Here is a 57,671-nt window from a genome sequence, read left to right on the forward strand (position 1 = left end):
CCGTCTGGCAGGTTTCTTCCGCGTCATCTTCTTTATTCCCGTTGTGACACCGATGGTGGCCAACGCACTGGTGTGGCGCCTGATGCTGGATGAACATGGGGTGGTGAACTCCTTCCTGGGGGTTCTCGGAATCTCCGGACCGGCATGGCTCGCGTCCGAAACCTGGGCAATGGTTGCACTTGTCATGATGTCGTTGTGGCAGGTCGTGGGATACAACATCGTGGTTCTCGGTGCGGGGCTGAACAATATCAACCCCTCGGTGCTGGAGGCCGCTCGCGTGGACGGTACGGGGCCTGTCCAACGCTTCACGAAAGTGATCTTCCCGCTACTGTCGCCGGCACTGTTTTTCTGTACTGTCATGACGCTCATCGGTGCGTTCAAGATTTTCGCTCAGCCATACATGCTGACTAAGGGCGGGCCTGGAAACTCAACCACAACGATTGTCCTTTACCTGTACAACCAGGGATTCAGCTACGACAAGTTGGGATACGCCTCAGCTATTGCCTGGGTCCTCTTCGTCATCGTCATGTTGATTACCGCTGTGCAGTTTGCGGGACAGAAAAAGTGGGTGAATTATGATCAGTGAGAAGCGCATGACTATCGGCAGGGTACGCATCAGCAGGATTGTTTCGATCATCTGTCTGTTTATCGTCGGTGCAATCTTTGTTTTCCCGTTTATCTGGATGTTCGCGAGCGCCCTCAAACCTACTGCTGAAATATTCAGCTCTGGAGGATCGCTGTTCGGCTCACGAATCGCATGGGAGAACTTTTCGCTGGTCTTCACGGCAGTGCCATTCCTGCGGATTATTCTGAACACCTTCTTTGTTGCAGGTATTGGTGCTCTGATCGCATGCACAGTATCGGTGCTGTCCGCTTACGCGTTTTCACGCATCGAATTCAAAGGTCGCTTTCAGTTGTTCGCCGCATACCTAGCGACGCTGGTACTGCCTATGGAGGTTCTGGTTATCCCTCTGTATATTGGTGCCAATCAGCTGGGATTAGTCGATACTTACGTGGCGCTGATTATGCCGTTCGCATTCGGAGCGTTCGGAACCTTCATGCTGCGTCAGTTTCTCCTCTCCCTTCCTCGTGACTACGAGGAAGCTGCGAGGATCGACGGAGCCGGACAACTGCGAATCCTCGTGTCGGTGATTGTGCCGCTGTTGAGGGGTCCACTGTCAATCGTGGCCGCTTTCGCATTCATTGACTACTGGAACAACTTCCTGTGGCCATTGATCGTCATCAACAGTTCGGACAAGGCCACGATCCCACTGGGCCTCCAGATGTTCAGCGGCGAACGCGGAACGGACTGGGGTGCGCTCATGGCGGCGGCCAGTGTGTCGGTGCTCGCATCGCTGGTGATCGTCATCGTGATGCAAAAGCAGCTGGCACGCGGAATTAACTTGGGCGGCTTCGGCGGCCGATAGGAGAGATACTCATAATGTCAGGAAAGGACAACATGGACTGGTCAGATCTGGAGCGGCCCACACCGCAGTGGTTCAAGAACGCCAAGCTTGGCATTTTCGTTCACTGGGGGGTGTATTCACTTCCCGCATGGGCGGAGCCCACGGCAGAACTGGGAACTGTCGAGGATCCACTGGAGTGGTTCACCCACAATCCCTACGCGGAGTGGTACTACAACACGATCCGTATCCCCGGCTCGCCTGCAGCTGAACACCACAGGAAGGAGTGGGGCGGCTGTGACTATGACGACCTGCTGGATCAGTGGCACATGGACTCTTTTGACGCCTCCGAACTAATGGAGCTGTTCAAGGAATCAGGCGCTGACTACGTCGTACTGACGACCAAACATCACGACGGCATCACCTTATGGGACGCTGTGGGGACAGGAGACCGCAACACGGTTAAGCGCGGACCGCACCAGGATCTGGTCGGAGCCTACGCTGACGCTGCACGCAAGGCCGGATTGCGATTCGGCACATACTATTCCGGTGGCCTTGACTGGCATGTGCGACCATTCCCGCCTCATACGACACACGAATCAGTCAACGAAGGGGATCGTCCTCGTGATGAGGAATACGCCAAGTACGCGGCCGCGCATATTGATGAGCTGGTTGAGCGCTACCATCCGGACGTGCTGTGGAACGACATCAACTATCCCGATGCGGCAAAGAACACGACCGAACCATACGGACTCGGTCAGCTTTTTGCCCGCTACTACGAAGCCTGCCCTGAAGGCGTCGTCAATGACAGGTGGAAGGTGCCGCACTGCGACTATGTCACCAGCGAGTATCAGATGAACCTTGACAATGAGGACCTGGGTATCTGGGAAAACTGCCGCGGACTCGGATTGTCATTCGGTTACAACCAGGTTGAAGGCCCTGAAAACGGACCGCATCCGCGTACCTTGCTGCACACGATCGTTGACGCAGCAGTGCGTGACGGACGAATCCTGCTTGGCGTTGGCCCCAAGGCGGACGGAACCATTCCCGAGTGGCAGGCAGATTCACTGCGGGCGATCGGCCGATGGATGCAGGTTGCACATCCGATACTGGCTGGAATTGACCATCGTGGATCGGCGACTGCGTCCGCGTCTGATGGTGCATGGGCAGAAGTGGGATCAGACGGAACCACCGAGTTCCTCTTCGCTGCTCCGGAAGATCCGACAGTGGACAGCGCCGAATTCGATGTCGAGCTGACTGACGCTTCAGTCGCAACGGTTGTCCCGGTCCAGGGAGTACGCGTGGATCAGGACGGCACATGCCTGCACATTTCGTGCGAGGCGGGCTGGGCAGGGCCGGCGATTATTGAATTGAGCAAGTAGCGCCTACCGCTCCGCTGCAGCGAATAGTTGCACTGCGCACTGAGGGGGGAAGGAACAGCTGTTCCTTCCCCCCTCAACGCGTGAGGAACTCACATCACGCTCTACCGATCGGCATGGCGACGGCGATTCGCCGACACTCCCATCGCAAGAAGAGCGAAGAGACTGCTCAGCATCAGCAGGGAAGCAGTGTGCGCTCCCGTTTGTGCCAGCCCTGAAGCAGAGCCGTGCGACGACGTGATGCGACCAGTCGGATCAGACGCTGACGTCTGGCCGGCGCCGAGGGTTCCGTCCTGGCCGGCATTCGTATCCGACGGCGTCCCTGACGAGTTGCCATTGCCGTCGGGAGTACCAGGTGTATCTGGATGTGACGGTTTGTCAGGATCGCCAGGTGAATCCGGATCTGGAAGAGATGCGGAAACAACTTCGAACTGAGACGACGCAGTGCTTTCCGACGCCACGCCTGTCACCTCAACGGTGTGTGGTCCGACCTGGAAATCTGCAGGTACGCGCCACTGCACAGCCGCATTCCCCTCTGCATCAGAGGTAACAGTTGCCACCTCAATGGGCTCAGAGTGGACGATAAAGCTCAACTGCTCATTCGGCTGGAAACCGCTGGCCTTGAACGCCTGCATCTCGCCGCGTTCAATTTGAGCAGATTCAGCGCTTACCGACGGAGTCAACACGGGTTCAACACGCTCAGCGACAGGAAGAACAACTGAGACCTGATAACTCTTCGACGTGCCGTTGACAGTCAAAGTCACCGGCACGTCACGGCTCTCCGTTTTGACGCCGTCACCCTCGTTCACCACACGCGTATTCTCATCGGGAACAACGATCTGCCCGTCAACAAGTACGCGTTCAAGTCCAACCAGCTCTCCTGTGGACGAATCGAGAGCCGCTGCCGCATGCGCTGGAGCAGCGGATGGGTCGCCCTCGTACACGAGCGGAGAAGCCGATGACCACAGGAACGACACAGGCCAGGCTGCCGGTACATCCCGCTGAGAATCGCCCTCATGCTGAACAATGGTGCCAGTCAGTTTGATGGGATCGTCCTGAGTGAGCTGGGTTGGTCCCTCAATTGTCAGCTCGTCGACAAATGGGCGAATCTCAAGATTCAGCCATTCGCCAGCGGAATCTCGCCACAGGCCCTGGTCTGGATTGATTCCCAACATGGTCCAGCCTGTGAATCCACCACGATCCGGTGTAGAGTGCGGTCCCTTGCCTGCGTTGCCGTTCGTCACGTGGACCACGCCATCAACCTGATACACATCGAAAGCTCCGACGCCTGCGTTGACGACGAGCACCGACTTGCCGGCATCACGAACCTTCGCAGTCCAGTGCTCAATGAGCGCTGCATCTTGCGGATCGTTCAGCGCAGAGGCGTTCGTCAGATTGTCGCGGGTGGGATGATGCAGAGCCAGAATCAACCCGGTGGTGTCCTGATCGGTGATCACATCGTTGAGCTGCTGCTCGAACCACTTGATCTGTGCGGCATCATGCGACAGGTTGTATGGATGCGAATCGAGTGTAACGATCCGCGTGTTCTTGACGGTCTGCGCCGTGTAGGTGTCACCGAAAACAGCCTTGAAGGGGGCAAGATCATCGGCCTTCATCGCCTCATGGTTGCCGGGAACATACGTATAGGGAATGTTGGTGCCGGCAAGTTCCTCGTCAAGTATCTGCTTGGCGAGTTCCATGTCGCCCTGTTCGCCCTCGTCAGTGAAATCGCCGACGATGAGGATCTGATCAGGGCGTTGTGCGACCACATCGCGCAGCACGCGGCGGGCAGCCTGCACAAGAGATGAATTCGGGTTTTCAGAAACAAACTGTGCATCGGAAATGATCGCGACCCGAAGTGGAGACGAATCAGTTGATCCGGCCTGATCGACGGATGGATCCTGATACACACTGACTTCCGGCGCGGTGGCGAAAGGTGCGACAACCGCTTCAATGTCGTCGATAAGCGTCGTCGACACGTACTGTTTGCTACCGACAGTCTCATACGTTGCCACGCGTTGAACCTGCACAGGCATTGCCATGTCCTGGGGGACCGGAACGGAGATGTACTGCCAGTCGTTCCCTGAAATACGTGGCTGAGCGTAGAGCCACTTCCACTGGTCGTTAGCATCGGAAACGGCGAAATACACCATCGGTTGGTTTCCCGGAGTACCGTCATCCTTGAACCATGCGCCCACTTCGATCACGTTGCCCTGGGGGAGGACATAGTGCTCGGCTGCGGCATTGGGTTTGATGTTGTTGGTGCGTGTACCACCTTGCTTATTGAAACCATTGGTCAGTGCAATGGCTTCAGTGTCCTTAATGCCCGCTGTGATGTCGTCCTCGCCGGTGTGGCCTTCAGTCGACACAGCAATCGACGAGGTCGTCGTGCGAGCACCGTAATTCGTGTACTGATCAGCGCCTTCCATTGACGTGATCTTCATGCGTGACGTGCCCACCATGACGGCGAGCTGCTGTGAAAAATCGCCGGCCTGTATCGTCAGCGTTCCTGCGCCTGACTCAACAAGCGGATGAAGAGCAAGCGACGCGTTCTTCCCCGCAGTAATGTCGACCAGGCCGGTCGCCCCGGAAGCGGTGATGTCAGCCACTTCAATGGGAGCTCCGAATCCAAAGGAGTCATATCCCATGACATTGGCATAACGTGTCACGTTCGGGTCAGGAATCGACAGCGTGTTTGGTGTGATCAGCAGACGATCCATCTCGTTAAGTACCTTCAGCTCAACAGAGCCCGAAGCATTCCCGTTCGTGGCAGTAATTGTGACCGAGCCGGCAGCCACAGCAGTGACGAGGCCGTCCGCATCTACAGTTGCGATCGCAGGGTCACTGGATGTCCACTCCTGAACCGGCTGATCAACCGACCAAGAATTCTCATCGAAGCCCTTGGCGACAAGTTGACGATGGAAGCCGGGGAACAGGCGTTTAGCTCCGTTTGCCTGGAAAAGCGGCGAAACAGCGTAGCCGGTCAGCTGTCCGGATCCCTTCTTGACGCCCACTCCCAGTCCATTGCCATCGGCGCGCAGCGATCCGTCAGAAGGCGTGTTGACCACCGTGACATCCTGGTCGCCTGGATCATTGACCACCATTGTGGATGAGCCACCGCCATCAAGATTGATTGCGTCGCTTGCACCCAGCTGGAGGAAGAAATCAGCGAATTCCGGAAGCGTCATACCTCGGGAATTTGACGAGCGTCCATCAATGACAGCAAGAATCAAACGAGTCCCATCAGTATTGATACCGGCACCAGTGCGAGGGTGCACCGATTTATCTGTTGCGACGTTTTGTCCCGCGCGCACCAGCGGGTGGAATGCACCTATTGCGAAGAGGGGTTCCTCATTATCTGACGTGACAACCTGATATTCGACATTGACGACGTCGCCCAGTGCCAGTGAAGCCAGATGGTCTCTGATTTCACCCTGCCCTGCGGCAACAACCGTCTGACCAGCTGGAATAGCCTCCTGTCCGAGTTTCTGCGCAGTCTTGACCACACGGTGATCAGAATCAAGCCATACTTCCAACGCGTCAGGATATTTCTGCAGCGTTCCCGAGCCGCGTTGGTATTCTCCCCATCGGGAGGTATATACGGTTACTGCATCGGAGGCAAGGCCCTGAGTATTGACGGAGGAAATGGGCGTGGTCCAGTCCTGCGCGGAAACACTTCCCTTAAGAGTTGCATCGGTGATCGACGCGATCTTGTTATGATCCATCACCAAAGACAGGATCGGTCTGCCGGGAACTGAACTCTTCACAATTCCTTCAGATGGATCCACACCAACACCATTGGCAGCTCCTGAGTTGTTGATGTCGAATCCATCACCGTTGACCGCGGCTTTGATGTCATCTGTTACTTGAGTCATTTCAACCAGGGTGGCCGTGTCGGCGACGATACCTGAATCGAGGTAGTCCAGTGATACCTCAGGATTGGTCAGGTCGACGTCGAGAACTGCGCCCTGCTGCCACCCTCGTGGTTCAAGGCGCTCGAACTCAGTCAACATGATTCCCGGTCCAACCTGTGTTTCTTCCTGTCGGGTCACGCTGGCTTGACCGCTCATTGTCAGGTCTAGATATCCGGATGCCGCAACATCTGCGGGAGATTCGGCATACGCAGCGAAAAGCGGATGGGAGCCGATCCCAATCCCTGCGATCGCCAACATCGACGCCAGCAAAGTGGTTGCTACACGTGATGCATTTCGGAGCATCTTCTTGATCCTTCCTCTTACGTAGTCGTGAAGCCTGCAGGAGAATTGCGCACGGCTCGATAGCGGCACCGTATTCGTGAATAAGGTCGCGTACTGTGCTGATGGGCAATAGCGCTGGCGCTGAATGTGAAGCTGCGCAGCGTCAACCATCGTGGCGGGCTTCAATAATCACCATGGCACCTGATTGTTGCCACGAGGTGATCGGACCGTGACGGGAAAGTGACGCCCTATCCAACTCAGCCTCGGTGATGTCAAACGGGACGGCAGCAGTAGCTTCGAACTGAAGTGTTCTGGTTGTGTTGTTACCGGTTGTTGGCAGGAATACACACATCATCGCCATTGCTCTTAATGATGTGTATGGGGATTGTTTCCATGTCCGGTCGAGCTACCGGAGACTTGGCGGGCATGCTGGTGGCCAATCTACAATCTGTTGCGGCGATGGGGATGCCAAGCTGCGCCCTACTAGCGCGAGATGCGTTCGTGATAAATTGTTTGTTAAGAACTACGGAGTATTCATACGAAGGCTTCTGGGGCTGATGGGTGCGAAAAATAGGGCCTGCTGCCTGGCGTGCCGGCTGAAATGTTGCCCAAAACCAAGCTGTCAGGCTGATGAGATGTACTGAAAATCTGCGACGCTCCTAGAGGCTGCTCTCCTGCGACGACGTGGCCACGCGCAGACATCCGACACGTGCTTTCGACCTAGGTGCAGCGCCGGTCTAAGTCAGACACAGCACAATGAACTGTGGCTGTTAGCCGGCAACTACCTAGGCGCGCACTTGCTGTGGTTCTTTGCCGTGTTTGGGACTGATTCGTTTAGTCGCAAAATCGTCAGTTAGGCAGGAAGATCAGCAATGAACAACTTAAGTCCCTCGGCTGGAGACTTCAGAACAAGAAGTGGAACCAGGCCCACGACACTTGACAATCTTGCTTGCTTCGTTCCTATTGCCCGCCCATTCCTGTTGTTGCGAATCCTTTGACAATCTGACGTTGGAAAATCATAAATACGATGACAAGAGGCAAGGCGCCTATGACAGCACTAGCCATCCCCTGAGCGTATTGCACGCCATAGGCGTTCTTGACAGTACCCAGACCAACGGGGATCGTCATGAGGTCAGGCGAGTTCGTAATGATAAATGGCCAAAGGAAATTGTTCCAGCATCCAATAAAAACAAAGATGGCCACGGCTACAACAATCGAGCGAGATAGCGGAAGAACCACAGAAGTAAGAATCTTGAAGTTCGAGGCACCATCTAGACGGGCAGCTTCCTCTAGCTCTACGGGCAGCTGATCGAAGAAGTTCTTCATCACGATAACCATTAACGGTGCCACCACTTGTGGCAACGCAACACCTGCCAAGGTGTCTGACAGTCGCATAAACCTCATCTGTTCGAATAGCGGAACAATGAGGATCTGTGGCGGAACCATGATCGCAGCAACTGTCAACGCGAAGAATATCTTTCTACCCGGAAAGTCATGACGAGAAAACACGTACGCTGCTGGAACAGAAACAAGAAGCGTAATGAGGGTGACGGCTGCAGAAACGATGAAGGAATTCCACAACCATAATGGAATATCACCTGCTTTAAACACCGCTATGTAGTTTTCAAAAGTCCATCCTTGCGAAGGCCAGAACTGAAGGGGCGCCGCAGAGGCATCGGTTTCCTTTTTGAAAGACATCTGAAGCGCAAAAAGAATTGGTATGGCCCATGCCAAAGCGGCAGTTGCTAGTGCTGCAAAAGCAGAAATTTGCGCTGCCGCAGAATTTCCCAGTGTTAAGGAACGCGCCTTAGAGTTTTCAGAAGACTTAACCAAGCGGAGAGAACGACGCGTCGATGACGTCTGAGATAAATCGTTCATACCAATTTTGTTAGCAGTTTGGGTAGTGCTCATCGTTGCTCCTCTGGTTTGTGATTAACGATGGTGATTTGAATGATTGACACAAGCACGATCAGAGCAAAGAAAACATAAGAAACAGCTGAAGCGTACCCGACGCGGTATCCGCTGAAGCCGACATCATATATGTACTGAATAATCGAACGTGTCGCACCATCTGGTCCACCAGCGGTCATCAGGAAAATCTGATCGAAGACTTTAAGCGATGCAAGAATCTGCAATAGGACGATCATGATTGTTGTCGACTTCATAAGGGGCAGTGTCACTGAGATCAAACGTCTCCATGATCCAGCGCCGTCAACTTGTGCTGCTTCGTAGATTTGATCGGGTATGTTTTGCAGTGCTGACAGGTATAGGAGGAAATTGAATCCTATGGTCCACCACACGGTCGTAAGGGCAATTGACCACATTGCCACTTGTTTGTCGCTGAGCCAGCCGATTTGATCAATTCCCAGATGCTGTAAAAGCCCGTTGATAAATCCAAAGTCATTTGCATACATCACTCCCCACATCGCGGTAACGACAGATACCGGCAGGAGGTACGGAGCGAAGAATGTGAGTCTCCAGAGCCATTGGCCAGGTAAACCTGTGACAACGAGGTAAGCGAGGATGAAGGAGAGCATCACCAGAGGGATGGTCGAAATGAGGGTGAAAAAGATAGTATTACCAAGGCTGGACCACATTTCGGCGCTTGTGAGGGTTTCAATATAATTCTGAAGACCTACGAACTTAACGTTTCGTGAGGCTAGCGATTGGTTCGTGAAGCTCATCCAAATTCCCCAGATAATAGGAGTAATCAGGAAAAGAGTAAATACGACCATATACGGAAGTGCGAACCAAACTGTTCCGCGGGAAGCTAGTTTTGATTGTGTTTTCATGACGATCTTTACTCGGTTGGATTAGGTTGCTGGGCAATTGACGATGCGGTCTCAAGCATTTGCTCGATTACTCGTTTTGGCTCGGTGGTGCCTCGGAATCCTTCAATCAGGTGTTGGCACATGCGATTTTGGAAGTCAGTTCCTGCCCCGGCATACCAGACAGGTGGATCAAAGATCACGGTCTGTGCTGCATCTGCATATTGATTTTGCAGCTCTAGTTTCTGATAGTCCGGCTTTTCCTGAGAAGGCAGATATCCAGGAATGTGGCCGGCTTTGCCCCAGCGGTCGCCCAACTTCAGCATTGCTGCAACGAATTCATAGGTCTTTTGGCGAAGATCGTCAGTCATGCGGCGATTAGTCGGCAAAACGTAGGTATGCGAGTCGGCGTAGTTGGCAGGTTGACCAAACATAGTGGGAGTCGGTGAGGCTGCAAGCGCAGGTACGTTTTCAATGAATCCGTTTAACTCCCAAACCCCGGAGAAAATCAGAGCATTCCTGCCTCCGTTAAAAGCAGATAAAGCTCCGCCATAGTCTTGGTCTTTTGCCATGCACTTGCCGTCCATCCACATGTGAACGGCCTCAACTACTTGGGCCGCTTTGTCAATGTCCAGCTGTGCCCGCTGTCCGGCAGAAAAATCATATCCACCACCGGTTTGGTTATAAAGTCCCCAGAAAAGACGCCATGCTTGCGCAGTGTCGAGTTGGAAACCGAACGCCACGCCCGGGCCACCGATAACCTCACCCAGTTTGACGCCGACTTCATAAAAGGCCTCGGCTGAATCGACCTTGAGTCGTCCATCGGAGCCGAGCACACCGGCCTTGTCTGCGACATCCTGGTCGTAGAAAGTAATAAAAGGATGGGTGTCGAGAGGAATAGCGAACTGCTTGCCTTCGTATGTTCCTGCGCCAAATAGCGCATCAGTAAAGTACTCCGGACCTACGTCAAATTCTTGAAACAGCTTCATGTCCCACGGCTCAATAAGGCCTCCAGGTGCGAAACCAGGCATGCGCGAAACGTGCATGATCGCAGTGCTAGGTGGTGCGCCAGAAGCCGATGCCATCGCCAACTTGGTGTAATAAGGGTTTCCCCAGCTGAGAGTAGTGGGAGCAACGAATAGGCCAGGATGTTCTTGGACGATTGACTCGATCATCGCGCGCGTATTCGCGCCATCCGCTCCGCTGAACAAGTCCCACACGCTCACCGTTACTTTCTGCGATGCTGAAGACGAGCAACCAGAAAGACCGGATGTTAAGCCGAGTGCACTAAGACCCAAACCGAACAAGCCTAAAGCGGAACCCTTTATAAAAGAGCGCCGTGAGATTCCACTGCTAGAAAGCATATTGTCCTGATCATCCACGACCAAACATGCCACCTTCCTGATCAACGTTGATTGGCGGAAAAAGCTGCAATAAGATTGCAGATTGAATTCTCACGTGAGAGTATGGCACTTGACTGCAGTGAGGTCAAATGAAGCAGCACCGAGGAGAGTCTGAATGTCGCTCATTGATGAGCGCCTAGAGAACCAGGAGTACCTGCCCTAAAGTGAAAAGAGCAACCATCAAAGACGTGGCAGCGCGCGCAGGTGTGTCGTGGAAAACGGTATCGAATGTCATGCACGGAAGACCATGCGTCAGCCCTGACACCAAAGATCGGGTAATGGCCGCAGTGAAAGATCTCAACTACATTCCGAATTTTTCCGCGCGCGATATTAGAGGTCATGCCACCAGAAGAATAGGGCTTGTAATACCACATTTGACTAACCCATATTTCGCAAGGTTGGCAGAAAAGTTTCATATCATTGCAAATCAAGCAGATTATACTATAGAAATTGAATTGAGTGGACAACATGGTGAAATAGAGCGTCGCTATGTGTTAGGCCAATTATCACGATCAATAGATGCCTTGATTATTTCTCCAACTTTACCCGATACGACGAAGCGTCTAGTAAAACGAGATGATATGCCGGTTGTTCTCCTAGGCGAAGCAGTTACCGATCGTGGGGCAATGCATCACGTATCGATTGACAACGTGGCTAGTGCTGCTGAACTGACAAGGCATCTAATCGGAAAGAATACGCAGAGAGTTGTTTTCTTAGGGGCTCAACATGGTGCGTCGTCCACCGGATCTGAACGCCTCATAGGCGTCGCCGCCGAGTTGGACAAAGCGCAGATTTCTCCTGATAGGAGGTTGTTCGTCTCCAGTGCGGAATGGAGTCGCGAAGAGGGATATCGGTTGACAAAACAATTGATCCAGTCCGAAAAATCCCTGGGGAAAGTTGGAGATGTCGTTATTGGAGGAAATGATCTTCTTGCCCTGGGAGCTATGGATGCATTTCGTGAACAACGCATTCGGGTCGGTGAGACAGTGCGTGTAGCCGGGTGGGACAATATTCCAGAGAGTGAAAGCTCGTTGCCCTCACTTACTACTATTTCTCCTGATTTGGACTCCCTTGCACGTCTTGCATTGTTTCTGGCAGTTGGTGATGACCGATTTCTGGAGAGGGCAAGTTATAGCTCGGTTACTACTGTGGGGCCTGGCATTTCTTTTGTGGTTCAACATGAAATGATCATTAGAGAATCATCGTGAGATAGCTGAAGAATTTCACAATTTGCCGATTGAAATATGAGAGGAATTTGAAATGGTGAATAAGCAGGCTGAGAAAAAAACATCTCTGGATGACGTGCGTGAAAGAGCAAGAAAATTGGCCGCACTTCTAGATGGGCCCGCAGATAAGGAGAGTGGGTCATGTAAGCCTGAACACCCTAGACCTCAGTTTGCTCGGAAGAATTGGGTCAATCTCAATGGTCAATGGGAATTTGAGGTTGACCCTGGAGACTCTGGCCGTGAGAGGGGTTTGCTGGATCGGCAGTTAGCTGATTCTATCGAAGTCCCATTTGCGCCTGAGTCGAAAATGTCGGGAATTGAAAACACTGATTTCTTGAACGCGGTCTGGTATAGAAAAACGCTGACAGTTCCATCCGAATGGAAAGACGATGATATCCGACCGGTTTTGCATTTCGGAGCGGTCGATCACGATACGACGGTTTGGGTTAACGGAGTCGAGGTGGCACGGCATCGGGGCGGCTTTACACCATTCGACGCAGACTTGGATGGTGTGGTTGGTGCCGGTGAAGAGGCGACTGTTGTTGTTCGAGCTCGCGACTTACGCGGCATGCCTCAGGCTCGCGGAAAGCAGGCTACGTGGTATGACTCGACACACTGCCAATACACGCGTACGACAGGAATTTGGCAGACTGTTTGGCTGGAAGGCGTCCCGCGGGAGCATATTAAGTCAGTTAAGGTGTTTCCGAATATGGGAACGCAGAGCTTTGAAGTGACAGCTTCGGTTTCGAGGAGCGTATGTGATGGTCAACTGAAGGTCGTTGTGAGTGAACCTGAGGGAGACTTTGTCGCGTCGGCCCACGTAGCAGTTGGGAAGGATCTATCTCCAAAAGTCGTAGTGGAGATTCCTGCTGAAAAAGTTCGTATATGGGGACCGGGAGATCCAGAACTATACCGACTGACGATACTGCTGGCAAACGAGGACGGATCGATCAGGGATGAAATTTCGTCGTATTGCGGTCTTCGTTCTATCTCAATTAAGGGCAACGAGTTCCGGATAAATGGGAAGAAGATTTTCCAGAGACTGGTCCTGGACCAGGGATATTGGCCAGATTCCTTGATGACTGCACCGAGTGATGATGCAATTGTCGAAGATATTCAACTGGCTCTTTCTGCCGGGTTTAACGGTGCGCGGCTTCATCAAAAGGTTTTCGAAGAGCGCATGATGTTTTGGGCCGATATGTACGGCTATCTTCTCTGGGGAGAATTCGGAGACTGGGGAGTTTCTGGTCGAGGACCTCTTGGATACAATCAGGAGCCTACTGCGTCGTTCGTTACGCAATGGATTGAAACACTTAACCGGGATATTTCACACCCAAGTATCATCGGATGGTGCCCATTAAATGAGACGCACCAAGTGCTGCATGACCACATCACAGTGCTGGATGATGTCACGCAGGGAATGTACTGGGCCACAAAGCTGGCAGATCCGACTCGCCCCGTGCTTGATGCATCCGGGTATTCGCACAGAGTCCGCAGCGCAGATATCTATGATTCGCATTCTTATGAGCAAGATCCTGCAGCGTTTAAACGTGAACAAGCAGGTTTGAAAGACGGAAAACCGTATGTCAATCGAGTGGTCTTGGAAGACAACACGATGCCCTTTGCAGATGGGCGTTTTTCGATTGATTACGACGGCCAGCCCTTCTTCGTGTCGGAATTTGGCGGCATCTGGTGGAATGAGGAAGAGGCAAGAAATCGACGAGGAAACAACGATCAAGCTGAATCGTGGGGCTACGGAGATAGGGTGAACAGTCTGGAGGAGTTTTACGAACGATTCGAGGGATTAGTACAAGTTCTCAGCTGCGACAGCAACATGTTTGGGTACTGCTACACCCAGCTGACAGATGTTTTCCAAGAGAAAAACGGAATCGTCAATTTTGATCGCACGCCCAAATTCGATCATGAAAAGTTGCGTGCCATTCAAGAAAGAACGGCAGCATATGAAAAAGAGTGAGGCCACCGGAACCTTTGAGGTTATAGAACATTTTCTGTTGCTTTTGAGTTCCACGCGTTGTGGTGGGCGTATCGGGGGACGATCAGTGCCCTGTACTGGAGTGTCCTAGATTTCGCTCTGCTCCTTATGGGGATGCCTGGATGGTGGCACGGCGCTGAGTACATTTTCATGATTGGACGGTGTCCATCTTCGGATTGGTCAGATGACACGCGACCAAGGAGTTTTCCCGGATTGGTCCTCAGCCGGGAAGGTAACATGAACGTGACAGTTCGCAACCCAAAGCCACTACTGAGCCTGCCCGCATGTCCACTGCGCATGGCCAACAAGGGGAGCCCGACATGAGCATGCATCATCTTGCAGGCGTTCTCGTGCTGGCAGGCGGAACCGCAGCCCGCATGGGTGGAGTGTCCAAACCGGACGTGATGGTCGCGGGAAAGAGGCTTCTCGATCATGCGCTTGCCGAAATCAGCCGCACCGCCCTTCGCGCACGCATCGTCGTCGTGGCGCCCCCCGAAGTGTCAGTGCCGCCCAGCGTCATCCGCATACTCGAGGATCCGCCTTTTGGCGGGCCGCTGGCCGGTTATGCTGCGGGATTCCATGCGCTCACGATTGACGAGGGCGCCCTCGTGGCATTCATGACGTGTGATGCACCACTGTCGGCGCGATTATTCCCGGCGCTGCTAGAAGCGTTCGAAGCAGAATCATGCGACGGTGCAGTACCGGTTCAGCACACGCCAGAAGGCGACATTCTGCAACTCACCCAGGGAATCTATCGATCCGAATTCCTGCAAGATGTCATGCGCGATCACGTGCGCAACAAGTCCTTGCGGCGAGCGTTTTCAGATGCGCATCTTGTCGGCGTACCGGATCAGTCGCAATGCGGGTTTGACGTGGACACGTGGGAAGAAGTCGCAACGCTCGAAGAATACCTGCTTTCCGATGACGGGCGGGAGGCGCGGTCTGATCTTTGATGCCGAGCAGACTGCCTTAGTTGTGCGCAAAGAGTTCGCTGATCTGCGCTGCTAAACTAGGCTCCTTACACTAGGTGCATTGCGGAGGAGGTTTCTTGGGCATCGCATTGAATATGCCACTGATGCAGGCACGTCTTGATCCGGCAAAGCGCCCGGATGTTCCCGTGTTACTCGATCAGTTTGGGCGAGTCGCCAGAGATCTACGCATCTCGGTAACTGACAGGTGTAATTTGCGATGCCAGTACTGCATGCCTGCAGAAGGTGTGGAGTTTTCTTCCCCTGACCGAATCCTCACAGATGATGAAATCAAACGGATGATCCATATTGGCGTTCAGCAGTGCGGAATAGAAAAAATACGCTTCACCGGCGGCGAGCCGTTGATGCGCCGCAGCCTGGAAGAACTTGTGTCATACGCGGCGAGTTTGTGTACCTGGAAAGGGACGCGGCCAGATCTATCCATGACGACCAATGGTCTGGGCCTGACGCACCGAGCTGAAGCTCTGGCGCGCGCCGGCCTTCAGCGAGTCAACATTTCAATGGATTCGGCGACTCGCCAGGGCTATCGCATGATGACCCGACGGGACCGATTCGATGATGCGGTTCAGGGAGCTGCTGCGGCTGCCCAGGCCGGCCTTCGTCCAGTCAAGTTGAACGCGCTGCTGATGCCGGGTGTGAACGAGGATCAGGCGCCAGAGCTGCTTCGGCACGCGCTGCGTAACGGATACGAACTGCGTTTTATCGAATTCATGCCACTTGGACCGCGCGGATCGTGGAAGTGCGAAGATATGATCACTCGCGACGACATTCTGGACACATTGCGCCCACACTTTGATTTGGCTCATCGGCCCGATCGGGAACGAGGAGCCTCCCCGGCAGAAGAGTGGGATGTGATGTCAGGTGCCGATCACCCAGGCGGCAGATTCGGCATCATTGCGTCAGTGACACGACCTTTCTGTGGCGAATGTGACCGCACACGCCTGACTGCAGATGGGAATATCCGAACCTGTCTTTTTGCCCGCTCAGAAACTGATGTGCGCACGATGATGCGCACAGGCGCCACCGACGAGGACATCGCGCAGACGTGGCGACTTGCCATGTGGGGTAAACAACCGGGTCACGGGATCAATGACCCAGACTTCTTGAAACCGCGCCGCCCCATGAGCGCGATCGGAGGATAAATGACTCGAGCTCACGTCACGTACTTCGCTGGTGCAGCAGAAGCAGCTGGCACGCGCACCGAAACCGTTGACGTGCCGCAGTCAATAGACGCGGCCGAATTGCGGGCCTGCTTAGCCGTAGGAAAGTCAGCGCATTTTGCAGACCTCGTCGGGGTGTGTGCTCTGATTATCGACGGCCAGACCATCAGCGAGGCGGAGCGTTGTCAGCTCGGAGACAACATTCAGATCGAAGTGCTGCCACCATTTGCCGGCGGATAATTCTGACTCCGCGCCACGGGCGCAGCTGTTGGCACACGCACGCCGTCAGGATTCCGGTAGCTCGAGACTTCGCGCCACGTGCGCAGCTGTTGGATAGAGCGAGGACGGGACCTGTGCGTCACGCGCGCAGCCTTCGCACCCTACGTTCCCTACGCGCTGCCTGTCCACTCGTGTGAGCCGTCGACAAACTCCTGCTTTTTCCACACCGGCAACTCGGCTTTGACCTGTTCAACCGCACTTTTCAGCAGGGCGAACGCCTCGCGCCGGTGCGCCGCCGACGCCGCAGCCGCAAACGCCACGTCACCCACCTCAAGGTGACCGTAGCGATGCTGAACCGCCAGCTTGATCGCACCTGACCCGTGCGCACATCTTCGGGCAATCCGTTCAATCACTATGCCGGCATCGGGATGCGCTTCATAGTCAATCGACACCACGCCCTTGCCGTCATCATGGTTGCGCACCCGGCCATCAAAAAGAACCACGGCACCTGCTTGAGAATCGCGCACCGCTTCCTGCAACGCGGTCACATCGATAGGCTGATCCGTGACTTCTGCGATCACAACGCGCGCATCTGAACCGTCGCTGACCCCGCGGCTCTGGATCGCATGGGTGGCACGCTGATGAGCCGACTGGCCGATCTGCTCGGCGGGCGCCGTGTGGTCAGCGTCAGCAAGTTGCTCGGTGATGTGCGAGATCAGCGGGCCGACTACGGCCACAGCATCGCGCACTCCGCCCGTTGACCCAGGAGCGTTGACAACGAAAGCGCGCCGCCCCTCACACTCGATGACGCCTGACACCCCGCGTGACAACGCGGCAGCTGGAACCTCCGGATTGGAACGCAAAGCCGCCTCGACGCCCTCGGCCCGCTTCGACAACAGTGGCATGGTCGCCTCGGGAGTGACGTCACGCGTGGAAAAGCCTGTGCCGCCCGTGGTGAACACGACGTTGGCTCCGCCGGCAACAGCATCCCTGATCGCGGCGGTAATTGCGTCAGCGTCGTCAGGGACGATGACCACACCGCTGACTTGCGCATATTCGCTCAGCAATTTCTGTGCGAGCGGCCCGGAACGGTCGGTTCGTACTCCGGCCGCAGACCTGTCAGATATCGTGACCACCGCAACATGAGGCATGAAGGCAATCATACTCACGCGCCTCGAAGCGGCCAACAACCCGTCCGTCGGGCACCGCTGCTCCGCGTTTTCTTACGCGCATGTCCGAGGGCGACTGGTCTGACACGGTAAGCGTTGCAGCGCCAGTTCATCAGCAATTCGACTCGCGTACAGTAGGTGGGTGATGATCACAGCGCTTGGAAGAGCCGGCACGGCACTGACCGACGAACAACGCGAACGCTATGCGCGCCCGATGTTGCTCGACGGCATGGGAGAAGAAGGCCAGCGCCGACTGCTGGGCACGTCGGTTTTGGTGATCGGGGCCGGAGGGCTCGGCTCGCCGGTGCTGATGTATCTGGCAGGTGCCGGCATTGGTCACATCGGCATCGTGGATTCCGATGTACTGGATACGTCGAATCTGCATCGCCAGGTCATTCACTCCATGAGCGAGCTCGGACAAGCGAAAACAGACAGTGCAGCGCGACGGATCGCTGATCTCAATCCGGACGTGGACGTGACGTGTTACCACCTGCGCCTGACGACTGAAAATGTTGATGACCTGTTCGAGCCATTCGACATCATTGTTGACGCCACGGACAATTTCGCCACCCGTTACCTTATCGACGCGGCGGCCACACGCTTGGGTAAACCTGAAGTGTGGGGATCCGTGCTGGGAGCTGCCGGGCAAGTCTCAACCTTCTGGAGCGGTCCTGCTGCGCGTACAGCGGGCGTACCCGTCGAGGTTCGCCTCACTGACCTGTATGCGTGCGCGCCGCGAGAAGACGTGGTCCCAGAGGGAGCGAGCTCGCCTGTCATCGGTCCGATCACCGGGATGGTCGGATCCCTTATGGTAGGAGAGGTGACTAAACTTGCCGCCGGATACGGGCAGCTCCTGCTGGGACGTGTCGCGTTCATCGACACAGCTGCGGGGCAACTACGGGACATGACATTTAAGCGGCGGACTTCAACGCGCATCTCCGGTCACCCGGAGTAAGCCTGAAATGCCGTAAGGAACCGCACGCGCAGAAGAAAGGAACAAGCAGATGAAAGACGTTGCCGATCATTATCGCGACGTGGTGGCCTTGGGCGAGCCTCTTCCGGAAAGTACTGTTCCCATCGACGAAGCTCTGGGGCGAGTTCTGGTTGAGGACATCCGCGCACGCTTCGCCGTCCCACCGTTCACAAACTCCGCGATGGACGGTTTTGCCGTGCGTGCTGACGAGGTACGCGAGGGCCACGCACTGCGTGTCTCAGACGATATTCCCGCCGGCCGCACTGATATTCCAGTTCTTCCCGCGTGCTGCGCCATACGCATCATGACAGGTGCGCCGATGCCGGAGGGCGCCGACGCGGTGATCCCGGTTGAAAACACACAGGACGCCGGAGCCAACATGGCGCCAGATCCGCCCGCCCGGATTGTTCCAACCGCGACAGTTCCTGCAGGCGCAAATGTGCGCAGACGCGGTGAGGACATCAACGAGGGCGACCTGCTCTATCCTTCAGGAACGCACCTGACCGCAGCTCACCTGTCCGCCCTCGTCTCTGTGGGATACGGGCAGGTGGCGGTACGTTCACAGGTGCGTGTCGGAGTGATCACGACGGGGGAGGAGCTGCGCGAGGCTGGAGCTGACCTTGCCCTCGGGCAGATCCCGGACTCCAACTCAATCCTGCTGGCAGGCATGGTCCGTGAAGCCGGTGCGGTGCCGTTGGTCCGCGCATTCCACGCCGATACAGTGGAAGATTTCATGAGGGATCTGCAGGATATCCTCGACCAGGTTGACCTGCTCATCACGGCAGGCGGCGTTTCGGCTGGCGCGTTTGACGTGGTCAAAGCCGCTTTGCGGGCATACGGCGTGGAGTTCGTGAAGGTGGGGATGCAGCCGGGTAAGCCCCAGGGATGTGGTGTGCTCGAGCCTGCGGGTCATTCTGCGCGCCGCATCCCGATTCTGTGCCTGCCTGGCAATCCCGTCAGCGTTTTCGTCTCCTGGCACCTGTTTGCCGTGCCGCTGATGCGCGCGCTCGCCGGTGAGCCTCCCGTCGATTTTGATGCACTGTTTACCACGGTTCGCGCAGGTACCGGTTGGTCACGCAAACCTGGCCGCGTACAGTTCCTTCCGGTCACTGCCCGCGAGCGGAAAGTTACGATTGGGGAGTGCAACAGGGACGAGCGTGGCACTGTCGCACCTGATGGCGTGCTGATCTACCCGTCCAGCCACGGCGGCTCGAAGTCTCATTTTGTGGCCTCCCTTGCCGGTGCAGCCGCTCTGGCGCGCGTGCCGGCTGAACGTGCGAAGGTGGAGGCTGGCGATCTGGTTGATGTGATGTGGTTAGGGAGGGCGCGATGAAACTGACGCATCTGAATGAAGACGGCAGTGCTTTCATGGTGGACGTCACCGCCAAGAAGCCAACCGTTCGAGAAGCAACAGCTATTGGCGAGGTTGAGTGCTCTCCGAAGATCATGCAGACGCTACGCGACGGAACCGTCCCCAAGGGCGATGTGCTGGCAGTGGCGCGCATTGCGGGAATCGCGGCGGCAAAGAAGGTGCCTGACTTGCTGCCGTTGGCTCATGTCATCGGCGTGCACGGCTGCGAAGTGGATCTTGAACTGGGCGCGGACCGGGTGCTGATTCGCGCAACGGTCCGAACTGCAGATCGCACGGGAGTGGAGATGGAGGCGCTTACCGCTGTTTCGGTGGCCGCATTGGCGATTATTGACATGGTGAAAGGCGTTGATCGTTCAGCCAGAATCACCAACTGCCAGATCATCCACAAGGCTGGCGGGCGGTCGGGCGACTGGTATCGCCCCGGATTTGAGCCTGACGCTGGCTGAACGATAGTCGCTGGGTCGTGCGTCAGGCAGCTAGCCGCTGACCCGATGGACGTTCAAGCAATGGCCGGACGCCAGTTGGCTGGGTAATGGAGGGTCCAACGCCCCGGCTGGATGCTCAGGAAGCGGAGTCGACCGATTCTGCACGATCGACACGGCCGTGGCGAATCAGCACGTTGAAATCAGCGAGCTGTTCGGCATCCTCTGGATCATGCGTTACCAGCACGCCGGTAAAGGGAGAGGTGCGCATGCGGCGTTCCAGCTCAGTGCGCACCGACTGCGCTGACCGCTCATCCAGCCCGGCCATTGGCTCATCGAGCAGCACAATGTCCGGATCCAACGCCATGGCGCGGGCAATGGCAGCCCGCTGAGCCTGGCCTCCCGACAGCTGCGTGGAACGACGATCCGCCAGTCCATCCATTCGCACCGCCCGCAGCTCAGCCATTGCGCGCCTGCGTGCATCGGCGCGCGACGCTCCGCACGAACCCAACCCGAACTCCACGTTCTTGAGCACACTCATATGTGGGAACAGCAACGGTTTTTGCTGCAGTAGGACGATCCTGGGTGACGGCTGCGAGAACGTGACTCCACCGCTGGACGCAGTCACTGTGCCAGAAATCAGCCCCAGCAGCGTCGATTTGCCTGAACCGTTCGGCCCCATGACGGCCGTCATCTGACCGCCGGGAATGTGCACCTTCAGCATTACTCCACGTTGAGCCACTTCCGCATCGACATCGATGTCCGTGCTCGATGAGGGACGCGCAGCAGTGGCAGTGGTCGAATCCCCCTTGGAGTGGTCAACGCTGTCCGTCTTGTTTTCGTCGGGAAGGGGAGTGTCGAGGGCATCCTCGTCAATTCGCTGCGCGTGATCGCTGTATGGTTTCCGCTCGGTTGCAGGGCGGACACCGGGAAGGTGCACAGCGAGGAGATTCGCTCCGAACAGAATGACGATTGCCATGGTGAGAAGGACGACTGACAGGGCGAGCGCTTCTTCTGTGGAGGACTGACGCTGCAGGTAAATGGCGAGCGGCATGGTTTGGGTGGTGCCCTGCAGCGAGCCTGCGAATGTGATCGTCGCACCGAATTCGCCCAGCGCGCGAGAGAATGACATGGCAGCTGCTGACAGGATCGACGGGAACATGACGGGCAAGGTGACGTGGAAGAACGTACGGGTACGCGAGGCGCCGAGCGCGCGGGCGGCTTCGTCGTATTCGTTTCCACGGGTGCGGATCGCACCCTCAAGAGAGGAGATGAGGAACGGCATGGCGACGAAGGTCTGCGCCATGACAACCGCGATGGAGGTGAAGCCGATTTCGATGCCGATCACCGACAGGTGCTGGCCGAGCAGGCCACGCCGCCCCCAGGTGAGCAGCAGCGCCAAGCCAGCCACCACCGGCGGCAACATCATCGGCAGGGTGACGATTGTGCGCAGCAACCGCGTCCACCACACATCCGGCAGATTCGCCAGGACGAATGCGAGGGGAACGCCCAGACACACGCACAGCGCGACCGATACTCCGCACGTTTTCAGTGACAGCCAGAGGGCATCCTGAGAAATATCAGTGGAAATGAAGCGGCCAAAATCAGTCCACGGCGTCTGAACAAAGATCGTGAGCAGCGGGAATACCAGGAACAGTGCGGCCAGGATCCCCGGTGCCGTCAGCCACGGCGCGTATTTCAGTTTCACGAATGCCCCTTACGTGAGTGTGGCCCGCCGAAGCGGGTCACACATGGATGTCGGTATGTACTGCTTACTTCGTAGTCGGAGCAGTGAATCCGTAGGCGTCGAGGACCTGCTGACCCTTGTCGGAGAGGATGAAGTCGATGAACGCCTGTCCGCCTTCCTTGTTCTTCGCACTCTTCGTCAGAGCCACGCGGTAATCGTTGACAACCTGATCGGCATTCTCGATCTCAATGACGTCAACCTTGTCTGATAACATGGCATCGGTCTTGTACACGAGTCCGGCATCAGCTTCACCGGTTTCAACCTTGGCGAGCGTGTCGCCTACGTTCTGCTCCTCGGACACGGCCTGGAAAGTGACGCCGTTCTTTTCAGCCAGAGTCTTGGTGGCGTTGCCGCATGGGACGCCCTCGGCGCACACCACGAGCTTCTTACCTTCGAGCGCTTCGGTAGTGAAGCCTTCGACCTGGCCGGGGTTGCCCTTGGGAACCACCATGACCAGTGTGTTGGTGGCGTAGGAGGCATCAGCTTCGACGTCGCCATTTTCAGCGGCCTTGTCCATGTTCTTTTGGTCGGCGGTGAACAATGCGTCGGCGGGGGAGCCCTGGTGAATCTGGTCGACCAGGTTCTGCGAGCCGTCAAAGCTGAACGTCACTTTCGAGCCTGGGTTCTCCGCCTCGAACGCTTCACCGAGTTCGGTGAAGGACTTCGTCAGAGATTTTGCGGCGAAAATAGTGATGTCACCGTAGTTCTGACCCTCTGACGCGGAAGCGGCCTCGGAGCTTTGCGAAGTTTCTGACTGAAGGGCAGCTGCGGGTTCGGACTGCTCAGATTCTGTTGAGCCGCCACCGGAGCATCCTGCCAGTGCACATGCTGCCGTTGCCAGCAGCGCAAAGCTGGTACCAAATTTGCGAAGCATTGTTCATCCTTTCATTGCGGCATGGCCGCGAGCGAGTTACTTGACGATCGCGACGTTCGTTGCTTTGATCTGCGCACGCGCGATGACGCCAGGTTTCAAATCGAGGTCTCGTACTGCCTCGGTTGAAATCAGTGACACGACTCGAAAGGGGCCACACTGCATGACGACCTGGCTCATGACTTTGTCTGATTCGACTTCCAGAACCAGGCCTTTGAGTAGGTTACGGCTCGACGCCGTGTGGCTACCTGACAGGTTGTTAGTGGACATCAAATAACGCGCCAACGACTCGCCCGTGATCTCACGGGGTGACGAGCCTTCGGCTGATTCGATGCGTCCATCGTCAATCCATCGACGGATCGTGTCGTCAGAGACTCCCAACAGCTCTGACACTTCCGAGATACGATAATTCATCTTCATCATCCTATCGGGTAATAGCGGAACTATCTCGTCACTAATGCCGCATTTGCGGAAGTGGTACGGCAAACCCCCGCATTGCGGGACTCTACAGGCTAGACGACCATGCGGCTCAGATGCCGCGCAACTGCGTGCGCACGTCCTCAGGGAAGGTTCCCCACACGTCGCGAGGAATCGCGGCATCAAAGGGGTGCGCCATGCGGAATGTGCACAGCGCGCACAGAGCGCCCTCCGACGCGGGATGCAAGTTGTGGCATTTTGTGCATGGCGTCAGGTCAGTCTGCTCGCGTCGCTGTTCGTCAGCTTCGAAAGGTGCGAGAAGCGCCGCGCCCTGCTCGTCCTGAGTGGTGTGCGCGGGACAGTAATGGACAGCGACCTGGCATGCCGGACACAGCGCCGAAAAATCGTGGAACGCCTGAGAGGCATCGATGCCTGCGGACTGGTTGACCTGACAGTGAACGACCTGAGCCGAACACGTCGAACAGCGCAGCATGTGCACCCGGTCGGTATCGGCGAATACCGCGGGCCGGACGATGGCGCGCTGGTCAGCCAACTCATGGAAAGCTTCGAAGCTTCTCCACTCGTTGCTTGCTGAGATTGTCAGCGCCGAATCCGAGGGCACAGGAAGCAGGGCACGTCGGGGCATCTGCACGTGTGCCATCCAAGTGACACGTGGACGATGGGCTGCGCGTCGGGGAGTCTTATAGGCGCCGAGCAGGTCACCGAAAATGTTGCGCAAATGCTTCAAAGTATCCTGGCACTGCGATGGGTGCTCCGAACAGGGGACGAAGTGAACAGCCTCGGCACCTTGGACCAGCAGCTGTGCTGTATCAGAAGCGGTCACGGTGTGTAGGCAGCTATCCCACACCAGGGCCGCATCTCCAGAGCTGATCGGGGGAACCGCCTCATGGTCACACACCAGCACCAGGCGGTGCGCCGGATCGAAGGCGCCGAGCCACCGCAGCACCGCCTGCATCGCGCTCATGAGATGTCGGTTTCGCTGGAAGTCGCCTGGCCTGGATCCGCGTGCACGGCAAAATCGGCGAGCGCCACGCTTTCCTTGAGCATCCCAGTGAGCAGAAGAGCCGCCGCACGATACGTCGCAGTTGCGCACTGTGTGCGGATCCCGTGAATGACACGCGCTGCAAGTGGGCCCAGGTGGTGATCGAGAAAATCGCCGAGACTGTGAGCCTGCTGCGCGCATGCGGCGGCTTCGCGCGTGCGCCACGCCAGGGCAAGAGCAGTCGCCAGGTGCCCGGCGAAGGCGATCTCCACGCCCACGTGATCAAGAGGCACATCGCGCAACATGACGGTCGGGAATTCGTGGCGGGCATATAAAGCGTCGAGGTCTGCGCACGCATTACGCTGCGCCAGCCCCGCAGCGCGTTCCGTCATCGGGATAGGGCCGCCAAAGCCCAGAACCAGCAGATACTCATCGCGAATCTGGCGGGCACTCTCATCGGCAGCGGCAAGTTGTCGCGCCGCTTCCAGTGAGTCGTCATCTCGCAGCGGCCACAACCGCAGCATCTCGGGGTTCGCAACGTTATGCAGAACGCCTGTCTCGGGTGTGGATGCGAAGAGCATCGACAAAACAGAGGCGACTGTGCCCACTCGTGTGCCCCGGCTGATCACATCGGATGCGTCAGGCGCGCTCAACGGATCGAAAGCGGTCATCACAGGTCGCTCAGCCAACTGTGTGAGGCGGAGTGCGACGGTGCCGGCTGAATCTTCACTGGCACCGGGCCACCGCTTCGCTGTGCATCCTGGCATGCAGTCAGGTCGCCCTCGTGCAGGGCAGCCTCATCCGGCACATAGCGTTCGAGAGGATGACCGTCATCTTCAAGAGCCTGTTTCCACTGCTCGAGCGTGCCACCGGTCAGCTCGATCAGGCCGCGTACCCAACGTGTCCGGGCAAGCTCGACCGCACTTTCCAGCATCTGAGGCGCCCACTGTAGCAGGTGCGTGTACGTAAAAGATGCGGCAAGGACGAGGGCGTCTTCTGCCTGATCACTGTCGCCCTGTTCAAGGTGATCGAGTACGACCAGCAGCGCTTTTGATATGAAGTCGAGTTCAAGACCGATGTGGTCATCGGGTTCTTTGCCCAGTCGTGGCGCCTCATAGCCCAGAGCCGCGTAATACTGACGCACCTGCAAAGTCTCCACGCCAAAGATCAGGCCGTCAGTGCCGCGGTGAACAGACTCGTAGGGTGGGATCTGTGCACGCGCGGAGATGCCGTAGAGCGCATCCTGATCCGACCAACGCGAATACTCATCTTCGTTACAGCTGGTACGCAGCAGGTCAATACCCGTTGCTGAAGCGCCGCTGGCAGGCAGCGGCCAGTCGCTGAGCATGCCTTGAATGCTGCGTGCCGTCGTGTCGCGCGCCGGCACGCGGTGCAGAGCGCCAAGTACGGAAAAGGCGGCGCTGAAAGCGTCGAGTGAATCAATATCAAGCATCAGTGTCTTATCGTGGATGAATCAGCGTGTCGGATACGTCATGTTATCCGAAGACGGTGTTGATTCCGACTCGGACGAGCCCTTCGTAGTGCAGACCGCGGCCGAGTAGCTCGGTCAGAACGGCCAGGACGAAAGCTCCGGCAAGCAGCCACACCAGCGGCTTGGACGGGCTGGTTGCCTTTTCCAGTTGTTTGCGCACAACCAGCACAATCAGCACGACCACAACGGCCAGTGACACCAGGCGCATTGCGAGGTATCCGTGTGAGGCAATGTGGTGAGCGACGGTGCGTTCCACTTCGCTGCCTAATCCCAGAGACGTCATGTAGAAGGGGTAGGCGACCATCAGGACGATCCCGGCAATGGCTGCGATCGCGGTGGACAGGCGCATGGAACGCTGCGCAAGTGTCACGGTTTCATCGGAGAGCTGGCCGTCAGGGAACACGCCACGTTTGACGATATCCAGCACCTTGGTCACCAGGCCTTTCTTCTTTCCGGCGCGAGCCTGTGGCGCTGGCTGCGTGGCTGAAGAATTCGGTGAAGCGTCGGTGATGGGTGAGTCGCCTTGGTCAATGAGGACGGACGAAGTGCCGGCGTAAGCACCTGCACGAGCTGGCTCGCGGACTTGCTTGCGTGCGGGGGCGGCGTTGCCGGACTGCATACTCCATGCGATGAACAAGGCTAGCGCAACAGCGAGGGAGCCGGTAAAGAACGCTGAGGAGAAGAAGGAAATCCACGTGAAGATGTTGTGCCAGGCGGGAACCGTTTCGGTGAAGTAGTAGACACCCGTCATTGAGATGATCAGAGCCAGACCGGCAAGTGCGGTCAGTCCTGCGAGGGTGTCGCGGGCAGTGCGGCTGAGGATGTTGAACCATTGAGCGATCGCGAAACAGGCGCCGAGACCGGCGTACAGAACCCCGGAGATGAGTTCGCGCGAGAGCCACGAGGATCCGATATGGAGCAGTGTGAAGGGCGCATGGAAGGGATCATTGAGGTGGAAGAACGCCGCGAAGAAACCGAACAGCAACAGCGGGCCGGCCGCATACATGCCGGCATTCGTGATGCGGTCAATCGTGGTGTTACTCATGCCTGAGCGCCGTCCGATCAGCTGGATGAGGCCGAGAATCCAGAATGCTCCGACCGACATTTGAGCCACGACAGTAAATATGATCATGGGGAGTTCGCCGATGTGCATGATGCTCCTTCGTGCCGATGTAACGGGTCTAGATCTCTTCAGGATTCTGGATCATACCGGTGCCTTCATCCCACTTTTGGGCATCACGGTGCGGTTTGATGACCAGGTGCGGTTTCGTGATCGACGGATCCGGCAGGGGTGCGATACCTGATTCAGACCCGAACTCCTTGCGCAGAGCTTCGATCGGTCCCCATCCGAGCGCGCGGGTCGGGCAAGCGTCGACACATGCCGGGTTCTGCCCCTGCTCGCGGTAGTCATAGCACAGGTCGCACTTGGACATGTGACCGGTGCGTGAATCGAGCTGCGGCGCGCCGTAGGGGCATGCCCATTGGCAGTATCGGCATCCCACACACTTGCTCTGATCAACGTAGACGGTGCCGTCGTCGCGTCGGCTCATCGCAGTGGTGGGGCATACGCGCATACAGATCGGGTTCTCGCAGTGGTTGCACGAGATGGAGGTGTAGTAGCTGAATACGTTGGGCGTGAACGTGCCGTCCTGCTCGTTGATGCTCCACGTGCCACCGGTGTATTCGATCACGCGGCGCCAGTTCATGCCGACAGGCAAGTCATGTTTGTCCTTGCATGCGATCTGGCAGGCTTTGCACCCATTGCACATGTTCTGATCGAAAAAGAATCCGTAACCGGCGTCCTTTTGCGTCAACGGCTGATCAACCGTGTCGTGCCTGCCTGGCTGTGGGATCGCGTCCTGATCCATCGGTCCTCCTCGTGGCGATCTGTTCAGTACTGAACGGTCAAGTCTGTGAAAATCTGTGGTTGGCGGGTCGTGGGGCTTGTGCGGAGCCGCCGCTTATACGGGCAGCCTCACGGGCGTTGTCGAAGCCGGTTTCGCGAATGGCAGCGTCACGTCCATGTGCCTCACACCTTCTCCACTTGTGCAAGATTCGTGTGCTGACCGTTGCCCTTTGACAGGGGAGTGGGGTGCTGAGATGTCAGAACGTTGACTGCACCGCCGTGATCCACACCGTTCTCGTCCCATTCAACCCATGCACCCTGCGGAACAGAGACAACGCCTGGTGCGATGCGCGCTGAAACGAACGCCTGCGTCTGGATTGTGCCGCGATCGTTGAAGATGCGGATCTGGTCGCCGTTTGCGATCCCTCGTTTGCGGGCATCCTGAATATTGATCCATGCCTTTTGCGGGTGAGCCTCGCGGTTCTTCGACAGGTTGCCGTACGTCGAGTGCGTACGTGACTTGTAGTGGTGTCCAATGACCTGCAGCGGATACTTCTTGTTGGTGCGCGCCTCCTCGACGCCCTCACGAGTGGGGACGTATTCGGGGATCGGAGTCAGTCGGTCACCGGGTAGTGGATCGGGGAACTCCCACGTCTTGGCCATCTCGGCCAGCTGGCTGGAATACAGTTCGATCTTGCCCGACGGCGTCTCCAGCGGATTGGCCTCCGGATCTTCGCGGAACTCCTTGAGGGGCACCACATGTTCGTCGGGGTTATAGCGGTAGACGCGCATGTCGCGCAGTTCGTCGAAGGTCGGGAACTGCGGCTGATCCTTGCGTGTCATCTCGTGAACGTCGCGCGCCCAGTCTTCCGTGGTTTTCTTGCCGTGCGCGAACTCTTCACCAATACCCATACGTTCGGCGATCTCCGTGGTCACCTCGATCGAGCTGCGAGCTTCATACAGCGGGTCGATAGCCTGTTCGACCATAATTTCGTAGGCGAGCTCACCGGTGTATTCGCTGGGAACCAGATCCCATCGTTCAGCAGTGGTGGTATCAGGCAGCACCAGGTCGCACAGTTTCATCGACGCTGTCATCTGGTTATCCATCCCGACGATGAACTCGCACTTGGTGTCATCGTCAAGGATTTCCCGCGTGCGATTGATGTCGCCGTGCTGCGAGGAGAGCATGTTGGAGCCGTACACCACCATGAACTTGATGCCGACATCGAGCTTGTCCTTGCCGTGCACACCATCTTTGAGAGCCGTCATCTCCGGTCCGTGGTCAATCGCGTCGGTCCACTTGTAGCAGCTGATCGACGTTTCCACCGGGTTCGTCCCGTCGTCAAGCCACTGGGACAGTGGCCAGTAATAACCGTCACGCCCGCCGGTACCGCCGCCGGGAATACCGACGTTGCCGGTCACGCAGGCCAGCAGATAAATCGAGTTCGCCTGGTTTTCACCATTGGCGTGGCGTTGCGGACCCCACCCCTGGTTGATGTTGACGGGCGTGGAAGTGGCCACCTCACGTGCAAACTTGCGGATGGTGTCGGCCGGGATCCCCGTAATCTGTGCGGCCCACTCCGGAGTCTTTTCAATCCCGTCTTCGCCTTTGCCTTCCACATACGAACGGTAGGAGGCGTTCTTCGGGGCGCCCTCGGGCATGTGCTGTTCGTCGAACCCGATGCAGTACTTGTCGAGGAAAGCCTGGTCGTGCAGGTTTTCGGACAGCATGACGTGCACCATTGCAGCGACGAGGGCGGCGTCGGTTCCGGGACGGATCGGGATCCACTGATCCGCAATCAGGGAGGCTGTATCGGAGTAGCGAGGATCAACCACGATGATCTTCACGCCAGCTTTCTTCGCACGCGTTGCCGTGTAGGCGATGCCGCCGCCTGACATTCGTGTTTCCAGAGGATTGTTGCCCCAGAACACGATGAGTTTGGAATTGTCGATGCAATCTTCGATCGAGTTGGAGATCTGCTCATCGGGTGAACCGTACACGTACCTTGTGCACTGAGAAATCTGCAGGTAGGAGTAGTTTCCGTAGTAGTTCAGGTGGCCGCCAAGCAGATTGAACAGGCGGTGCCAGCCTCCCGAATAAGCGACGAGGGCGTTCCACACTCCTGATCCATAGTTCTTGTAGACCGCTTCGGGGCCGTAGGTGTCATAGGTGTAGCGCAGTTTCTCAACGATCAGGTCGATGGCTTCGTCCCAGCTGATGGCTTTGAACTCGCCGTCGGAGCGCTTGGCTCCCACGCGCAGCAGCGGTGTCTTGATACGGTCGGGGTTGTAGATACGCTCACGCATGTTGCGGCCGCGCACACATGCCAGGATATTGCGGTTCATCAGTGTCTCGTCGCCGGTGTTGTCCGGCAGGACGCGAACGACCGTGCCGTCCTTGACCTGGAGGCGTAGTGGGCAGCGCGAACCGCAGTTGACGATGCATGCCGACGAAACTGTCTTGTCGACATCCAGGCGTCCCGTGCCGTTGGGGACGAGTGTGCCTGAATCGTCTGTGTGGGAGTACTGCACGTTGGAGTTTGAACATCCCACTAGACCGACGCTGGCCCCAGCGATTGCCGACCACTGCAGGAACGAACGTCGGGACGGTCCCGACGCGGTCTTGACTGCTTTCACTGCAACCCCTTTGTCTCACTAGCTGACACCTGTCAAATAACGAATAATCCAATTATGCCTGAAGACTGCGAAATGCCTGATAATACGCCATTCGAAGTGGTGAATATGATGGCATCTGTGTTGCATAAATGGCGGGGCGTTTCCTAGGTGTTTTTCGGCGTGTGTAACCCCCGACGAAGTGGTCCCCGTTGACGCCATTGCCGACATGGCGGACCACGGAGTACTTGATCGCCTTGCCGCTCCTGCTGAGCGCATCAACCCATGTTGTCGGGAATTGTGTATGGTCACTTAAAAGCGCCTGATGCGCAATCAGGACCGAGGTGCCAAGGAGGATGCGTGAGCGCTACTGGTCGTGCTTCAAAACAGCGCAGTCCTGAAGAAGACCCTCGCTATCAGCGCACCCGCGCTGCTCTAGTTCACGCAGTCGTCGAGCTGGCTCGTACCACTCCTGCGGACAAGATTACGGTTTCAGAGCTGACAGCACGCGCCGGCGTCGCGCGGCAAACCTTCTACAAGCATGCGTCCACACCAGCTGACCTGCTGGCGAATTATCTGATTGACCAGCTCCAGCCTGATTTCGCCGACCTCGCCACTTTGCTGTCGTCGGTGACACAGGATCCGCGCCAACGCCTGACTGACGTGTATGTGCGGATGATGAGCACAATCAGCCAACAGCCCGAGATCTATCACAAGATTTTCGCCACCAACGCGCCTTCGGTTGTGCGCTCACTGTTCGCGCAGCGTCTGGAAGAAGTTTTCAGCCAGTATGTGACCGATTTTGCGCAACGCCTGGAATGGAACGCGTCGCAACTGTGGATCGAAATGGCTGTTTCCCAGCAGCTTCACAACATGATGGCGATGATTACGGCGTGGCTGCGCACAGGAATGACGGCGAACGCTCAGGAAGTGGTCGCCACGTATCTGACGCTTGCACCGCCGTGGCAGCTGGTGCATTTCTCGGAAAGCGGGAAAGCGCCCATGCCGCGTCGCGGATTCATCGACGAAACGGCGTCGAAAGCTGAGGACGAAACCTGAGACCTTACTTCATCTGCCAGGTGTCGGCCTGCTCGGCAACCGCGCGCGCAGCCTCAGCTGCATCCACGCCGAGTTTTCCGGCAGCGTATCCGACCAGGAAATTCGTCAGCGGAGCACCTGGACGGCTCGGCCCGTGTGCAACACTGCTGGTCATATCCAGCAAAGCCTCCTGAGCACCAGGAAGCGGGTTGTCTTCAATTTTGAGGGACTCAGCGACGTCCTTCAACCAGGCCGCCATTTCAGGGCTCTTTGCAGCGTCTGCCATGTCATCTCCTCCAGTAGCGGATGCCGATCAGTCGGCACCGATTCAATTGCTCAGTGCGCCATGTGTGACCTACGGTCAGTCTACGCGTTTGCGTGGAATCCGCCGTCTGCGTGGGAGTGAGACGCCCTCGCCAATGTCGTTGGAGGACTGGGCGGATGGACGAGGGCGGAGCCTGCGGCCGTATTTGATGTAACGCTCGCGAATCCAGCACACCAGGACGGCAAGCAGATACAGCGCGATCAGCACCAACGCCTGGATTGTCATCGGCCACGGGCTGGGGAGTGGGTTGGCGATTGCGGCGAACACAAAACAGATCATGGTGACCCATCGCCATGCGCGCAGCATTGCGCGAACCGGCAGCAGGCCGAGGAAGTTGAGCAGAACCAGGACCTCCGGGAACAGATACGACAGGCCGAAAATGATGACCAGGCGCATGTAGAAGCTGACGTAGCTGGAGGCCTGCAGCAGGGATACGCCACCGTCGGGTATGAAGGACTGCAGGATATGGACGGCTTTGGGCGCCACCCACACGCCGGTTGCAGCGCCCGCACAAAACAGTACGACGCCGACCAGGCCGAAGACGGTGATATAGAGTTTTTCGCGTCTGCGCAGGCCGGGAGCGATGAAAGCGCCGATCTGGAAGATCCACCACGGGCACGTGATGATCGTGCCGATCCAGATCGCAACCTGCAGTTTCAGATCGAACGCAGCGCCGATCGTGTGGAAGTTAATCTGGGTGGTCGCCGAGTCGAGAGCGCGCAGCGGCTCTGTCATGAACGCCATGACGGGGTTATACAGGTACCATCCTGCGATGGCTCCCAGGACGATTCCCACCAGCACCATCACAAGGCGTTTGCGCAGTTCACGCAGATGGGCGCTGATGGGCATCCGGCCTGCGGGATTGGACTTCTTCATGCCCGCAGCTCGGAGCTAGTTCTGAGAGGGCGCTGGGCTCTCAGGCGTGCCGTTGTCTGGCTGCTGGCCGGTTTGCGGTTGCTGAGATTGCTGCGGGTACTGCGGCATGGGAGCCTGCGCAGATGTGCCGTGCTGCGGCATGGGAGCCTGCGGCTGCTCGGCCGGGGGCTGCTGAACCGGAGCCTGCGGTTGCGGAGCCTGGGACTGGGGCTGCGCAACCGGCGTGGAGCCATCGTCGTCAGACAGCTCGCGCATCTCTTTCTTGAGAACCTTGGCTGACTGCCCGATCGAGCGCGCAATATCGGGAAGCTTCGAGGCGCCAAACAAAATAATGAGAACGACGATGATGATGACGATGTGGCTGGGCCTCATGGCGTACCTCCAGTGGGATTATCTGCATCCAATTGCTGTATTGAAAGTTTCGTGTCATTGGTCGAGGGCGTCCCATCCGGCACGGACTGCACGGCGTCCTTGAGCGAGGTGGCTGACAGGCCTGCCTGCTTCATCCACTCGTTGATTTCGTCTTGGACAGCTTCTCGAACCATCTGTTTGGGGGAGTACTGCGACAGGTCAAATTCGCGTAACATCTGCAGATTCTTCAGATCCTGAGGCGTCAAGGCAGATGATTCGCTTAACGCGTCGGTTCGAAGCCGGGCCGACCACTGCCGAAACATTGTCAGAGCCTTTTTCAAACCATGCAGAGCCTGTGCCACCGATCGGGGTCCCAGCAGCAACGCCGCCAGTAGTAAAAGAATGACGAATTCAGCTCCGTTGATCCCGAACATGGCACACCCCCTTCAGCTTCTATCCGTTCAGTGTAGACGGTTAGGCCATTTTTCAGCGCCTCAAGACAGCCCGCATTGTGGTCGATGCTCGTCATGAATTAGGTCACGGGCCACGGAACTGACACACTGTATCCATGAAAGAGCACGTATTCACATATGACACCACGTTGCGTGACGGTGCCCAGCAGGAAGGCATCAGCCTGTCAGTTGCTGACAAGATCGAATGCGTGCGAATTATGGATCGCTTGGGGATCGACTTCATTGAATGCGGATGGCCCGGAGCGATCCCGAAAGACACCGAGTTCTTCAGGCAGGCAGCGCGCCTTGACCTGTCACATTCCTCCCTCGTCGCGTTCGGAGCAACGACGAAAGCCGGAATGAAGGCCAGCAAAGACCCTCAGATTGCGGGGCTCGTTGACAGCGGCGCCAGCGTCATCACTGTCGTTGCCAAATCCGATCCCAGACATGTCACCAGTGCTTTGCGCACAACGCTAGAGGAGAATCTGCGCATGGTGCGCGACACCGTTTCCTACCTGTCGTCACCCGACGCGGTGGGGCGTCCCATCACCGTTATGGTCGACCTGGAGCACTTCTTTGATGGCTTGGCGTGGGACTCACGCGAACGATACCCGATTCAGGTCATGATCGAGGCGGCACGTGCCGGCGCGGCAGCCGTCATTCCCTGCGACACGAACGGCGGAAATCTGCCTGCCACTATTGCGCAGATGATTGAACAGGCTCGGGACGCCCTCGTCAATGACGGACATGAAGATGTGGTGCTGGGAATACATGCCCACAACGACACCGGCTGCGCAGTGGCCAACACGATGGCAGCTGTCGGGGCAGGCGCGCGACAGATCCAGGGAACCATCAATGGTTACGGAGAGCGAACCGGGAATGCAGACCTGCTGACCTGTCTCGCAAACCTGCAGCTCAAGATGGGGTTTGACCTGCTTGGTGACCACGCGCTGACGCACCTGACCTCAACGGCACGCAGCATCGGACACATCGTCAACATTGCGCCGTTCTCGCGCACTCCATACGTGGGGGCTTCCGCCTTCGCGCATAAGGCTGGACTGCACGCATCAGCCATTCGGGTCGATCCTGACCTGTATCAGCACATCGATCCCGAGCAGGTAGGCAACGGCATGAGAATGCTGGTATCGGAGATGGCGGGACGTGCATCGATCGAACTGAAAGCGCAGGAACTGGGCATTGACCTCACCAGTCCTGACGTTGCCACACGACTGGCTCGCATTGTGAAAGAGCGCGAAGCGGACGGCTATATGTACGACGGCGCAGACGCCTCCTTCGAGTTGCTGCTGCGCAACGAGGTTGGAATGCTGCCCCCGTTCGTGGACGTTGAATCGTGGGACGTGTCGACGGGTCAGCGACCTGCTGAGGGACAGCCGCTCTCGAGCACACGCGCTACCGTCACGATCCGCACCCACGCGCGCTACATCCACACCAGCGAAGGAAATGGTCCGGTCAACGCCCTTGATCGTGCGCTGCGCGCCGTACTCACACAGTACAAACCGGAAGCCGCGGTGATTGAACTGAGTGACTTCAAGGTGCATATCCTCGACCAGCATCACGCCGGGACGGCCTCAACGATCCGCGTCCTGATCACCATGAGTGACGGGGAGCGCGAATGGTCCACAGTTGGAATCGGCACCGACATTATCGAGGCGTCATGGGAAGCACTCTTCGACGGATACCGCTGGGGACTTCTGCCGCGCTGAGTAAATGACCGGTTTCGCGTTCCGGTTGCCGAGCGTGGATCGCTCCGAACAGCGACAATAGAGACATGCATGGAGAATACAAAGTTCCTGGAGGCAAACTCGTCGTCCTCGACGTGGAAGTCGACCAGACGGATTCGGACGCCATACTGCGCGATGTACAACTGTCAGGAGACTTCTTCCTGGAACCAGACAGCGCACTGACGCGTATGCGCGATGCCCTGGAAGGCGCCCCAGCCGACATGAGCGCGGCACAGGCCGCTCAGCGTGTTTCTGAAGCCCTGCAGCCCAGCGACAACCTGCTGGGCATCACTCCTGAAGGCGTTGGCATCGCGTTGCGGCGTGCACTGGGTAAAGCACTGAGCTGGGATGACATTGACTTCGACGTCATCCACGGGCCGGTGGTACCTCCAATGGTCAACGTCGCGATGGACGAAACGCTTGCTCAGGATGTCGCCGAAGGGCGCCGCAAACCGTTCATGCGCATCTGGGAATGGGACGATCCGGCTGTTGTGATCGGATCATTCCAGTCCTATGCCAACGAACTGTGGCAGGACGGTATCGACAAATACGGCATTACAGTGTGCCGCCGCATCACCGGGGGCGGCGCAATGTTTATGGAAGCCGGCAACTGTGTGACGTATTCGCTTGTGGTTCCCACCGCCCTGGTCGACGTACTCTCGTTCGCCCAGTCATACGAATTCCTTGACCAATGGGTGATGGAAGCCCTCGAAAAGGTCGGCGTGAAAGCGCGGTACGTACCGCTCAATGACATTGCGTCCGAGGAAGGCAAGATCGGCGGTGCAGCGCAGAAACGATTCGCGAACGGCTACATGGTGCACCACGTGACGATGTCGTATGACATTGATGCAGCCAAGATGCTGGAAGTGATCCGCATCGGCAAAGAAAAGATCCACGATAAGGGGACGCGTTCAGCGGTCAAAAGAGTCGACCCTATGCGCTCGCAGACCGGTATGGCGCGCGAAGACATCATCGATGTGTTCCTGGGGCATTTCCGCGACAAGTACCACGCGACGGACGGCGAAATCACGCAGCATGATATTGAGATCGCTGAGAACCGGTGCCGTACCAAGTTCGCGACCCACGAGTGGACGTACCGTCTTCCGTAAACTGTCACTATGTACTACCAGTGTGTGCAGTGCGGCAGCACCGCGGAGGCGACGCCCGCGACCTCGATAAAATGCCGATGCGGCGGACTGTGGGATCTGCACGGCGATCTGGAACCGTTCGCGCTCGACACCGTGGATTCCTCGCAGTGGTCACAGTTCCGGTATCGTGCGTCGATGATCGGAGTTGGGTCAGATGATTCCACATGGCAGCGCGTCAGCATGGGGGAGGGGATGACCGGCCTCGTCTCCATTGACGAGGGTGTCCTCGGCAAACTGGAATACGCCATGCCGACCCTGTCATTCAAGGATCGAGGGGCGGCCGCGCTGATCACGTGGTGCGCTTCGGTTGGAATCACGCGCGTGGTGCAGGATTCAAGCGGAAATGCCGGATGCGCGATCGCAGCCTACGCTGTACGAGCGGGGATGGAGTGCGAGATTTTCGTGCCGGAAGCGGCATCCGACAAAAAAATCGCGATGATTGAATCCTTTGGCGCGATGGTGCACATTGTGAAAGGCTCGCGCGATCATTGCGCAGATGTCGCGCGAACCTACGTTCGGGAGCGCGATGATGCGTTCTATGCGTCGCATGTTTTCAGCCCCTTTTTCTATGAAGGCACGAAGACCTATGTGTACGAGATCTTTGAACAGTGTGGCGGGAGGCTTCCTGAGGTCCTGCTCATTCCGGTTGGCAACGGCACGCTACTGATCGGCGCGGTTAAGGCGCTTGAACATTTGATGACATCAGGATGCATCGATCATTTTCCGCATATTGTGGCGGTGCAAAGTGAGCGCTGTGATCCGCTGCGCCGTATGGCGGCAGGTGAGGATCTCAGCGATTTCCATGCCACAGCGACGCTTGCCGATGGAATCGCAATTGCAAGGCCTGCACGGGCTGAGCAAATCATGAGATATGCGCGCGCCTGCTCGATTGAATTTCTTGCCGTACATGAGCAGGACATTGTGCGTGCACACAGCGACCTTGCGCACCGCGGAATTTACTGTGAAATCACGTCAGCCGCCAACTATGCGGCATACCGTCAGTATGTCTCGAGTGGTCGAGAGCCCGCTTCGTGCATCATTCCGCTATGTGGTTCCGGTGTGAAAGACCACGATCCGGCAGCAGGCTAGTCGCGACGAGGGCGCGGGCCGAACACGTCGGTTCCGATCCGAACGATCGTGGCACCTTCTGCAATTGCCCACTCCAGATCGCGTGACATCCCCATCGACAATTGCAGATCAGGTTCAGGTACACCCAGCTGCCAGGAGGCAGCGTCGCGAATGTCGCGCAGCAAGCAGTATGAGCGACGCACGTCAGATTCGTGATCCGAATTCAGTCCAACCGTCATGAATCCTTCGAGCGTGAGCGCGCTGGACAATTCGATCGCATCCAGCAATGCTGGAACATCGTCAGGTCGGCACCCGCTCTTGGAGTCTTCACCAGACACGTTGACCTGGATAAACACGGGGCGCAGCCCGTTGGCACGTTTATCGAGGTGATCGACCAGACGCTGCGAATCAACCGTTTCGATCAAGTCGGTGCAGGCCAGCGCCTGGTTAATCTTATTAGTCTGCAATGAGCCAATCAGATGAATGCTGGCGCCCGGAACAGTGCGGATCGCCTCCGCGGTAGCGCGGGCTTCCTGAACGCGATTGTGTCCGAGGAGGACAGGCAGGCCTGCCTCGTACAAAGCACGAGCCGCAGCCTGGCAGGTTTGTGCGTCCTGGGTCTTGACAGCAAGCTCGAGTGTCGCAGTATCGGATCGGCCTGCAGCTTCGCAGGCACGGTCGATTCTGTCGCGGACTCGGGCAATGTTGTCGTTGATGCTCACTTGGTCGATACTACGCACTTTGTCCTCGCTATGTAGCCGGTTCTGTTGGAGAAGAACGCCGTGGGACAATAAAGGAAGCAGATAAGGTAAAATGAGCGGGTTTAACTCTAGGAGATCACAGTGCGCACACTCTTGAATATCATCTGGTTCCTGTTGGCCGGTTTTTGGCTCTTCCTCGAATACATCTTCTTCGGCATCATCGCGTGCATCTTTATCATCACGATCCCAGCCGGCGTGGCATGTTTCCGTATGGCGTCCTACGTGATCTGGCCATTTGGCCGCGAGGTCGTCAAGCGACCGGACGCCGGCGCAGGCTCAACATTCATGAACGTCGTGTGGTTCCTCGTGGCAGGACTATGGCTCACCATCGGACACATCACCACCGCAATCGCACAGTTCGTCACCATCATCGGGATCCCGCTGGCAATTGCCAACCTCAAACTCATCCCCGTGACATGCTTCCCCTTCGGCAAAGAGGTCGTCGATTCGCCTGACGCGAGCATCATCTGACGATGGCGAAGAAAAAGCATCACGGCACCGGCCCGACGCGAGCTGTCGAGGAGCTGACGCAGGCAGGAGTCAACTTCACGCCCCTGCACTATGAGCACCACGCGTCGGCAGCCTCATATGGAGGAGAAGCCGCCGACCAGCTTGATCTGCCGGCACAGCAGGTCTTCAAGACCCTCATGGTGGAAACTTCCGACGGTGAGTTCGTCGTGGCGGCGATTCCAGTAGACCACCACCTGTCACTCAAACTCATTGCGCGTGCAGCGGGCGCTCGCTCGGCAAAGATGGCAGATCCTGCTGTCGCGCAGCGCCGAACCGGGTATGTGGTCGGTGGAATCTCCCCGCTGGGACAGACCACCCGGCACCGCGCCTTCATCGACGAGTCAGCGCTCGCCTACGATGCGATCGCGGTCAGCGGCGGCAAACGCGGATTTTCCGTACTGGTTGCCGCCACTGATCTGGCAGAACTGACAAAAGGCGAATTCGCTCCGCTCATCGCGCTCGACTAGGCGGGCGCGATTCCCGTTGCCCCGCGCCGCTGAGCTGCTCAGTTACTGAGCTCCGGAGCCCTGACCTACTGGGCAAGTACGTCACGCAGGTGACGCAGACGCTTGAGCGAGGATTCCTTACCAAGGATTTCCATCGACTCAAACAACGGGGGAGACACCTGCTTGCCGGTCACAGCCACCCTCATGGGTGTGAACGCCAGGCGCGGCTTAATTCCCATTTCATCGACGAGGGCCGAGCGGAGCTTTTCTTCCAGCTTTTCCGTCCCAAAGTCAGCCTCAGTAACCTTTTCGCACTCCTCGATGGCACGGCTGAGGACATCTGCCGCATCATCTTTGAGTTTGCCCTGCGACTTTTCATCGATCTGAAGATCTTTGTCAGCCACAAACAGGAACCCGAGCATGCCGGACGCTTCAGAGAGCACCTGAATGCGTGTCTGGATGAGCGGGGCAGCAGGAACCAGGCGGCGTTGTTCCTCATCGGTGAGTGCATCGAAAGTGTCCGCACTGACTACGCCATCGCGATGAAGGAACGGCACGATGCGGCGGGTGAAATCGTCGATGTCGAGCATGCGGATGTGCTCGGCGTTGATGGCGGTGCACTTCTTCTGATCGAAGCGCGCCGGATTCGGGTTAACATCTTCGATGTCGAACGCCTCAATCAATTCCTCAGCGGAGAAAATGTCATTATCCGGGCTGATCGACCAGCCCAGCAATGCCAGGTAATTCAGCAAGCCTTCACGAATCATGCCGTTTTCGCGGTGCAGCAGCAGATTCGACTTCGGGTCACGCTTGGACAGCTTCTTGTTCCCTTCACCCATCACATAGGGCAGGTGGCCAAAACGCGGCGTGAATGAGGCGATCCCCAGCTCCTCAAGTGCACGGTAGAGCACGATCTGGCGAGGAGTTGACGAGAGCAGATCCTCACCGCGCAGGACGTGTGTGATCTCCATCAGTGCATCGTCGACAGGGTTGACCAGCGTGTACAACGGATGACCGTTGGCACGAACGATGACATAGTCAGGAACCGAACCCGCCTTGAAGGTGATATCGCCGCGCACCAGATCCGTGAACGTGATGTCCTCATCCGGCATGCGCATACGCAGAACAGGTTTGCGGCCTTCAGCACGGAACACCTCTTTCTGCTCCTCGCTCAGATCACGGTCGAAACCGTCGTAGCCGAGCTTCGGATCTCGGCCAGCGGCACGGTGACGTTCCTCAACTTCCTCGGGCGTTGAAAACGACTCGTACGCGTATCCGCCTTCCAGCAGTTTCTGTGCGACGTCACGGTAGATGTCCATACGCTCTGACTGACGATAGGGCGCGTGCGGCCCGCCCTTACCGATACCTTCATCCCAGTCCAGTCCCAACCATTCCAGGGAGTCGAGGATCTGCTGGTAGGACTCTTCGGAGTCACGCTGCGCGTCCGTATCTTCAATGCGGAAGACGAACGTTCCGCCGGTGTGACGCGCATACGCCCAGTTGAACAGGCAGGTGCGTACCATTCCGACGTGCGGAGTGCCAGTTGGTGAAGGACAAAAACGGAGGCGAATATCGCGTCCAGTTGCATTCGTGACAGTCATAGTGCTGCCTATTCTACCGTTGAAACGGTGCCCAGGAAAACACCAGGTCACCGGTTGCGGATCGTCCTTTGTGCCTGCGATGTGCCAGGTATGGAGCGACGCCCTCGTACCATGTAGACCACTGCGACGATCACTGCCAGGGAAATGAAGCCAACGACCAGAGCCTGGGCTGAGGCGAAGCCGCGGAACCATTCGCTGGGCGTATGTCCCACAGCAGCTCCGCTGGCGAAGAAGACGGCAGTGACAACAGCATTACCGATGGCAGTCGTGATGCGCTGGGCGGTCTGGACCATGCCACCGGCCGTACCTCCGTGAGCCGCCGGAACTTCCAGCATGGACTGTGTCTGGTTGACCGAGCCCATCATGCCCAGTCCGATACCGACGGGCGTGATTGGCAGAGTCAGCCATGCCGGGTGCCATCCCAGATTGGCCACACCGTACGCTACAGCGACGGTGGCCAGAACCGAGCCGATGACGATCAGCAGCGCGACGACCTGCAGCACGCGACCCTTCTCGATCGCGTGGCGTGAAGCGAACACCGCGAAGTAGGCTGAAATCACGGCGTTGGGTAGGCCGATCAGGCCGGTGAACAGAGCAGTCTGCCCCAGTCCCTGCTGTACGAACAGCGCGATGAGCACGAAGATGGAGGTGGAGCCTAGGAACTGCAGTGCGGAGATTGCCGTGCAGTAACTGAATGAGCTGATCTTGAACAGTTTGAGGTTCACCATCGGGATGTGGCCGCGGCGCTCGTAGGTATATTCCCACCACACCCATGCAGTCAGAACAAGCACGGCGGCAGGCAGCAGCCACATTCGCCAGGACGCGTGCATCGTAAACGGCATCATGATCAGGAATACGCCTATGCACAGTGTGATCATGCCGACAGGGTCGAGATCCAGGGTGCGTCCGCGTCGCTTCGAAGCAGGACGCCCCGCGACAATTTCCTGACGGCGGTACTCTTCGCGTGCTTTCTTGCGATTCGGGCCGATGGTGCGTCGCTCCTTTGAGAAGGCCAGCCACCTGAAGGCAAGGAAAAGTCCGAGCAGGCCGATTGGAGTGTTGATCGCGAACGCGTAGCGCCACCCTGGATCATTGCCAAAGATCGCTACCGTAGCGCCGGAAATTAGCGGTCCGGCTGCAACCGATGCAGAAATGGTCAACCCCATCAGGCCGAAAGCTTTGGCGCGCGCACGTCCATCGAAGTACTGCTGGATCATTCCGTTGACCTGAGGCGAAAATACTCCCGCTCCCACCGCCTGAAGAATCCGCATGGCGTTCAGCATGACGGTGTCAGTTGCCAGTGCGCAGGCCAGGCAGCCAGCGCTGAAAATCGCCAGCCCGATGACGAACATCATGGAGCGTCCGACAAGGTCACCGATACGTCCTGCGGGCACCAAAATGATGCCGTAGACCAGCGCGTAGCCAGCCAGCACCCACTGAATGCCTGACGAGGTGGCTCCCAACGTCTCCTGGATAGCGGGGAGCAGCGTATTGACTGCTGAAACCTGAAGCAGTGCCATGACCAGCGGTATAAGGATGGCAATGAGCATTCTGTTGCGGTCGTATTGTCGATCTGATCCCGGTACCGTGAAATAGCGTGAAGTCGCCACTTAACCTTCTTTCACACACAGTAATCAGAACGGCTGATCAACGAGGGCCGACCATCCATTTTAAGGCGCGTCCAGGAAGGTGACAATGAGGAAGAACAAAACGTTGTCAGTCTGACATTGTGCATGACACGGTTCACTGTACATGTCAGGTGCGCGCAAGCAATTGAGCGAGTACCCGCACAGGCAGCGACACTGAGTCCGGTGGCGAGGGACAGGAGCAGACGACGGGTACAGCATCGAGTGACGGGCGTGAAGTGCGTGAAGAGCATTAGCATGGTGCTGAATGAATGAAGGAGTATGTTCCATGAAACCTGTGCTGCCTGACCGCTCACCTGAAGAGAACTGGACCATTGGATCGCTCAAATGGACAGGCATTCGCACTGCCAGCGGTGAGCCAACACTGGGTGCATGGGTCGCGGAGATGGATTTTGGTACCGCTCCACCGGTTGTCGAGGCGATGAAGAAAGCGATTGATGACGGCCTGCTCGGATACCAGCCGTCATGGCTGGATGGCGCGGTGCGAGACGCCCTCGTCGATTTTCAGCAACGCCGATTCGGCTGGACACTTGATCCAACATGCGTGCGCACGGTCCAGTCCGTCTTGCCAGCCCTTGATGTCGTGTTGCGCTCGATGATCCCCGAGGGGAGCCGAGTCATTGTACCGACCCCTGCCTACATGCCCTTCCTGACGATGCCCGGTGTCGCTGGGCATCCCATCGTTGAAGTCCCCGCTGTTCGTGTTCCATTCAGTGACGAGGGAGACCGGCGCAGTGGGGGTGAATGGCAACTCGATGTGGAAGCGATCGGCCGAGAAGCCCGTCAGGGTGGTGCACTGCTGATCTTGTGCAATCCGTGGAATCCGACGGGGCGTGCCTTTCGGCGTGACGAACTGGAAGCGTTGTGGGAAGCGATTCGCGATACGGATGTGATGATTTTTGCCGATGAGATCCACAGTCCGCTGGTCCTGACAGATCCCACGAGTCACTTCTCATTTGCGCGCCTGAATGATGAGGTGGCGGCGCGCACGATTACGGCGACAGCTGCATCGAAGGGATGGAACATTGCGGGACTTCCCTGCGCACAAATCATCGTGACTGATGACGCTTTGCTTGAACAATGGGACGACTCCTGTGGTGAGATTAGTCACCTGACAAACTCATTGGGGGCGATCGGAACAATTGCTGCCTACCGCGACGGTGACCCGTGGCAGGACGTGGTGCGTGAGGAGGTTGCGTCGAATATGACGCTCGCGCATGAAGCACTGTCAGACACTCTGGTCGACTTTGTCAGTCCTGAAGCGACATACCTGACATGGTGGGGGCTGGATGCGTATGACTGGTCAGGCGTGCATAGTCCTGCCGCCTTCCTGCGTGAGAATGCTCGGGTGGGTGTCAATGCCGGTGCGACTTTGGGAACCGGATACGAGAACTGGATTCGCGTCAATCTGGCGTGTTCGAAGGCGAATGCGCACAGAATAATCCAGGCGATCACATCCTCGCTTCCTCCGACACGACGCGAGTAAGCCTTAACAAATACCTGTTTATGCACGTCAGATACTCGGTACGTAATCCTGTCAAAATTAGCTCTTGTGCTTACCGCAAATTTGATTTAATCTTGGCTTGTTGTAACAAATGCGATTATGGCAGTCGCAGTTGCACTGTGGGTCGATGAGATGACCACAACGCGAAGGAGCAGATATGAGCAGGAAGACTATCGGCGTAGGCGTGATCTCGCTGGGATGGATGGGGCGTCTTCACACACGGTCGTTCAAAGCACTGCGGGAGAAGTATCCGGAAATTGAAGTCGATATCAAGCTGGTGGTGTGCTGCGATGTTGTGGAAAGCAACCGTCAGTTCGCAGTTGACAACTTGGGATTTGAAAAGGCTGTGGAGGACTACCGAGATGTTCTGAGTGACCCGGAGGTCGACGTTGTGTCGATCTGTGCGCCCAACTTCCTTCACCACGAGATCGCGATGGCCACGATCGAGGCAGGCAAACCTTTCTGGATCGAAAAGCCGATGGGGATCTCCGCTCAAGAATCCAAAGAAATTGCGCGAGGGGCTCAATCTGCAGGCCTGATTACCTCCGTCGGATTCAACTACCGCCATGCTCCTGCCATTGAAATGGCGCGCGCGATCGTTGCGGAGGGCGCAATCGGTCGTATCACGAATGCCCGCGTGTGGCTGATTGCAGACTATGCCTCGAGCCCCGACGGGCCGCTGACGTGGCGTTACGCGAAGGAAAAGGCCGGAGCAGGAGTCATCCTCGATTTGCTCGGACACGGAGCCGACCTGGTGCAGTACGTTTTGAAGGACCGCTTTACCGCTGTTACAGCGCAGACAGGACTGTTCATCACGGAGCGTCCGATTCCCCTTGAACAGGGTATGGGACATGCCACGGTGCAGGTATCCGACCAGAAAGGCCCGGTCGGCAACGAAGACTATGTTGCAGTTCTGGGCACCCTCGAATCAGGCACCCTGGTCACGATGGAGTCCTCGCGCGTGAGCGTGGGACCGCGCGCCGAATACATTATCGAGGTCTACGGCACCGAAGGCTCATTGCGGTGGAACTTTGAAGATCTGAACAGACTGCAGATCTGCATCGGAAACGATCATGGATTCCAGCAAGGATATGTCGACGCTATGGCCAGCCCAGATTACCCCGGATTCAGCCGCTTCCAGCCCGGAGCAGGAACATCAATGGGCTTCGATGACCTGAAAGTGGTCGAGGCTGCCCAGTTCATTCAAGGTGTGCTCGACAACAAGCAGTACGGGCCCTCTGCCGGTGATGGATGGGCTGCAGCTGAAGTTGATGATGCCATTGAGAAGTCGGCTGAAGACCGGACATGGCATGAAGTAGCGCCAGTTGATGTTGTCACAACGTTCGACCACGACAACGCCCTGCAGGCGTGATCCAGGTACTACGACTGGTGGCGACGCAGCCACACTTTACTCGCTGAAGAGGAGAATTATGGCAGACAACAGGCAAGAGGCAGAGCTGTCCTACGCGGACTACACGCCTGAACGAATCAAGGAGATGGCGGAGAAAACTCCGCCCTCAGGACCGAAACGAGGAATTGTTGCACTGACAGCAGTGGCGACACTCGGTTCACTATTGTTCGGCTACGACACCGGTGTGATCTCAGGTGCTCTGCCGTACATGTACATGCCCGCCGGAGCTGGCGGCCTGGAACTGACGCCGCTTGAAGAAGGAGCCATTGGCGGTGTCCTGACCATCGGAGCCGCATTTGGCGCTCTGATCGGTGGACGCCTGTCGGATAAATTCGGTCGCCGCCACAACATCATCATGCTGGCGATCCTGTTCATTATCGGCGCGCTGGGCAACACCTTCTCGCCCAACGTGTGGATCATGTACATTTTCCGCCTGATTTTGGGTCTGGCAGTTGGCGGCGCGTCCGCAACTGTCCCGGTGTTCTTGGCAGAGAGTGCCCCTAAACGTATTCGAGGCTCCATTGTTGCCGTCGATCAGCTCATGATCGTCACCGGCCAGCTCCTCGCATTCAGCATGAACGCGGCGATCAATTCGGCTCACGGTGGCCCTCAGCTCACCGTCAAGGCTGACCCGACGGGCGCGATTGCGCCAGGCACCTACGAATGGGACTCGTTGAACGAACTGGTCGCCCAGCAGGTCGGGAACGACCAGTCTGCTATCCACGAGTTCATGATGCAGATGACGATCAGCGCCGGCAACGGTTCGGCATGGCGCTGGATGATCGTCCTATGTACTCTGCCCGCAGTGTTCCTGTGGATTGGCATGCACCTGATGCCCGAATCCTCCCGTTGGCACATTATCCAGAAACAGGTCTACGAAGCGATCGGCACGCTCAAGCGCGTTCGTGACCCTGAAAAGGACGGCCCGATCGAGGACGAAATCAACGAAATGATCGAGGCCCGCAAACGCCAGGTCGCTGAGAAGAAACTCAGTCTGAGTGAGATCATGCGGATCCCGTGGCTGCGCAAGCTTCTGGCCGTGGGCATCTTCCTTGCAATCGTCAACCAGACAACCGGCGTGAACACCATCATGTACTACGCGCCGAAGGTTCTGTCCTACGCAGGGATGGGAACGTCCGCCGCGATTACCGCGCAGGTCGCTAATGGTGTCATGTCAGTGATCGGCTCGGCACTGGGCCTGCTGCTGATCGGTCGTTTCCGCAGGCGCCAGCTGCTGATTTTCGACGTCACAGGTGTGGGCATCTGCCTGCTGGCCATTGCCGCTTTCTTCCAGTTCACCATTGCACCGGCAATCACGGGTGGCGGCGAGCCTCCCTCGTGGGCACCGTACGCAGTGTTGGGCATGATGGGCGTCTTTATGCTGATCGTGCAGTCCACCAACGGAACTGTTGTGTGGACGATGCTGGGCGAAATGTTCCCGGCCAATGCGCGTGGCGTCATGAACGGATTCGCGGTCTTCTGCCTGTGGATCATGAACGCGATCATTACATGGACGTTCCCGAAGATGATGGACGCGCTCGGCGGGGGAGTCACCTACACCATCTACGGTGTGATGAACCTCGTGATCGCAGTCGTGCTGTTCAAGATCATGCCGGAGACCTCAAAGAAGTCTCTGGAAGAAATCGAAGAGCACATGCAGAAGATCTACTCCTGAGAACAGATCGCTTTGAAACCTGATTCAATCGTTGTTGAGGCAGCTGCGGCTGCCTCAACAACTGCGTTCGGGTCAGTGGGGGCGTCAGCAAACGACAGGTCGGATACGACGCTCATACCGCACACGCGCACACCCAACGCATGCAGAGTGATCGCCTCCATCACCGTCGACATGCCCACGCAGTCGGCACCCGTCGACATGAGCCAGCGGCCCTCGGCAAGCGTCTGATACTCGGGTCCGCGCATACATGCGTAGATACCTCGGCGCTGACAATGCTGAGCGAGGATATCGGTCAGTTCACGATTCCACACGCTGGTCACATCCACGAATATTGGCCCGTTAAACGGGGAATATCCTGAGAAATTCAGGTGATCATCAATGGCCATGACGTCGCCCAGCTGCCACTGGCGCACACATCCGTTCGCGTTGCACAACAGGGCAGTGTGAACACCGGTTGCGGCAGCCGCCCTCGAACATGCGGTGACACACGCGGGGGAGACGCCCTCGTACAAATGCGTACGACCCAGAGCAATAAGCACATTCAACGCGCCGACTCGCACCGAGTGGATCGTGTTGACGTGTCCATCAGCCACGGGAGCCTCAACCCCCGGAATGTCGGAAAGCGTGAACGAGCGGCACTGAGAATCCGGCGCGTCGATCACAGCATCCAGTGCATGTGCCAGACCCGAGCCGAGCACCACGAACAGGTCATGGTGGTCACGCCCCGACAGCTCCGCAATAGTGCGGGCCCCGTCCTGGGCCTGCTGATCCAGAAGAACGCTGCGGATCGACTCGTCAGACATGGTCAGTCCTCACTTTCCTGAGCGCCGTCAGCGTAAGTGCGGGCACCAGCCTCTTCCTGTTTGCGCACACGCGAACGACTGGTCAGCAAATAGCCGGCAAAACCGATCAGCATGGCCAGCAGGATCCCGATATTCGAGTACGCCCAGTCACCCTCGCGGCCACCGATCGGGCCGAGCAGGTAGCCCTGCCATGACAGCCAGCTGGCAGCGTTGTTGACCACCAGGCCCCAACCCACGAATGTTGCAGCAGCCAGGGAGGCGATCGCGCCCCAGTTCACGGACCCGTACACGCCGGAGGAGCGGAACAAATCAGGTTCGTTGTAGTCGGAGCGACGCAGCAGAATATCAGCGATCATGACGCCACCCCAGCCCGCGATGACCACACCGAGCGTGGTGAGGAAGCCGGTGAATGGGTCAATGAAGTTCGCGGAGAAGAACACGACGGCGATTGTGCCAACCAGCATGATGGTGCCGTCCAGAGCGGTGGCAACCGGACGCTTGATGGGCACACCCGTCGCCAGCAGCGACAGGCCCGACGAATAGATGTCCATGACGATGCCTCCGACCAGACCAAGGATCGCGACAAGAGCGAACGGAATGAGGAACCAGGTCGGCAAAATAGTGGTCAGCGCGCCGATCGGATCCAGGTCGATTGCCTGTCCCAGCGACTCATCGGACCCAACGAGCAACAGACCGAAGATCACGAGGACAACAGTGGGCAGAGTGGCACCGAAGGTGGTCCAGCCGACCACGCCGCCGGTGGAGGCACGACGAGGAAGGTAACGCGAGTAATCGGCGGCCGCGTTGATCCAGCCGAATCCGAAACCGGCGAGAAGCATGCACAGTGCGCCGAGCATTGCGGAGAACGGGCCGGACGGCAGAGCGGAGATCGCGCTGAGATCGATGGTGGGGATGGTCAATGCCAGGTAGATGACAGTCAGGATCGCCGTCAACCAGGTGATCCAGGTCTGCACCTTCATGATGGTGTCGAACCCGAGGATGCCGGCACCGCCTGCGATGGCGACAACGAGTACCAGTGAAATGATCTGCGCGGCAACATGATTGTGCATGCCGAGGGCGCCCATCACCGTTGCGGACGCCTGCGTGGCAATGATGCACAGGAACATTTCCCAGCCCACCGTCAGGATCCATGAAATCGCGGCGGAAATGCGGTTGCCGTTCACACCGAATGCTGCGCGCGACAAAACGAGCGTCGGGGCGGATCCTCGTTTACCTGCGATGGCGATGATGCCGCAGGTCAGGAATGAGAATGTGATGCCGACGATGGAGACGATAATGGCCTGTGTAAAGGAAATGCCGAACCCGAGCACCCATGCGCCCCATGAGATTCCCAGGACGGAGATGTTCGCAGCGAACCACGGCATGAACAGATCTGATGGTTTGCCTTTACGATCCGACTCAGGAATGACATCCAGGCCGGCCATCTCAACGGCCAGGCCCTGTTCCTTCTGTGTCTGTACTGCATGTGGTGCCCCAGCGTTGGGTGCGATTGGCTCAGTGGAACTCACGATTGCTTCCTTCAACGTGACCAATGGGATGCGAAAAAGTCAGGACCGGAACTTGCGTGTGAGGTATCGGCCTCAGGCGATCGGATTCGTCAGCGTTCCAATCCCGTCTATTTCGACACTGATCGTATCACCACGCTGTAGCTCCCCCACCCCTGCTGGCGTGCCTGTCAGTACAACATCTCCCGCCTTGAGGGTGATGGATTGGGAGATGAACGAGATCAAGTCGTACACCGGACGGATCATGAAAGAAGTTGAGACGTCCTGCACAACTGTGTCACGCAGAACGGTGCGCAGATGAGCGTCGCCGACTGAGAACTCATCATCTGCCTGAGGAATCAGGATCCACGGACCCAGAGGACACGAGGTGTCAAAGCCTTTCGCACGCGTCCACTGCCCGTCGCTGCGTTGCTTATCGCGCGCTGTCACATCGTTGGCGCAGGTGAACCCCAAAATATGTGCCGGCACATCCTGGGGTGCGACCTGTGAACATGTCGACCCGATAATGACAGCCAGCTCCCCCTCGTAATGCACATTTGATGACCACGAGGGGTACTTGATCGTCTCACCAGGCCCGATGATGGCGGTCGATGGCTTAAAGAACAGCAGTGGCTCCTGTGGTGCTTCCCCGCCCATCTCCTGAATGTGGTCAGCGTAGTTCTTCCCGACAGCAACCACCTTGGCCGTGGCTACCTCAGTGGGAGCGAGCAGGTGAACCGACGTCACATCGTAGTTCGTGGCCTGCAGCGGGGGAGTCAGCTCCCCCTCGAAAGGCGCGCCCGCCAGGCGAGTGATTGTTGTGCAATCACCATTCAGGATCCCCCAGGCGGGGGAGTGGAAATTCGGATCAATGTAGTGTGCAATGCGCATAGTGTACTGTAACGCACATCACGCCTGAATCTTCCTGGATGACGCGTCCTACTCCTGACGCGACTTGGTCCACACGTCGGTGGGAACGTCCGCAGGAAGGTGGGGATTATCCACTCCGACAAACACCGGGTCCTTGACGCCCGCCTTGCGTTGGTCCTCGTAGTCGCGCAGTGCTCCGAACGCCCATTGACCCAGAACGACGAGGGCGACCAGGTTCGTCACTGTCATGATCGCCATTGCAATATCCACGGCGTTCCACACCAATGGAAGCTGGGCAACTGCACCGATGACGACGGAGGCCACTGACACGGTGCGCACCATCCACGTGGCCCAGGGGCGCTTCGTCACGAACGCCATGTTGACATCGGAGTACACGTAGGCCGCGATGATGGAGGAGAACGCCAGGACAAAGATCATCAGTGCCATCGGCACGGTGGTCCACGCGCCGAGCTTGTCGGCAACGGCCAGAGCAGTCAGGTTCGAGGGGTTGACGCCTTCAGCGCTCCACACCGAAGGTCCTGCAATGAGGATGACGAATGCGGTTGCCGTACACACGATGATTGTGTCGACAAAGACACCCAGGGACTGGATCAGGCCCTGCTTGACAGGGTGGGACACGGTTGCGGTTGCGGCCGCGTTCGGCGCGGTGCCCTGACCGGCCTCGTTGGAGAACAGGCCGCGTTGAACACCGTTGATCACTGCAGCCATGATGCCGCCGGCCAGGCCGCCCACCACAGGTTGAGGTGCGAATGCGGAACGGAAAATCATCGACAGCACATTGCCGATCTCGCCTGCGTTCATGATGCAGATAATGAAGACCATCACCAGATATATCAGAGCCATGATCGGTGCCATCCACTCGGTCACCCGAGCCACGGAGCGGATGCCGCCGTAGATGACAGGTGCTGCAAATGCCAGCAGGAATGCTGCGATGACCCACTTGCTCATCGGAGTGGCGGCGGCCATTGTCTCCGCAATCGCGTTGGACTGAACGGATGTAATAACGAATGCGCAGGTGAGCAGCGTGATGATGGCGAAAATGTTCGCCAGGGGTTTGCTCTTCATACCCAGATGCATGTAGTAGGCCGGGCCACCGCGATACGTACCATCAGCGTCCCTCACCTTGAAGACCTGCGCGAGGGTCGCTTCCACGAATGCGGTGGACATGCCAACCGCTGCCACGATCCACATCCAAAAGATTGCGCCTGGTCCGCCCAGCAGGAGTGCTGCCGCTACGCCGAAGACGTTGCCGACGCCGACGCGGGCTGCCAGTGAAATGGTGAAAGCCTGGAATGATGAGATCCCGCCTTTGGAGTCCTGACGGGATGACCCCACGGTCTTGACCATGTGACCAAAGAGGCGAACCTGCACGGCGCGGGTGCGAACTGTCAGGTAGATACCGACACCAATAAGGATCCACATGGTGATGTGACCGGTGATCCAATCCGCAACGACCTTGATCATATCGGCAATTTCCACGTCGAGCTCCTCTCTCATCTCATCGCGTGATGGGCACTTTAGTTAACAAAGCGGTTCTCATCTTTCCACAGGACGCGGATATCATGTTTGCGTCATCCTCCATGTGAGACTGCGGCAAGTAATGACACAATGGCGTGTATGAGTGCCCCGCTGAACGAACTGCTCGACGACCTGGAAGATGCCGGACATCTGGACGACCCCGATGAACTGGTGCGCGCGTTCCAGTCGTGGGCGGCATCAACGGGCAGACCCCTGTACCCGCATCAGGAGCAGTCACTGCTGGAGATCGTGATGGGCAATCACGTCATCGCAGCCACGCCCACCGGTTCAGGTAAATCCATGATCGCCCTGGCCGCACATTTCGTTTCCCTGGCTCATTCGGGCCGCTCCTATTACACGGCACCGCTCAAAGCGCTGGTCTCAGAAAAGTTTTTCGACCTGGTCGAGCTGTTCGGTGCGCACAACGTCGGCATGGTCACGGGGGATGTCTCGCTCAACCCGCTTGCACCGATCGTGTGCTGCACCGCCGAAATTCTGGCGAACCAGTCCCTTCGCGAGGGCGATGCGCTCGATGCCGACATGATCATCATGGATGAGTTCCACTTCTACGCCGACCCGGAGCGCGGCTGGGCCTGGCAGGTGCCGCTGCTGGAACTGACCGCCCCACAGTTCATTGCCTTGTCGGCCACACTCGGTGACACCACCCGTTTTCAGGAACAGTGGAAAGAACGCACCGGTCGGGACGTCGCCCTCGTCGACAATGCGCAACGACCCGTGCCACTCGAGTTCGACTATGTGGTCGAGGACGTGCGCACCTGCGTGGAGCGCCTCCTGAAAGAGGGACGCTGGCCGGTCTACATTGTGCACTTTTCGCAAAATGACGCCGTCTCAACTGCTGCCGCGTTTGATCGGGCCTCCCTGATCAGCGACGATCAAAAGAAGCAGATCAGCCGCATCCTCAGGACTGTCTCCTTTGCACGCGGATTCGGGCAGCAGTTGCGCGGACTGCTCGCACAGGGGATCGGTGTCCACCACGCCGGCATGCTGCCGCGCTACCGCCGACTAGTCGAGCGCCTGACGCAACAGGGACTCCTGGCTATTGTGTGCGGCACTGACACGCTGGGTGTGGGGATCAACGTGCCGATCCGCACCGTGCTGATCACGTCGCTGGTGAAGTTCGACGGGCGGCGCATGCGCCACCTGTCGGCACGCGAATTTCATCAGATTGCCGGCAGAGCAGGGCGCGCGGGATTCGACACCGCTGGATTTGTCCGCGTTCTCGCTCCCGAACATGAGGTGGAGGCTGCGCGCGAAAAGGCTCGGCTCAGCGCCGCGCAGGAAGCGGCCCGTCAGGCGCGCGATGAGGCAGCTGCGAAGAAGGCCGCCAAGAAGTCGGCTAAACGCTCCACGAAAGCACCCGCGAAGGGTCAGATTTCATGGACGAGGTCAACGTTTGAACGTCTGCGTGATGCAGAACCCGAACGTCTCCAGTCACATTTTGCGATCAGTCACTCGATGGTGCTTAACGTGCTGGCAGGGCAGCGTCATGACCCCGCTGCGCACCTCATTGAACTGGCTCGCACGAACGACGACCCGCCGCGCGACTCCAATCCGCATATGCGCGCACTCGCAGACATTTACCGCTCCTTGCGGCAGGCCGGCGTCATCGACCATGTCTCCACTGAGCAGGCTGAATCTGATGGGATGGCGCGTGTGCGTCTGGTGCATGACCTGCCTGACGACTTCGCGCTCAACCAGCCGCTGTCGCCGTTCGCGCTGGCTGCGGTGGACCTGCTGGACGCGCAATCACCCACATACGCCCTGGATGTCGTCTCAGTTGTCGAATCAGTGCTGGAAGATCCTCGTCCGCTGCTGGCCGCTCAGCAGCGCATGGCGCGCTCGAAGGCGATGGACGCGATGAAGGCAGAGGGCCTCGAATATGACGAGCGGATGGAAGCGTTGGCCGAGGTGACGTGGCCGCAACCTCTGGCTGATCTGCTCGAAGAAGCGTTCCGCACCTACGTGCAGACGAATCCGTGGGTCGGGGACCAGCACATCTCACCCAAGTCTGTTGTGCGCGACATGATCGAACACGCGATGACATTCACGCAGCTTGTCTCCCGCTATGACGTGGCGCGTTCCGAAGGCGTGATCCTGCGGTATCTGACCGATGCATACCGTTCATTGCGGCAGGTGTTGCCCGACCGGGTTGTCACCGAGGAAGTGGCAGCGATCATGGAGTGGCTCTCGCACCTCATCCGCGCCATTGACTCTTCTCTGCTGGACGAATGGGAATCCCTGGCATCTGGGCAGCGTCGCGAGGAGGGTGAGGATGATGCGTCAGGACAGGAAGTCGCGTTTGGAGCCAGCGAGGACGGAACAGTTGCTTTCAGCGCCAACCGTCATGCCATGCGCACCGCCGTGCTGCGTGCACTGTTCGAACGCGTGGAGTTGATGAGTCGAGACGATGTGGACGCTCTGGCGCGTCTGGATAGCTGGTGCGGATGGGATGAGGAGCGCTGGGATCATGCGCTGGAACGATACTGGGCGGAGTACGACTGGATCGGGATTGATCAGAATGCGCGGTCAGGCGCCCTCGTCAATTTGAATGAAAATCCGAGCGAGGCTGAACTACTGGCAGTTGGCGTGCCTGACGAACTGGTGGGGTCGAACCTGTGGCTGGTTGAGCAGACGTTGGATGATCCCAACGGTGATGGCGACTGGCGCATCGTGGCCGTCGTGGACGTGGATGCGACCGACGAGGCGAACCGGGTTGTCCTGCATATTGTGGACGTAGGGCCGCGGTAGGTGAGCTGTTCCACGTCCGTAGGATTTGTCAGGAGAGCCCGCGTCGGGTAGTGTTTTCTTTCGTTGCAGGAATAGTTTCAGTACTGTGAGTGCAACCAACGCCATGGGGTATGGTGTAATTGGCAGCACGAGTGATTCTGGTTCACTTAGTCTAGGTTCGAGTCCTGGTACCCCAGCGGATTCGGCCATTTTCTTGCCGTCCATTCACAGGCCCCCATCGTCTAGCGGCCTAGGACATCGCCCTCTCACGGCGGTAACATCGGTTCAAATCCGATTGGGGGTACAAGTGCGTCATAACTGAACAGAGCCCCTATCGTCTAGCGGCCTAGGACATCGCCCTCTCACGGCGGTAACATCGGTTCAAATCCGATTAGGGGTACGAAACGTTGGAGGACGGACCTGACAGCGGGTCCGTCCTTCCTCTGTTTCAGGGTCGCCGGGTGGCAATCCGCTTGTCGGCGGCTTGTCGGTGAAACACCCCCTTTGGAGGACTCATGGCCCGTAGTGGATTCGATCGCGAAAAATACATCACTTTACAGTCCGACCACATCGCCACTCGCAGGAAAGAAATAGGCGGCAAGCTTTACCTGGAAATGGGTGGCAAGCTTTTTGACGATCTGCACGCTTCGCGTGTCCTGCCCGGATTCACACCGGATAACAAGATCGCCATGTTGGAACAGCTCAAGGACGACCTGGAAATCCTCATCGTCTTGAACGCCAAAGACCTCCAGCGCAACAAGGTGCGCGCCGACCTGGGCATTTCCTACGAACAGGACGTATTGCGGTTGGTCGACGTGTTCCGCGAACGTGGGTTCCTGGTTGACAACATCGTGATGACGCAGATGGAAGATGACAACAAGTCGGCCAAGACGTTTAAACGCAAGCTGGAGAAACTGGGCCTGAAGGTGGCGCGTCACCGCGTTATCGAGGGATATCCAGCTGCTGTGCACACGGTGGTATCGGACAAGGGATTCGGGCGTAATGACTTTGTCGAAACCAGCCGCGACCTGATCGTCGTAACGGCCCCGGGGCCGGGATCGGGCAAGATGGCCACGTGCCTGTCGCAGATCTACCACGAATTTGCTCGAGGGAACAAGGCCGGATACGCAAAGTTTGAAACCTTCCCGATCTGGAACCTGCCACTGGACCATCCGGTGAACCTGGCCTATGAAGCGGCAACGGCTGACCTGGATGACGTCAACATGATTGACCCCTATCACCTGGCTGCATACGGCAAACAGGCCGTTAACTACAACCGTGACGTGGAAGTCTTCCCGTTGTTGCGTCAACTGCTCGAAGAGCTCGTCGGCGAGAGTCCCTATGAATCGCCCACAGACATGGGTGTCAACATGGCTGGCTACTGCATCAGCGATGACGAGGTATGCCGCGAAGCTGCCAAACAGGAAGTGATCCGCCGTTACTTCAAGGCTCTGGTCGCTGAAAAGCGTGATGTCAAGGATCCAGTTGAATCTCAACGCATTGCCATTGTGATGAGCAAACTGGGCATCACGCGCCAGGACCGCCCGGTGGTGGTTCCCGCACTGGAGCTGGCCAGAAAGACGCATCTGCCGGCCAGTGCGCTGCAGCTCGATGACGGACGAATCATCACAGGTAAGACGTCGAAACTGCTGGGATGTTCGGCCGCGATGCTGCTGAACGCGTTGAAGGTGCTGGCGGGGATTGATAAGAAGATCGACCTGCTGGCGCCCTCCTCAATCGCGCCTATTCAGACTCTGAAGACTGAGCATCTGGGCAGTCGCAACCCGCGCCTGCACACAGATGAAGTGCTGATTGCGCTGTCCGTGTCGGCTGATACTGATCCGAACGCTGCGAAGGCGTTGGAGTATCTCAAACAGTTGCGCGGATGCCAGGTTCACACCACCACGATTCTGGGATCCGTGGATGAAGGAATTTTCCGCAATCTCGACATTCAGGTCACCTCTGAGCCGGAGTACTGGCGCAAGAGTTTGTACCGCAAGTAAGAGGCTGTACATGGCGGCGGTTGCGTCAGCGCCGTCGCCGCCTCACCGCTGCAGTCATCCGCCTCGCCGCACGAGGCCAGCTAATCTGCTGAGCGGTCACCCCGATCGCCTTCCACGCTGCGGCGGGATCCGAAGACACCCGCTTCTAGTCTTCAATGAATCGGGTGAGCGCCGGGCGGCCGTCGGGGTCCAGGAAAGAGTTGAGGAGGTCTTGGACCGGGATGTCCCAGATATAGGAGAAAAGCACTGTGTCTGAATAGTCGTTGACCAGATCGTCATCCATACGCATCGGCAGGACCTGGCCAGCTGGCGTCTTAAGAGTGTACGTGTACTTTTCTACCTCCACCAGTTCATATCCGGGCCGCTGCTCATAGGTGTAACACGGAAAGTACAAGGACGCGTAGCCGCGCTGCGCCCAGCGGAATGATTCGCCCGCCTGGTAGATGAACCAGCGCGTCACCAGGTCAAGATCCGGGGAATAAAAAGTGAAGAAAATCTTCTCGTTTCGCGTACTTTCTCCGTATGCGAACTGCCCGTCCTCAAGCTGAGCCAAGTGGTAGATCGGATCCCCGTTGTTGAAACTGAGGCTGACTGAATTCGGATGAAACACATTACGCATGAAAAGAGCGTCCGAACTCTCCGCCAGCGGCCTCAGCTCTTCGAAGAACGGCTCATCAAGACTCTTCAACGACACAGCCTTTACAACCTTCCTCACACCCGCTATTCCTCGACAACGAATGCTTCGAGGGCTGGACGACCATCAGGATCCAGAAACGAGTCAAGAAGATCCCGGACCGGAATATCACAGATATAAGAAAACAGCACAGTCTCTGAATAGTCATTGACGAGATCGTCATGCATACGAAAAGGCAAAACCCGACCAGCCGGCGTTCTCAGCGTGTACCAGCGGGCTTCCAGCTCCACCAGTTCGTATCCGGGGCGCTGCTCATAGGTGTAACACGGAAAGTACAAGGACGCGTAGCCGCGC

The 57,671-nt window shown here is 57.5% G+C and carries 50 protein-coding genes and 3 tRNA genes (2 of these 53 cut by a window edge); 25 read left to right on the plus strand and 28 right to left on the minus strand.

Features of this window, described 5'->3' with window-relative positions; translation table 11 throughout:
* The 3 genes in view from BN3002_RS01425 to BN3002_RS01435 are tightly spaced (at most 14 nt apart) and all read left to right on the plus strand, a layout consistent with a single transcriptional unit that may run on beyond the window.
* Nucleotides 1-586, plus strand: the 3' portion of a protein-coding gene (locus BN3002_RS01425; RefSeq protein ID WP_227469057.1) for a carbohydrate ABC transporter permease. Its footprint begins 341 nt before the window's first position; only the last 586 of its 927 coding nucleotides appear in the window; its start codon lies beyond the left edge, outside the window; the stop codon is at nucleotides 584-586.
* A complete protein-coding gene (locus BN3002_RS01430; protein WP_058236281.1) occupies nucleotides 576-1,427 on the plus strand; it encodes a carbohydrate ABC transporter permease in 852 nt (283 codons plus the stop codon). The genes BN3002_RS01425 and BN3002_RS01430 overlap by 11 nt, the downstream gene beginning before the upstream one ends.
* Nucleotides 1,428-1,441: 14 nt before the next feature.
* A complete protein-coding gene (locus BN3002_RS01435) occupies nucleotides 1,442-2,785 on the plus strand; it encodes an alpha-L-fucosidase (RefSeq protein ID WP_257525393.1) in 1,344 nt (447 codons plus the stop codon).
* Nucleotides 2,786-2,886: 101 nt separating this feature from the next.
* On the opposite strand, the gene BN3002_RS01440 is transcribed toward BN3002_RS01435, so the two are convergent.
* The 5 genes from BN3002_RS01440 to BN3002_RS01460 form a co-directional block, all read right to left on the minus strand.
* Nucleotides 2,887-6,999 (minus strand): phosphodiester glycosidase family protein, encoded by a 4,113-nt coding sequence (locus BN3002_RS01440; RefSeq protein WP_058236282.1) that lies wholly within the window; start codon nucleotides 6,997-6,999, stop codon nucleotides 2,887-2,889.
* A 142-nt stretch (nucleotides 7,000-7,141) separates the two neighbouring features.
* Nucleotides 7,142-7,339: a hypothetical protein gene (locus tag BN3002_RS01445; protein ID WP_058236283.1), complete on the minus strand. Its 198-nt coding sequence runs from the start codon at nucleotides 7,337-7,339 to the stop codon at nucleotides 7,142-7,144.
* A 599-nt stretch (nucleotides 7,340-7,938) separates the two neighbouring features.
* On the minus strand, nucleotides 7,939-8,889 hold the full coding sequence (locus tag BN3002_RS01450) for a carbohydrate ABC transporter permease (protein ID WP_058236284.1): 951 nt from the start codon (nucleotides 8,887-8,889) through the stop codon (nucleotides 7,939-7,941).
* Nucleotides 8,886-9,770, minus strand: a complete 885-nt coding sequence (locus tag BN3002_RS01455; RefSeq protein WP_058236285.1) for a carbohydrate ABC transporter permease — start codon at nucleotides 9,768-9,770, stop codon at nucleotides 8,886-8,888. Before BN3002_RS01455 ends, BN3002_RS01450 begins: the two co-directional genes overlap by 4 nt.
* Before the next feature lie 8 nt (nucleotides 9,771-9,778).
* Nucleotides 9,779-11,128, minus strand: a complete 1,350-nt coding sequence (locus BN3002_RS01460) for an ABC transporter substrate-binding protein (protein WP_082628475.1) — start codon at nucleotides 11,126-11,128, stop codon at nucleotides 9,779-9,781.
* Between the two features lie 185 nt (nucleotides 11,129-11,313).
* Here BN3002_RS01460 and BN3002_RS10695 point away from each other — a divergent pair, with 185 nt between their 5' ends.
* From BN3002_RS10695 to BN3002_RS01485, 5 genes are all read left to right on the plus strand, one after another.
* Nucleotides 11,314-12,357, plus strand: a complete 1,044-nt coding sequence (locus BN3002_RS10695) for a LacI family DNA-binding transcriptional regulator (RefSeq protein WP_074026145.1) — start codon at nucleotides 11,314-11,316, stop codon at nucleotides 12,355-12,357.
* A 52-nt stretch (nucleotides 12,358-12,409) separates the two neighbouring features.
* Nucleotides 12,410-14,350 carry a glycoside hydrolase family 2 protein gene (locus BN3002_RS01470; protein WP_082628476.1) on the plus strand — a complete coding sequence of 647 codons (1,941 nt, stop codon included), beginning with the start codon at nucleotides 12,410-12,412 and terminating at the stop codon, nucleotides 14,348-14,350.
* Between the two features lie 338 nt (nucleotides 14,351-14,688).
* Complete coding sequence (gene mobA / locus BN3002_RS01475) at nucleotides 14,689-15,321, plus strand: molybdenum cofactor guanylyltransferase (RefSeq protein WP_257525396.1); 633 nt, start codon at nucleotides 14,689-14,691, stop codon at nucleotides 15,319-15,321.
* A gap of 95 nt (nucleotides 15,322-15,416) precedes the next feature.
* On the plus strand, nucleotides 15,417-16,499 hold the full coding sequence (gene moaA / locus BN3002_RS01480) for a GTP 3',8-cyclase MoaA (protein WP_257525397.1): 1,083 nt from the start codon (nucleotides 15,417-15,419) through the stop codon (nucleotides 16,497-16,499).
* A complete protein-coding gene (locus BN3002_RS01485; RefSeq protein ID WP_058236289.1) occupies nucleotides 16,500-16,757 on the plus strand; it encodes a MoaD/ThiS family protein in 258 nt (85 codons plus the stop codon). It begins immediately after the preceding gene.
* 149 nt (nucleotides 16,758-16,906) lie between these two features.
* Here BN3002_RS01485 and BN3002_RS01490 read toward each other — a convergent pair whose 3' ends face one another.
* Entirely contained in the window at nucleotides 16,907-17,899 is a 993-nt protein-coding gene (locus BN3002_RS01490) for a molybdenum cofactor biosynthesis protein MoaE (RefSeq protein WP_058236290.1), read from the minus strand.
* A gap of 151 nt (nucleotides 17,900-18,050) precedes the next feature.
* On the opposite strand from BN3002_RS01490, the gene BN3002_RS01495 reads away from it, so the two are divergent.
* From BN3002_RS01495 to moaC, 3 genes are read left to right on the plus strand one after another with little or no spacing between them, the layout of a single operon-like run.
* Nucleotides 18,051-18,860 (plus strand): HesA/MoeB/ThiF family protein, encoded by an 810-nt coding sequence (locus BN3002_RS01495; RefSeq protein ID WP_058236291.1) that lies wholly within the window; start codon nucleotides 18,051-18,053, stop codon nucleotides 18,858-18,860.
* A 49-nt stretch (nucleotides 18,861-18,909) separates the two neighbouring features.
* Nucleotides 18,910-20,211 (plus strand): molybdopterin molybdotransferase MoeA, encoded by a 1,302-nt coding sequence (locus BN3002_RS01500; protein ID WP_058236292.1) that lies wholly within the window; start codon nucleotides 18,910-18,912, stop codon nucleotides 20,209-20,211.
* Nucleotides 20,208-20,696, plus strand: coding sequence for a cyclic pyranopterin monophosphate synthase MoaC (moaC, locus tag BN3002_RS01505; protein WP_058236293.1), 489 nt, complete (start codon nucleotides 20,208-20,210; stop codon nucleotides 20,694-20,696). The genes BN3002_RS01500 and moaC overlap by 4 nt, the downstream gene beginning before the upstream one ends.
* A 115-nt stretch (nucleotides 20,697-20,811) precedes the next feature.
* Here moaC and BN3002_RS01510 read toward each other — a convergent pair whose 3' ends face one another.
* The 9 genes from BN3002_RS01510 to BN3002_RS01550 all read right to left on the minus strand — a co-directional run bounded on the left by BN3002_RS01510 (nucleotide 20,812) and on the right by BN3002_RS01550 (nucleotide 30,685).
* Nucleotides 20,812-22,380, minus strand: a complete 1,569-nt coding sequence (locus BN3002_RS01510; RefSeq protein ID WP_058236294.1) for an ABC transporter permease — start codon at nucleotides 22,378-22,380, stop codon at nucleotides 20,812-20,814.
* Nucleotides 22,381-22,444: 64 nt separating this feature from the next.
* A complete protein-coding gene (gene modA / locus BN3002_RS01515; RefSeq protein ID WP_058236295.1) occupies nucleotides 22,445-23,293 on the minus strand; it encodes a molybdate ABC transporter substrate-binding protein in 849 nt (282 codons plus the stop codon).
* A gap of 36 nt (nucleotides 23,294-23,329) precedes the next feature.
* A complete protein-coding gene (locus tag BN3002_RS01520; RefSeq protein WP_058236836.1) occupies nucleotides 23,330-23,704 on the minus strand; it encodes a TOBE domain-containing protein in 375 nt (124 codons plus the stop codon).
* A 115-nt stretch (nucleotides 23,705-23,819) separates the two neighbouring features.
* Nucleotides 23,820-24,692 carry a hypothetical protein gene (locus BN3002_RS01525; protein WP_154955688.1) on the minus strand — a complete coding sequence of 291 codons (873 nt, stop codon included), beginning with the start codon at nucleotides 24,690-24,692 and terminating at the stop codon, nucleotides 23,820-23,822.
* The gene (locus BN3002_RS01530) at nucleotides 24,689-25,381 is read right to left on the minus strand and encodes a TorD/DmsD family molecular chaperone (protein WP_058236297.1); all 693 of its coding nucleotides are present in this window, start codon (nucleotides 25,379-25,381) and stop codon (nucleotides 24,689-24,691) included. The genes BN3002_RS01525 and BN3002_RS01530 overlap by 4 nt, the downstream gene beginning before the upstream one ends.
* Nucleotides 25,381-26,163 (minus strand): TorD/DmsD family molecular chaperone, encoded by a 783-nt coding sequence (locus BN3002_RS01535; RefSeq protein ID WP_058236298.1) that lies wholly within the window; start codon nucleotides 26,161-26,163, stop codon nucleotides 25,381-25,383. Before BN3002_RS01535 ends, BN3002_RS01530 begins: the two co-directional genes overlap by 1 nt.
* 43 nt (nucleotides 26,164-26,206) lie before the next feature.
* The gene (locus BN3002_RS01540; RefSeq protein WP_074026146.1) at nucleotides 26,207-27,355 is read right to left on the minus strand and encodes a dimethyl sulfoxide reductase anchor subunit family protein; all 1,149 of its coding nucleotides are present in this window, start codon (nucleotides 27,353-27,355) and stop codon (nucleotides 26,207-26,209) included.
* A gap of 28 nt (nucleotides 27,356-27,383) precedes the next feature.
* Entirely contained in the window at nucleotides 27,384-28,070 is a 687-nt protein-coding gene (locus tag BN3002_RS01545) for a DMSO/selenate family reductase complex B subunit (protein ID WP_058236299.1), read from the minus strand.
* A 161-nt stretch (nucleotides 28,071-28,231) separates the two neighbouring features.
* On the minus strand, nucleotides 28,232-30,685 hold the full coding sequence (locus tag BN3002_RS01550) for a DMSO/selenate family reductase complex A subunit (RefSeq protein WP_058236300.1): 2,454 nt from the start codon (nucleotides 30,683-30,685) through the stop codon (nucleotides 28,232-28,234).
* A gap of 336 nt (nucleotides 30,686-31,021) precedes the next feature.
* Here BN3002_RS01550 and BN3002_RS01555 point away from each other — a divergent pair, with 336 nt between their 5' ends.
* Entirely contained in the window at nucleotides 31,022-31,720 is a 699-nt protein-coding gene (locus BN3002_RS01555) for a TetR/AcrR family transcriptional regulator (protein ID WP_058236301.1), read from the plus strand.
* A 4-nt stretch (nucleotides 31,721-31,724) separates the two neighbouring features.
* On the opposite strand, the gene BN3002_RS01560 is transcribed toward BN3002_RS01555, so the two are convergent.
* The 4 genes from BN3002_RS01560 to BN3002_RS01575 all read right to left on the minus strand — a co-directional run bounded on the left by BN3002_RS01560 (nucleotide 31,725) and on the right by BN3002_RS01575 (nucleotide 33,685).
* Nucleotides 31,725-31,985, minus strand: coding sequence for a DUF6457 domain-containing protein (locus BN3002_RS01560; protein ID WP_058236302.1), 261 nt, complete (start codon nucleotides 31,983-31,985; stop codon nucleotides 31,725-31,727).
* A 75-nt stretch (nucleotides 31,986-32,060) separates the two neighbouring features.
* A complete protein-coding gene (tatC, locus tag BN3002_RS01565; protein ID WP_227469065.1) occupies nucleotides 32,061-32,900 on the minus strand; it encodes a twin-arginine translocase subunit TatC in 840 nt (279 codons plus the stop codon).
* A 15-nt stretch (nucleotides 32,901-32,915) separates the two neighbouring features.
* The gene (tatA, locus tag BN3002_RS01570) at nucleotides 32,916-33,272 is read right to left on the minus strand and encodes a Sec-independent protein translocase subunit TatA (protein WP_058236304.1); all 357 of its coding nucleotides are present in this window, start codon (nucleotides 33,270-33,272) and stop codon (nucleotides 32,916-32,918) included.
* Nucleotides 33,269-33,685, minus strand: a complete 417-nt coding sequence (locus BN3002_RS01575; protein WP_058236305.1) for a twin-arginine translocase TatA/TatE family subunit — start codon at nucleotides 33,683-33,685, stop codon at nucleotides 33,269-33,271. Before BN3002_RS01575 ends, tatA begins: the two co-directional genes overlap by 4 nt.
* A gap of 134 nt (nucleotides 33,686-33,819) precedes the next feature.
* Here BN3002_RS01575 and cimA point away from each other — a divergent pair, with 134 nt between their 5' ends.
* The 3 genes from cimA to BN3002_RS01590 all read left to right on the plus strand — a co-directional run bounded on the left by cimA (nucleotide 33,820) and on the right by BN3002_RS01590 (nucleotide 37,682).
* Nucleotides 33,820-35,427: a citramalate synthase gene (gene cimA / locus BN3002_RS01580; protein ID WP_058236306.1), complete on the plus strand. Its 1,608-nt coding sequence runs from the start codon at nucleotides 33,820-33,822 to the stop codon at nucleotides 35,425-35,427.
* A 65-nt stretch (nucleotides 35,428-35,492) separates the two neighbouring features.
* Nucleotides 35,493-36,554, plus strand: coding sequence for a lipoate-protein ligase small subunit (gene lplB / locus BN3002_RS01585; protein WP_058236307.1), 1,062 nt, complete (start codon nucleotides 35,493-35,495; stop codon nucleotides 36,552-36,554).
* A 9-nt stretch (nucleotides 36,555-36,563) separates the two neighbouring features.
* Nucleotides 36,564-37,682 (plus strand): pyridoxal-phosphate dependent enzyme, encoded by a 1,119-nt coding sequence (locus tag BN3002_RS01590; RefSeq protein ID WP_058236308.1) that lies wholly within the window; start codon nucleotides 36,564-36,566, stop codon nucleotides 37,680-37,682.
* Here the strand turns inward: BN3002_RS01590 and BN3002_RS01595 are convergent.
* Nucleotides 37,679-38,383, minus strand: a complete 705-nt coding sequence (locus tag BN3002_RS01595) for a YggS family pyridoxal phosphate-dependent enzyme (protein ID WP_058236309.1) — start codon at nucleotides 38,381-38,383, stop codon at nucleotides 37,679-37,681. The genes BN3002_RS01590 and BN3002_RS01595 overlap by 4 nt on opposite strands.
* A 120-nt stretch (nucleotides 38,384-38,503) precedes the next feature.
* On the opposite strand from BN3002_RS01595, the gene BN3002_RS01600 reads away from it, so the two are divergent.
* Both BN3002_RS01600 and ybaK read left to right on the plus strand, forming a co-directional pair.
* Entirely contained in the window at nucleotides 38,504-38,893 is a 390-nt protein-coding gene (locus tag BN3002_RS01600) for a YccF domain-containing protein (protein ID WP_058236310.1), read from the plus strand.
* 2 nt (nucleotides 38,894-38,895) lie between these two features.
* Complete coding sequence (gene ybaK, locus BN3002_RS01605) at nucleotides 38,896-39,399, plus strand: Cys-tRNA(Pro) deacylase (RefSeq protein WP_058236311.1); 504 nt, start codon at nucleotides 38,896-38,898, stop codon at nucleotides 39,397-39,399.
* A gap of 65 nt (nucleotides 39,400-39,464) precedes the next feature.
* Here ybaK and gltX read toward each other — a convergent pair whose 3' ends face one another.
* Together gltX and BN3002_RS01615 are read right to left on the minus strand one after the other, a co-directional pair.
* On the minus strand, nucleotides 39,465-40,979 hold the full coding sequence (gene gltX / locus BN3002_RS01610) for a glutamate--tRNA ligase (RefSeq protein WP_058236312.1): 1,515 nt from the start codon (nucleotides 40,977-40,979) through the stop codon (nucleotides 39,465-39,467).
* A 47-nt stretch (nucleotides 40,980-41,026) separates the two neighbouring features.
* A complete protein-coding gene (locus BN3002_RS01615; RefSeq protein ID WP_058236313.1) occupies nucleotides 41,027-42,589 on the minus strand; it encodes an MFS transporter in 1,563 nt (520 codons plus the stop codon).
* 304 nt (nucleotides 42,590-42,893) lie between these two features.
* Here BN3002_RS01615 and BN3002_RS01620 point away from each other — a divergent pair, with 304 nt between their 5' ends.
* From BN3002_RS01620 to BN3002_RS01630, 3 genes are all read left to right on the plus strand, one after another.
* Nucleotides 42,894-44,111, plus strand: coding sequence for a MalY/PatB family protein (locus tag BN3002_RS01620; protein WP_058236314.1), 1,218 nt, complete (start codon nucleotides 42,894-42,896; stop codon nucleotides 44,109-44,111).
* Between the two features lie 175 nt (nucleotides 44,112-44,286).
* Complete coding sequence (locus BN3002_RS01625) at nucleotides 44,287-45,501, plus strand: Gfo/Idh/MocA family protein (RefSeq protein WP_058236315.1); 1,215 nt, start codon at nucleotides 44,287-44,289, stop codon at nucleotides 45,499-45,501.
* Between the two features lie 124 nt (nucleotides 45,502-45,625).
* Nucleotides 45,626-47,215, plus strand: a complete 1,590-nt coding sequence (locus BN3002_RS01630) for an MFS transporter (protein WP_257525467.1) — start codon at nucleotides 45,626-45,628, stop codon at nucleotides 47,213-47,215.
* Here the strand turns inward: BN3002_RS01630 and BN3002_RS01635 are convergent.
* From BN3002_RS01635 to BN3002_RS01650, 4 genes are all read right to left on the minus strand, one after another.
* A complete protein-coding gene (locus BN3002_RS01635) occupies nucleotides 47,206-48,018 on the minus strand; it encodes a purine-nucleoside phosphorylase (RefSeq protein ID WP_058236317.1) in 813 nt (270 codons plus the stop codon). The two genes, BN3002_RS01630 and BN3002_RS01635, sit on opposite strands and share 10 nt — an antisense overlap.
* Before the next feature lie 2 nt (nucleotides 48,019-48,020).
* Complete coding sequence (locus tag BN3002_RS01640; RefSeq protein ID WP_058236838.1) at nucleotides 48,021-49,463, minus strand: purine-cytosine permease family protein; 1,443 nt, start codon at nucleotides 49,461-49,463, stop codon at nucleotides 48,021-48,023.
* A gap of 156 nt (nucleotides 49,464-49,619) precedes the next feature.
* Nucleotides 49,620-50,414 (minus strand): fumarylacetoacetate hydrolase family protein, encoded by a 795-nt coding sequence (locus BN3002_RS01645; RefSeq protein WP_058236318.1) that lies wholly within the window; start codon nucleotides 50,412-50,414, stop codon nucleotides 49,620-49,622.
* A gap of 48 nt (nucleotides 50,415-50,462) precedes the next feature.
* Nucleotides 50,463-51,878: an alanine/glycine:cation symporter family protein gene (locus BN3002_RS01650; protein WP_371935767.1), complete on the minus strand. Its 1,416-nt coding sequence runs from the start codon at nucleotides 51,876-51,878 to the stop codon at nucleotides 50,463-50,465.
* Nucleotides 51,879-52,031: 153 nt separating this feature from the next.
* Here BN3002_RS01650 and BN3002_RS01655 point away from each other — a divergent pair, with 153 nt between their 5' ends.
* The 5 genes from BN3002_RS01655 (at nucleotide 52,032) to BN3002_RS01675 (ending at nucleotide 56,683) form a co-directional block, all read left to right on the plus strand.
* A complete protein-coding gene (locus BN3002_RS01655) occupies nucleotides 52,032-54,701 on the plus strand; it encodes a DEAD/DEAH box helicase (RefSeq protein ID WP_058236320.1) in 2,670 nt (889 codons plus the stop codon).
* A 104-nt stretch (nucleotides 54,702-54,805) separates the two neighbouring features.
* A tRNA-Gln gene (locus BN3002_RS01660) sits at nucleotides 54,806-54,877 on the plus strand.
* 34 nt (nucleotides 54,878-54,911) lie between these two features.
* Nucleotides 54,912-54,984: transfer RNA gene (locus BN3002_RS01665), tRNA-Glu, on the plus strand.
* A 23-nt stretch (nucleotides 54,985-55,007) separates the two neighbouring features.
* Nucleotides 55,008-55,080 (plus strand) — tRNA-Glu (locus tag BN3002_RS01670).
* A 115-nt stretch (nucleotides 55,081-55,195) separates the two neighbouring features.
* Nucleotides 55,196-56,683 carry a DUF1846 domain-containing protein gene (locus BN3002_RS01675; protein ID WP_058236321.1) on the plus strand — a complete coding sequence of 496 codons (1,488 nt, stop codon included), beginning with the start codon at nucleotides 55,196-55,198 and terminating at the stop codon, nucleotides 56,681-56,683.
* A 145-nt stretch (nucleotides 56,684-56,828) separates the two neighbouring features.
* Here the strand turns inward: BN3002_RS01675 and BN3002_RS01680 are convergent, their stop codons facing one another.
* Both BN3002_RS01680 and BN3002_RS01685 read right to left on the minus strand, forming a co-directional pair.
* The gene (locus tag BN3002_RS01680; RefSeq protein ID WP_154955689.1) at nucleotides 56,829-57,398 is read right to left on the minus strand and encodes an Imm61 family immunity protein; all 570 of its coding nucleotides are present in this window, start codon (nucleotides 57,396-57,398) and stop codon (nucleotides 56,829-56,831) included.
* A 5-nt stretch (nucleotides 57,399-57,403) separates the two neighbouring features.
* Nucleotides 57,404-57,671: the final stretch of an Imm61 family immunity protein gene (locus BN3002_RS01685; RefSeq protein WP_154955690.1), read on the minus strand. Its footprint extends 305 nt past the window's final position; 268 of the gene's 573 nt are visible here — the last part of the coding sequence; its start codon lies beyond the right edge, outside the window; it ends in the stop codon at nucleotides 57,404-57,406.

It is taken from the genome of Actinomyces ihuae (genome assembly GCF_001457875.1).
GTDB classification, from domain to species: domain Bacteria; phylum Actinomycetota; class Actinomycetes; order Actinomycetales; family Actinomycetaceae; genus Pauljensenia; species Pauljensenia radingae_A.

Bases quoted from the DNA above. Each gene is read 5' to 3' on its own strand.
- BN3002_RS01430 (WP_058236281.1), top strand. From the start codon at position 576: ATGATCAGTGAGAAGCGCATGACTATCGGCAGGGTACGCATCAGCAGG.
- BN3002_RS01435 (WP_257525393.1), top strand. From the start codon at position 1,442: ATGTCAGGAAAGGACAACATGGACTGGTCAGATCTGGAGCGGCCCACA.
- BN3002_RS01440 (WP_058236282.1), bottom strand. From the start codon at position 6,999: ATGCTCCGAAATGCATCACGTGTAGCAACCACTTTGCTGGCGTCGATG.
- BN3002_RS01445 (WP_058236283.1), bottom strand. From the start codon at position 7,339: ATGGCGATGATGTGTGTATTCCTGCCAACAACCGGTAACAACACAACC.
- BN3002_RS01450 (WP_058236284.1), bottom strand. From the start codon at position 8,889: ATGAGCACTACCCAAACTGCTAACAAAATTGGTATGAACGATTTATCT.
- BN3002_RS01455 (WP_058236285.1), bottom strand. From the start codon at position 9,770: ATGAAAACACAATCAAAACTAGCTTCCCGCGGAACAGTTTGGTTCGCA.
- BN3002_RS01470 (WP_082628476.1), top strand. From the start codon at position 12,410: ATGGTGAATAAGCAGGCTGAGAAAAAAACATCTCTGGATGACGTGCGT.
- mobA (WP_257525396.1), top strand. From the start codon at position 14,689: ATGAGCATGCATCATCTTGCAGGCGTTCTCGTGCTGGCAGGCGGAACC.
- BN3002_RS01485 (WP_058236289.1), top strand. From the start codon at position 16,500: ATGACTCGAGCTCACGTCACGTACTTCGCTGGTGCAGCAGAAGCAGCT.
- BN3002_RS01490 (WP_058236290.1), bottom strand. From the start codon at position 17,899: ATGATTGCCTTCATGCCTCATGTTGCGGTGGTCACGATATCTGACAGG.
- BN3002_RS01495 (WP_058236291.1), top strand. From the start codon at position 18,051: ATGATCACAGCGCTTGGAAGAGCCGGCACGGCACTGACCGACGAACAA.
- BN3002_RS01500 (WP_058236292.1), top strand. From the start codon at position 18,910: ATGAAAGACGTTGCCGATCATTATCGCGACGTGGTGGCCTTGGGCGAG.
- moaC (WP_058236293.1), top strand. From the start codon at position 20,208: ATGAAACTGACGCATCTGAATGAAGACGGCAGTGCTTTCATGGTGGAC.
- modA (WP_058236295.1), bottom strand. From the start codon at position 23,293: ATGCTTCGCAAATTTGGTACCAGCTTTGCGCTGCTGGCAACGGCAGCA.
- BN3002_RS01520 (WP_058236836.1), bottom strand. From the start codon at position 23,704: ATGAATTATCGTATCTCGGAAGTGTCAGAGCTGTTGGGAGTCTCTGAC.
- BN3002_RS01525 (WP_154955688.1), bottom strand. From the start codon at position 24,692: ATGAGCGCGATGCAGGCGGTGCTGCGGTGGCTCGGCGCCTTCGATCCG.
- BN3002_RS01530 (WP_058236297.1), bottom strand. From the start codon at position 25,381: ATGACCGCTTTCGATCCGTTGAGCGCGCCTGACGCATCCGATGTGATC.
- BN3002_RS01535 (WP_058236298.1), bottom strand. From the start codon at position 26,163: ATGCTTGATATTGATTCACTCGACGCTTTCAGCGCCGCCTTTTCCGTA.
- BN3002_RS01540 (WP_074026146.1), bottom strand. From the start codon at position 27,355: ATGCACATCGGCGAACTCCCCATGATCATATTTACTGTCGTGGCTCAA.
- BN3002_RS01545 (WP_058236299.1), bottom strand. From the start codon at position 28,070: ATGGATCAGGACGCGATCCCACAGCCAGGCAGGCACGACACGGTTGAT.
- BN3002_RS01560 (WP_058236302.1), bottom strand. From the start codon at position 31,985: ATGGCAGACGCTGCAAAGAGCCCTGAAATGGCGGCCTGGTTGAAGGAC.
- tatC (WP_227469065.1), bottom strand. From the start codon at position 32,900: ATGAAGAAGTCCAATCCCGCAGGCCGGATGCCCATCAGCGCCCATCTG.
- tatA (WP_058236304.1), bottom strand. From the start codon at position 33,272: ATGAGGCCCAGCCACATCGTCATCATCATCGTCGTTCTCATTATTTTG.
- BN3002_RS01575 (WP_058236305.1), bottom strand. From the start codon at position 33,685: ATGTTCGGGATCAACGGAGCTGAATTCGTCATTCTTTTACTACTGGCG.
- cimA (WP_058236306.1), top strand. From the start codon at position 33,820: ATGAAAGAGCACGTATTCACATATGACACCACGTTGCGTGACGGTGCC.
- lplB (WP_058236307.1), top strand. From the start codon at position 35,493: ATGCATGGAGAATACAAAGTTCCTGGAGGCAAACTCGTCGTCCTCGAC.
- BN3002_RS01590 (WP_058236308.1), top strand. From the start codon at position 36,564: ATGTACTACCAGTGTGTGCAGTGCGGCAGCACCGCGGAGGCGACGCCC.
- ybaK (WP_058236311.1), top strand. From the start codon at position 38,896: ATGGCGAAGAAAAAGCATCACGGCACCGGCCCGACGCGAGCTGTCGAG.
- gltX (WP_058236312.1), bottom strand. From the start codon at position 40,979: ATGACTGTCACGAATGCAACTGGACGCGATATTCGCCTCCGTTTTTGT.
- BN3002_RS01620 (WP_058236314.1), top strand. From the start codon at position 42,894: ATGAAACCTGTGCTGCCTGACCGCTCACCTGAAGAGAACTGGACCATT.
- BN3002_RS01625 (WP_058236315.1), top strand. From the start codon at position 44,287: ATGAGCAGGAAGACTATCGGCGTAGGCGTGATCTCGCTGGGATGGATG.
- BN3002_RS01630 (WP_257525467.1), top strand. From the start codon at position 45,626: ATGGCGGAGAAAACTCCGCCCTCAGGACCGAAACGAGGAATTGTTGCA.
- BN3002_RS01635 (WP_058236317.1), bottom strand. From the start codon at position 48,018: ATGTCTGACGAGTCGATCCGCAGCGTTCTTCTGGATCAGCAGGCCCAG.
- BN3002_RS01640 (WP_058236838.1), bottom strand. From the start codon at position 49,463: ATGGCCGGCCTGGATGTCATTCCTGAGTCGGATCGTAAAGGCAAACCA.
- BN3002_RS01645 (WP_058236318.1), bottom strand. From the start codon at position 50,414: ATGCGCATTGCACACTACATTGATCCGAATTTCCACTCCCCCGCCTGG.
- BN3002_RS01650 (WP_371935767.1), bottom strand. From the start codon at position 51,878: ATGATCAAGGTCGTTGCGGATTGGATCACCGGTCACATCACCATGTGG.
- BN3002_RS01655 (WP_058236320.1), top strand. From the start codon at position 52,032: ATGAGTGCCCCGCTGAACGAACTGCTCGACGACCTGGAAGATGCCGGA.
- BN3002_RS01675 (WP_058236321.1), top strand. From the start codon at position 55,196: ATGGCCCGTAGTGGATTCGATCGCGAAAAATACATCACTTTACAGTCC.